Here is a 57,671-nt window from a genome sequence, read left to right as displayed (position 1 = left end):
CTGATGTAACCTATCTGCGTGTGTATGTCGCGCCAGATCCAAACAAGGGAAGTACGCCAGACTATCAAGGTTGGTTCGATGCTTACGCTCTTTTCTTTAATACAAAAGAAAATCCAGTGAAAACAGCTCGTTCAACAGTAGGCGTTGAAAGTTTGGTTTCGCCGGATTTCCTAATTGAGATTGAAGCAGAAGTAGCCTATAAAAATAACAGCAAGTCAAATAAATAGAAGATAGATGTGTATGGTCATGAATCAACATATTGGTGTTCCAGCCACTCCGGAAAACCTTTGAATACCCAAAGAGACAGGAAATTATTCCTGTCTCTCATTTGTTTTAATCAATCATGAAAATTCGTTCCATCCGTCACTTCTTTGACAATGCCTGCATTGATGACGAAGTCGCCGAAATGCTCTCCTTGCTGACGGTCTTTTGCATAACGGGAAAGAAGTACACGCAACTCTTTTAATATCTCTTCTTCACCGATGTTTTCACGGTACATTTTACTTAATCGGCTTCCGTCGAATGCCGCACCGAGATACATATTATATTTACCAGGTGCCTTACCGATAAAACCAATTTCACCGAGTGCATGCCGGGCACAGCCATTCGGGCAACCAGTCATACGTATCGTGATTTCTTCATTCCTCAGGCCGTTTTCATCAACGATGGCCTCGATTTTATCAATCAGAACCGGCAAATAACGCTCTGCTTCGGCCATTGCCAACCCGCATGTCGGAAGCGCCACGCATGCAATCGAGCTGCGTCTGAGCGCCGAATGATGTGCACCATCCGTCAAACCGTATGTTTCAAGCAATTCTATGATTTTTTTCTTTTTCTGGCTTGACACATCTGCAATGATCAGGTTTTGATTGGCAGTCAATCGGAAATCACCCGTATGGATCTTTGCGATTTCGCGCAAACCGGTCATCAGCTTGTAATCATTGATATCGGCAATTCGGCCACCCTCGACAAATAGTGTAAAATGCCATTTACCCTGCATGCCTTTTACCCATCCATAGCGGTCGCCATTATTATCAAAATGGTAAGTTCTTGCTTCCCCTAGCTTCCATCCTAGACGATTTTCCAGTTCAGCTTTTACCGGTTCGAGCCCAAGCCTGTCAACCGTATACTTGAACCGGGCATTTTTCCGTACGGATCGGTTTCCGTAATCACGCTGAATCGTAATGATTTTTTCAGCCACATCCAGTATTTTGTCTGGCTGGCAAAAGCCGATTACCTTGGCTAGTTGAGGATATGTCGCCTTGTCACCGTGGGTCATTCCCATACCGCCGCCGATCGCCACATTAAAACCAACAAGTTTTCCATTTTCAACAATTGCTATGAAGCCAAGATCTTGGGAGTAGACATCAATGTCATTGGATGGCGGGACCGCAATGCCTATTTTAAACTTCCTTGGCAAATAAAGCTTTCCGTACATTGGTTCGACTTCCTCCAATTCCGGAGTAGCGACAACTTTTTCTTCATCCAGCCAGATTTCATGGTACGCCCTTGTACGCGGCAATAGATAATCACTCAATTTTTTCGACCATTCATATACTTCGGAATGGATTTCGGATTGAAATGGAATCGAATTGCACATTACGTTTCGGTTTACATCCCCGCATGCAGCGATTGTATCCAACATGGAAGCATGGATTTCCTGAATGGTTTTTTTCATATTCCATTTTAAAATACCATGCATTTGAAACGTCTGCCTTGTTGTCAATTTCAAGGTTCCGTTACCGTATTTCTGGGCAAGGTCATCCATAACAAGCCATTGAGAAGGCTGTGCAACCCCGCCGGCCATGCGGACACGCAACATAAATTGATAGGCAGGCTCCAGTTTTTGTTTTTGACGCTCATTACGTAGATCCCGATCATCCTGCAAATAGCTGCCGTGGTGTTTCATCAGTCGATTGTCATCATCCGGAATACCGGCGCTAATCCGATCCTGCATCACTTCTCCAAGTGTACCTCGCAAATAATCGCTTCTTTCTTTAATTTGCTCAACATCACTTGGCGGGCCTGCTGGTGCTTTCAATAGTGGGTTCACCATGTTGTTATCTCCTTTTCTTCCAAATTTCAATACACATCACGTTGATAGCGTTTATTCTGTTGCATATCTTCAAGATAAGCTTGCGCATCAGCATGGCTCATATTGCCTTCTTTTTCAATGATCTCAATAAGCGTATTATGGACATCATGTGCCATGTTTTTCTCGTCACCGCAAATGTATACAGCTGCCCCTTTTTGAAGCCATTCGTATAATTCCGCGCTTTGCTCGCGCATCCGGTCTTGAACATACACTTTTTCATCCGTATCGCGGGAAAAGGCCACATCCATTTTCGTAAGTACACCTGTTTTCAACCACTTTTGCCATTCAGTTTGATATAGGAAATCCGTCACGAAATGCTGATCGCCGAAAAAGAGCCACGTTTTCCCTTTCGCTTCCGATTCTTCGCGATCCTGGATAAAGGATCTAAACGGGGCAATGCCCGTTCCCGGTCCAACCATGATAATTGGCGTGTCTGGGTTCTTTGGCTGCTTAAAGTTCTGGTTATGCTGAATGTAAATGGGCAGCAAGTCCCCTGGCTGTAATCTGTCCGCACATAAAATCGAGCAGACCCCTTTTCTTTCCCGACCATGACTTTCATACCGGACAGCTCCGATTGTCAAATGCACTTCGTCCGGATAGGCGGATAAGCTACTCGCAATCGAATACAGACGGGCTGGCATTTTCCGAAGGATCGATACAAACTCTTGCGCCGATTCACCCCATGAACCAAAATCACGGACAAAATCAAGCAAATCACGGCCTTCTCGATATTCTTTCAACCCTTCTTCATTACCAGGCTTTAAAAGCTCCTTTAAATCCTCGTTACCAGAAAGCTGTGCCGCTTGTTCAATGAGCGATTTGGTCAATACCGTTATTTCAAAGTCGGAGATGAGCGATTCCCTAAGCTGACGAAGTTCCCCCTGCTTATTGACCTTCACGGTTTCTTCAGGATCCCAATCCAGTTCCATAAGAAGCATATCCACTAAATCCGAATCGTTTTTCGGATAAATGCCAAGGCTGTCACCAGGTTCGAATGTAAGGCCTGAGCCCTCAAGAGATAACTCAAGATGATGAGTTTCTTTATTGGAGCCACGGCCGTTCAAATTTATATTTTCCAACACTTCCGCTTTAATCGGATTTGTTCTCGAATAAGAAGTTTGTTCACCTACAGAAGCTTTTGCTGCGGGAACTGCAGCAGCAGAACCGACTTGCCCTTCACTTAAACTGGAAATGACTCCTTCCAGCCATTCGGAAGCAGGCTCATCATAATCAAGGTCACAGTCCATTCGCGGAAATAACCGTGTCCCCCCAAGTTCCTCCAAGCGTTTATCGAATTGTTTTCCCGTTTCACAGAAAAACTCATATGAGCTGTCCCCAAGCGCCAATACCGAATAGCGGAGACCCTCAAGGCTTGGTGCCCTCCTGCCATGAAGGTACTCATGGAAAGACAATGTATTATCCGGCGGATCACCTTCTCCATGCGTGCTAACGGCAATCAGAAGATTTTCGATTTTTTTCAAATTGTTGACTTTAAAGTCACTCATGGAAGAAATGGTAACCTGAAAGCCATTACCCTCAAGCTTACTCGCCGCATTTTCTGCCAGCCCTTGAGCATTGCCCGTCTGTGAACCATACAGGATGGTCACTTCTTTTGATATTGTCTTCCCGCCGCCTTGAGCTTCCAATACCGGGGCGTCGGCTGAACTTGAGTTCGAAACTGACAAAGATGCAGTCAGATAACCGCTCAACCAAATTTTTTGTGTTTCGGTCAAGCTTGGCAGCAGGCTGTTAAGGAGTTCTGCTTGCTCTTGATTAAAGGGACTGTTACTTACCTGAAGTTGCACGATTTCCACCTCACAAAGGAATATTAACTTATCTTAGTTGATTATTATGTATAACGAGTGGGTTTAAAAATTTTATTTCGATCCATAAATTAATTAACTCGTTTACTCCTATAGACCAAGTCGGTTTTAACTGCAAAAAAAATGAAAAATACAGTTATATAGGTTCATAGCACGCAACAAAGGACAATAGCTTTCCCAGCCTATACTCTTCCTAAAATAAGTTTCTCATTAAAACTTTACTGGAAGGTACATCATTAGTAAAATATATATAATTTATTATAACTATTAAGAATATTAATAATAAGGAGAAATTTCTATGTACTATGATGCTTTAAAAACATTTGTGACCCTTGTGGAAGTCAAGAATTTTACAAAAACAGCAGAAATTCTTCTTATGTCGCAACCAAGTGTTAGTTTACATATTAAAAAATTAGAAGAAGAGTTCCAAACCAAATTATTCCTCCGTTCTCCTAAATTTTTGAAAGTCACCTTAACGGGAGAAATTCTTTACGACCGGGCGAAGCAAATGATTACAATCTATGAACAGACCAGACAAGACATACAGGAACACGATAGGTCCATCAAGGGCGAATTAAAGATAGGTGCAAGTTTTACAATAGGAGAGTATATCCTTCCTTCTTTACTCATCGACCTTCAAGAGGAATATCCTGAACTTGAACTTCAAGTGGTAATTGGGAACACGGAAGAAATCGTTCAAGCCGTTCGGCTATACAAAGTGGATATTGGTTTAATCGAAGGTCAAACGAACGAAAAAGAGCTTTCTGTTCACCCATTCATGCAAGATGAGCTATTCATTGTGTCTTCTAACAATCATGGACTTGCTAATAAAGACGATGTGGAGATTACTGATTTACATGACCAAGCATGGGTAACGAGGGAAGTTGGATCTGGTACAAGAGAATACCTTAATCATGTCATACGTTCAAATGGTTTGAAAATTAAATCGATACTCACGATAAGCAGCAATCAAGGAATTAAAGAAACACTTATAAAAAACGGATCAGGGCTGGCCCTGCTTTCCCGAAGTGTCATTGAAAGGGATGTACAAAATAAAATCCTTTCTATCATTCAGGTAAAAGATGAATCCTTTAACAGGACACTTTCTTACGTCTATTCCCCCATTATGAAAGATAAAAAAAATGTAAAGACTTTTATAACTGAATTAAACAAAAAGTGGCCCATGAAAGCAAAGCCGATAGGATGATCATTGCAAAGAAAGCTATTCCAAAGATGGAGTTACTAACACATGTTTTTTGATCTAATTTGTGATTTTATTAAACAATCATAAGCCTGATGACCGGGAACATCGGCTTTATTATACTTAATAAGAAGTCTCAGTAAATCCAAACTTGTCATTCTCATGTACATTAACTTATAAACAATTGGGTATACGAATAAATAGAAGATTGTATAGATAAAAAATAATATGGGAGCGGGTTTTATGAATATTGAGATTAAAGAAGCAGCGATTGAACAACTATTAAAAGTGAATTATAAGGAGAATGAAGGTATTCGTATCGAAGCCATTTATGTTGGGAGCTGTTCAATTTATGTGGAACATGAATTGAAAATTGATAATAAGAACGAAGATGATGAGAGATTTATAATTGCTGGAGTCCCCATATTAATTTCAAGTGAGTCTAAAAAGCATCTTCCGGATAAAGTCTTCCTCAATTACAGTGACGGACTTGGATATAAATTATATTCAGACGATGAAACATTGAGGTATAATCTCCAATTGAAGAGAGTGAATTAAAAAAATGAATATAGTAAAAAGCCCTTCTGTTTCAGTAGGGCTTTTTTTGGTCATACTTAGAGAATTTTTTATCGGCATTTACCTAGAGGGATTTTATTTCCCATAGGATAGCACTGCACTAACTGCTCCATTACCAGGAAAATGCTTTAACAAGTACTTTTATCTATTCTATTAATTGTTTCACTGTTATTTTACAAATTAATACTGACCGAAAGTTTAAAGAATGATTGTTATTATTCTTCCACTCTTCTGGACTCGAGGTGCCGCTCCAGCTTCCTTTTTACCCGCTGAAGTGCATTATCGATCGTCTTTTTTTGAACATTCAGTTCCTTTGATATTTCTAAATAAGTTTTTCCTTCCAGGTACAAGTCCACAACACTGCTTTCCAACTCACTAAGGACTTCGGTTAAAATTAGCTCAATATCACAAATTTCTTCTGATTTTATTAAGATCGTGACTGGGTCATTTTGTCTCTGTTCAGGGATTAGATCAATTAGACCCTGTTCCGACTCCCCTTGATGGATAGGCATATACAATGAAACATAATTATTTAAGGGAGAATGCTTTTGGCGAATAGCCGCTTTAACGGCCGTTATGATTTGTCTTGTAATGCACAGTTCCGCAAATGATCTGAAAGACGCCTTTTTGCAATTTTTGTAGTCTCGAATGGCCTTATATAGCCCAATCATCCCTTCCTGAAAGACGTCTTCCTTATCTCCACCCGTTAAAAAATACTTCAATGCATTTGATTGAACGACACATCTGTATTTATTGATTAAAAAGTCCAGTGCATCCTCATCACCATTATGGATTTTCCCTACCAACATTGCATCTTCCATATGAGTATAGTTTTCCATACGTTTCTTCTCGATGATTACACTCATTTATTTTCCTCCACTCACTTAATTGAGCCCCGATATAAAGAACGCATTATTACTTCAATGTATTAAAGTGCATTCAATATTATAATATCTCAGAAATGACGATAATGATATTCGCAAATAACGACATTTTTCAACAAAATCCAGATATTTATAACTAGAAACTTTCAGTCAGCTTTAATTGATTGGGTAAAGATTTCGTCATTATAGTCGTTTTGTTTAACTCCTTTATCATTGACGGATATAGTTGTACCGGTGGTTGTGGTAATTATGGTGGGGGTTCAGCATATGGCGGCTTACAAATAGCATGATTATAATAATAATCTTAAAGTACTATTCTGCACTAATGATTTAATAGAGCCTAATCAAAAGGAGATGAAAGAATCTATCCTACCTTCATTAGCTTTAGATGGAAAAATAAGGGTTTCATTTAAAACATCGTCTCTAAATTAGCTGATTTCATTTAAACCCTTCTTTCGCAAAATAAAAAAGCACCCTTCAAAGGATGCTAAAACATATTATTAACTCAGTCATAAAATGGAGTACTGGATTTAATTATTCGCCAATGTCCCGGTATGTAGAAGATCCTAACTTAAGCATTCATAAGTCCTTAAAGCGGTGGATTTTCCACTCCTAAATGAATCCAATCTTCTTTTGGCGGTCCATAAACCCCAGAAGGTTTAATTCCTGCTTGACGCATCAGAACCGTAACTTGTCCGCGATGATGAACAATATGCTTGATTAGCCCCATAAGGATGGAAGCATTTGTTTCCTGTCTTCCGAACGCTTCTTGTATTTGTCCCAGGGATTCGTCTGTCCATTGTTGTTCAATAATTTTGGCTGCATGAGAACTTACATTTTTAAAAGTGATGGCAATTTCGCGGGCTGAAGATGGAACATTTTCCGAACTTTCTATCCGGTCTATCTTTAACCCGAAATGAGCTAGATAATCTGGAATGTTCGTCGTGAAATGCCACACAATCCTTCCTAAAGTGCGACCTTCAGGATAAACTTGTTGTTCTAAGGATTTATCAGTCAAACTATCCAAGACATTTTGAGTGAGTATGGCTTCTTTATTCCATTCTTTAATAAAATCTGAAATTGAAATATACATATAATACCTCCCCTATTTCGATTGATAATTACTTAAAGTACATTATAAAACATATGTTCCCTCATTACAAATTCCTCATTAAACATGCAATAAATAATATCCATTCTAATTGGAAAACCATTGCTTTTGCTTTGTACTGGCCGCCTGGAAGTTTCGGTTACAAGTTTCCAAGAAAAACTGTTGAACTGTACTACCTCTTCTGCATTTTAATCCTTTAAGTCCAAAAAAGTATACTCATTTCAAGAGCTGAAATGGTTAACCCTGTTTAAATCGAATACTTGACGTCTAAGTTTGTGACTGCAATTTTATGAATGCGGTACTCTACAAATATTCCTGCCACTAGCTATACACAACAGGAATCGCTACTTTATAATAGGGGGAAATCATGTTATTAATATATATAAATTAATATATATAAATTCAGTATTGGTTAGGAGAAAAGCCATGCAAAATAAGCTTAGTATAGGAGAAATGGCGAAGTTGCGAGGTGTAACCGTAGATACGTTGCGCCATTACGATAAAATTGGATTGCTAAAGCCTTTTCATATTGACCCCGAAACTGGCTATCGTTATTACTCCATTTCCCAGTATGAGGTTCTCGGAACGATCAAAGAGTTAAGGAGCATCGGGTTTTCCTTAGAAGAAATCAAGCAGTTTCTTACGGATCGCAATGTCAAAAAGTCGGTTCAATCACTTCAAAAATCAATGGCTAATATACAGGAAGAAATTAAGAAATTGCAAGGTATCCATAATATTTTGATGACACGATTATACAATATTGAACATTTCACAAACAGTTACAGCAATTCGGATATCGTGATAAAACAATTTGAAGAACGGGAATACATCCAGCTAGACAGATCGGTAAGTTGGGCGGATACAGAAAATCTTTATTTTGGATATTTGGAGCTCGAAAACAAGATTGGTGGAATCATCCCTGCTTTGGCCAGCAATAAATTTGGAGATTTCATCAAGAAAGAGTATTTTGATGAAATTCGTCAATCATCTGACTTTTCCGCTAACCTAAGTGACTATCAATCTCAATCATTCATTCTTGTTCAGGGTGAGGAGTCAGAGCAACCAACCCAAAAAATTGAAAATGGGCTATTTTTATGTTCCTATTATGGAGGACTCACAAGGGAGAAAATGCTAACCCAGCTAAAAAAGCAACTCCATTATTGCGATACTCATGACTATATTATTACCGGTGACGCCTTTCGAATTATGCAGGTTGACGTTTCTCTGACCGATCAATATGATGAAGCTTATTATGAAATACAAATTCCGATTCAAGAAAAAGTAACAAGTGAACAGCCTTCGAAATGAAAGTATTATCATTTCGAAGGCTGTTTTTTTGTATCGAAGCTATTTACTCTCGTGTTAGACGAGACTTTATAATGGATTTATACATATTGAATGGAGTGATGCATTCCTAAATGAAAACAGCAAACTTTTATTTTGAAAAATCATTTTGTTCTAAGGAGTGATACCTTTTATTAAAAAGTGTGAAATCAAAAAGACAAGGCCATGTTGTTCCTTGCATTATGCTACTCTTCTTTACCAACTCCTCTGTGCGGCCGATTGGAGGACAGGCAATTATGAAAAAATGGTTAAAAGCATTCAGTCAGAGCTCAAGTTGTATCCGTTCACAAGTAGTTACTATTTATATTGGTTATCCTTAAATGAATCCAGACAAATAACCTTTCCATTGACTGAATTTACGGAATTTTAAATTAAATAATCCGAATAATCCGCTTATTCACTAAGTGCACATTAATGAATGTGTACGATCGTTAGTAAAAAATTCACAAGGAGGATTGATTAATGGAAAATACGAATTCACCAACTCTTAAACGTACTCTTACTTTGAAGTATGTCGTCTTTTTCGGATTGGCATTCATGGCTCCAAAAACGTTTTTCTCAACATATGGGGTTGCTGTAGACAGCACCAGCGGGATGATGCCAACGGCTTATGCCATTGCTTTAGTTGTCATGTTATTTACAGCTTATAGCTATGCCCAATTAGTGAAAGCGTTCCCAAAAGCAGGAGCAGCATATACGTTTACGCAAAAATCTATAAGTCCACATATAGGGTTTATCGTTGGTTGGACAATCATCATTGATTATATATTTAGCCCGATGATCAGCGCCCTAATCGTCGGAATTTCATTGAAAGCTTATTTTCCATCCATTCCGATGTTTGTTTGGATTATTTTATTTATTGTGATTATTACTGCTGTCAACATCCTTGGCATTAAATTAGCAGCGAAACTTAATACGTATATGCTTTTCTTACAATTTTTATTGTTTGCACTATTTTTTATTTTGTCCATTAAAGGTCTTCTTGAAGGAAAAGGAACAGGGACATTATTTTCCACCGTTCCCTTTTATGATCCTGAAATTAGTGCACCGGCTCTCCTATCTGTTATCCCAATTCTATGTTTTAGCTTTTTAGGCTTTGATGCAGTAACTACTCTGTCAGAGGAGACGAAGGATCCTACGAGAACTTTGCCAAAAGCGATCTATTTCATAACGATGATTGGCGGATTTTTATTTATCACAAGTTCTTATTTTGCACAACTAATTTTTCCAGAGTTCCATTCTTTCACTAACCCTGAATCCGCCTATTTAGAGATCGCGATGTATATAGGCGGAAACATTTTTGTGAGCTTCTTTGTAGCTGTGGGGCTAACTTCCACCACTGCTTCAGCCGTTGCATCGGGAACGAGCGCCTCTCGTATTTTGTATGCGATGGGAAGGGAAAATGTATTGCCGAAAAAAATCTTTGGCTATCTATCACCGAAATACCGGACACCTGTGTTCAATATTTTACTCATTGGCGGGATTGCATTAAGCGCTCTTTTCTTAAATCTAACGACAGCTGTATCACTTATTAGTTTTGGTGCGTTATTCGCCTTTTTCTTTGTGAATCTTTCAGTTGTTTCTTACTATTTTTTTCAAAAGAAACAGAGATCTTTTAAAGGAACGATTCAATATTTGATTATCCCGCTTATTGGAGCAGCACTAATTGGATTGTTTTTCATAAATCTAGATAAACATTCACTAATACTAGGTGGAACTTGGCTTCTTATCGGATTTATTTATCTATTAAACTTAACGAAAATGTTTAGGCAGCCGCCTCCTGAGCTTGCCTTTGAGGAAGCTTAATAATAGAGCTATAAAAGAAGGGAATGATTGATGATGAGTCAACAAGTAGCTGACGTAATTATATCAAGTAATACTGTATTTACTGGTCTTTCCGACCAACCTGAACCCGCCTCCATTGCAATTAAGGACAACAAAATTGTTGCGATTGGTACTGAGGAAGAAATTAAACACTGCGCAGGTGAGCACACGAAAATCTATCAGTTTAAAGACCAATTAATTATGCCGGGATTCCATGATTTCCACCTTCATATCATGCAAGGTGCCGTTGCCCTCAATAGTGTCAATCTGTTCGCCGCTCGCTCAGAAGATGAAGCGCTGGAAATGATTGGCGAATTCGCCGAATCAAAACCGGAAAATCAATGGGTAATCGGATTTACTTGGGATGCAGGTTATTGGGATACACAACAATTACCGACTCGCCATTCATTGGATCATATTCTTCCAGACCGTCCGGCACTCATGTTTCACGCTGAAGGCCATTATGCATGGGTGAATACGAAAGCTTTGGAGATTGCTAATATTACTCGTCATTCGGAAAATCCTTTCTATGGCATTATAGGAAAAGATGAAAATGGCGAACCCAATGGTATTTTATATGAAAAAGCAATGGATGCGGTTATCCGCCATGCCTTTAATTTTTCAAATTCACAAAAAAATGAAATCTTCTCTAATTTCTTGGCACACGCAGCAAGCTTAGGGGTGACTTCTGTCAATGACTTACATGGTTTAAAAACAATAGAATCACTAGATGTTTTCAAAGAATTCGAAGACAACGGTAAATTAACAACGCGTATTCATTTATGGCCTGCATTAAATGGCGATCTTGGGCACTCCAAACAATTGCGAGAGACATATCTATCGGATAAGCTCCGTGTGTCGGGACTTAAACAATTTATCGATGGTGTCATTACCGCCCGTACAGCTTATCTACTCGAGCCTTATGCGGATCAACCAGAAACACGCGGTGAGACGTCTTTCCCTCCTGAAACGATCAAAAAATGGGTCGTTGATGCAGATAAAGAGGGCTTCAGCATTCGTTTTCATGCGATTGGAGATGGAGCAATCCGTCTTGCCTTAGATGCCTATGAGGAAGCGCAAAAGACAAATGGTAAACGAGATTCACGACATTCCGTCGAACACATTGAAGTTATTCATCCAGATGATATTCATCGTTTTAGTGAGCTGGGTGTTACGGTCTCAATGCAGCCAGATCACTTAGCGATGTCTGAAAGAGGTGTTTACACCGAACAAGTTGGTGCTGAACGAGAAAAGTATGTCTTCTCGATTAATACTTTACAAAAAAACGGTGCGAAACTGGCTTTTGGAACGGACTTCCCAATTGATATTTTGAATCCGCTCCTCCAAATTTATCGTGCAGTAACGAGAATCGACAGCAGCGGAAAAACGGTATGGCATCCACATGAGTGCATCACACTTGCCGAAGCATTGAAAGCTTATACCAGTGGCCCAGCCTACGGTACATTTAGAGAGCAGGAATTAGGGACATTGGAAGCAGGTAAACTTGCTGATATTATCGTCTTGGAACGAAATCTCTTTGAAGTGCTTGTGGAAGAAATACCAGATATAAAGGTACTGTTAACAATGGTTGACGGTCAAGTAGTTTATGATTATGCCGGGTCTTTAGTAAGATAAGTAAACGATTCGGAATAAGAGGATCAACTAGCGGATGTACATCTTTGTCATCAAACGTTTACTTAATATGCAACTTATTATTTTTAGAAATTCAATACGAAAATAGACCATTCTATGGAAAATAAAAACTATAGAAAAGTTGGGCATGGAGATCGGTCTGCTTTGCAGAATCAGTATGGCATTGGAATAAAGAATGACTATGATGGCCATTTAAATAGGGGGACTGATATATGAATAATTCAAACTCACCAACTCTTAAACGCTCACTTCCATTAAAATATGTTGTGTTTTTTGGTTTGGCCTTTATGGCCCCAACTACTTTGTTTTCAACATACGGAGTTGCTGTTCATAGCACGAACGGGATGATCACTACTGCTTATATCGTTGCCTTTATCGTTATGCTATTTACAGCCTACAGCTATGCGCAAATGGTCAAAGCCTTTCCAAATGCGGGTGCAGCCTATACGTTTACGCAAAAATCCCTAAGTCCTCACATTGGTTTTCTCGTAGGTTGGACCATTATACTGGATTATATGTTCAGTCCAATGATCAGTGCTCTATTGTTAGGAATTGCAATGAAAGCCTATTTCCCTTTAATTCCTATGTACGTCTGGATTATTCTCTTTATCGTCACGGTTACGATTATAAATATTCTCGGTATTAAGGTAGCGGCTAAGCTTAATATGGGGCTTCTATTCTTGCAATTCGGAACACTTGCGTTGTTCATCATTTTTTCAATAAAGGGGCTTTTAAATGGTCAAGGTGCAGGAACGCTTTTTTCGACCCTCCCGTTTATTGATTCAAATATAAATATGCCGGGCTTCCTATCCATCATCCCTATTTTATGCTTTTCCTTTTTAGGATTTGATGCAGTAACAACTCTTTCTGAAGAAACGAAAAACCCGCGAAAATCCATACCTAGGGCCATTTATCTTGTAACAATCATTGGTGGATTATATTATTTTATCGGTTCGTACTTTTTACAGCTTGTCTGGCCTGACTACCAATCATTTAAAGCCCCGGAAGCTGCCTATATGGAAATTGCAATGTATATCGGGGGTAACTTTTTGATAAGTTATATGCTCGCTGAAGGAATCATGTCAAGTTTTTCATCAGCTATTGCGTCAGGAACAAGTGCTTCACGTATTTTATTTGCAATGGGACGTGAACGTGTACTTCCTGCCAAAATATTTGGATATCTTTCTCCTAAATATCGTACACCTGTCTTCAACATATTAATTATAGGAGGCGTTGCTCTAAGCGCACTTTTCTTAAGCCTTACAACTGCCGTATCTCTTATAAATTTTGGTGCATTATTCGCTTTTACTTTCGTTAATATTTCGGTTATCGCTCACTATTATTTCCGAAAAAAGCAGCGTTCCTTAATGGGGACCATTCGGTACCTTATCATTCCGTTAATTGGTGCTTCTCTTACAGGTTTCTTTTGGATAAAGTTAGACATCTATTCGTTAATACTGGGAGGAACTTGGTTTGCGATCGGATTTGTGTACCTTCTTAACCTTACAAAAATGTTTAGACAGCCGCCTCCTGAGCTTGCCATTGAACAAGCTTAATAATAGAAGCCATTCTATAGAATTGAAAGGAATGATAGATAATGAATCAACAACTAGCTGATGTAATTATTTCAAGTAATGCTGTATTTACAGGACTTTCTGATCAACCGGAGCCCGCCTCGATTGCGATTAAGGACAATAAAATTATTGCGGTTGGTTCTGAAGAGGAGGTTAAACCTTATTCAGGCGAGAATACCAAAATCCATCAATTTAATGACCAATTAATTCTACCGGGTTTTCATGATTTCCATCTTCACATGATGGATGGGGCTGTTTCGATGAATAGTGCCAATTTATTCCCAGCCCGTTCAGAAGAAGAAGCGTTGGAAATGATTCGTGAATTTGCCGAATCGCGCCCGCAAGATCCTTGGTTAATCGGCGCTTCATGGGATGCAGGATATTGGGATACGCAGCAATTACCGAATCGGTCTTCATTGGACCGCATTCTCCCCGACCGTCCGGTGCTTATGTTTCACGCCGAAGGTCATTACGCATGGGTAAATTCAAAGGCACTTGAAATCGCTAATATTACCCGTCATACGGAAAACCCTTCGTATGGAATGATTGGAAAAGACGAAAATGGGGAACCTAATGGTCTTTTATACGAAAAAGCAATGGAAGCGGTTATCCTCCATGCCTATGATTTTACAAAAGAACAAAAGAGAGAACTTTTCACGAATTTCCTCACTCATGCGGCTGGTTTAGGAGTAACATCCGTCCACGACTTATTCGCAATAGAAGCATTGGAAATGCTTAATGATTATGATGTTTTCAAAGAATTTGAAGACAATGGAGATTTAACTGCCCGTATTCATTTATGGCCAGCTTTAAATGGCAATCTTGAACGTGTCAAAAAATTACGAGATACGTATCAATCGGACAAACTTCGTGTGTCAGGACTTAAACAATTTATCGATGGCGTCATTACAGCCCGTACCGCTTATTTACTTGAACCTTATGCTGATCAACCGAATACACGAGGTGAATCATCGTTCCCTCCTGAAACAATCAAAAAATGGGTCGTTGATGCTGATAAAGAAGGCTTCAGCATTCGTTTTCATGCAATTGGCGACGGAGCGATTCGCCTTGCTTTAGATGCCTATGAGGAAGCGCAAAAGACAAACGGTAAACGAGATTCGCGTCATTCTGTTGAACACATTGAAGTGATCCACCCTGATGATATTCATCGTTTCAAAGAGCTAGGCGTGACCGCTTCAATGCAGCCGGATCACTTTGCGATGTCTGAAAGAGGTGTTTATACCGAGCGGATTGGTACAGAACGAGAAAAGTATGTTTTCTCGATTAATACACTGCAAGAAGCCGGAGCGAAATTGGCATTCGGAACGGACTTCCCAATCGATACCCTTGATCCGCTTCTGCAAATCTATCGGGCAGTAACGAGAATCGACAGCAGCGGAAAAACGGTATGGCATCCACATGAGCGCATCACACTTGCCGAAGCATTGAAAGCTTATACAGCCGGATCAGCTTATGGTTCCTTTAGGGAGAAGGAATTGGGAACATTAGAAGTAGGAAAACTTGCTGATATCGTAGTATTAGAACGAAATCTCTTTGAAATACCAGTAGAAGAAATTCCCAATACAAAGGTACAGCTAACGATCGTTGATGGAAAAGTTGTTTTTGATCATACGACATCTTTAATCGAAAAGTACCATTAAAGGAGGATTCTACAACTGTAGAATCCTCTCAGACTGTAGACAAACTCCAAATCGAGTTTGTCCTTTTTTATGACTAGTACAATTTGGACGTTGATTGGAACGTAGGGCACTCGCTTTCCGCGGGCGGTCGGGGAGCCTCCTCGGCTTTCGCCTGTGGGGTCTTCCCCTAGACACGCTTTTCCCGCAGGAGTCTCGTACACCCGCTCCAATCAACTTTGACTTACCTTTTAGATAGAACACTTTTCCCTACAGTCTTTTTTGTTTTAGGCTATTTTCACATACTTTGTTGCTATTTACCAGGTAGTGAGTTGTGGTTGATTTCCCCTCCAAATGCTCGCTTTCCGCGGGGCGGGCGGTGAGCCTCCTCGGCGTAAACGCCTGTGGGGTCTCACCTGTCCCGCTGCTCCCGCAGGAGTCTCGCACTTCCGCTCCAATCAACCTTTAATAGTTTCGTTTTAAAAACATCAATCTTTACGAAAAGAGCCTTGTTTTAAAATAGATCTATTAAAAAATTTGAGGGGATGAGGATGCTTTCGGAACATCATTCTATTCAACGAGATCAACTTGAAATGATTACTTTAGACCAGCTGGTGCCGGCGAACCAGTTGGTTCGTAAAATCTCAATTAAAGAGAGACGTATTGGCGTATAGCGATGAAGCACCGCCAGAGTGAACAAATAGAATGTTATCCTCCGGCTTAAAGGTGCCTTTTTGTATTAAATCGATGAGTCCCGCTGCCGCTTTCCCCGTATATACCGGATCCAGCAATATCCCTTCCGTTCTTGCCATTAGCTTGACTGCTTCCACCATTTCAGGTGTAGGCAAAGCATAACCCGGGCCGACATACTCATCAAAACACGTAACAGCCTCACGAGGAATTGAATTCGGAATGCCGATATGTGTTAAAGTTTCCTTAACAAGCTGAAAAACTTTCTCTTCTTGTTCAGCTTTCCCTCTGCTTACGTTTATTCCAATTACCGATACTCCACTGTGATTTCCATGAAATCCTGCCACCAAACCAGCATGCATTCCTCCACTGCCGCTTACACAAATAACTGCTTTCAAATCAATTCCTTGCTCAAAGGACTGGGCCAAGATCTCCTGAGCACATGCAACGTATCCCGTCGCACCAATGACATTGGATCCCCCAACAGGGATGATGTAAGGTTGATTTCCTTTCTCTGTCACCTCTTTAGCCACTTTTTGCATTTCTTGCATTAAGTCAGCTCCATTAGGCACTACTTTGATTTGTTCAGCGCCTAATAAATGGTAGAGAAAATAGTTACCGTTAAAATCCGGTTCAGAATTTGAAAGGCCCTCTTCCAACACAAGGATGCATTTCATTTTCTCTTTAACCGCAGCAGCTAGTGTCAAGCGGCAATGATTGGATTGAATGCCTCCACATGTAATCAATGTATCCGCGCCTTTGTCCAAAGCATCGGCAACAAGGAATTCCAGTTTCCTTGTTTTATTTCCGCCTGCCGTCAGACCAAGCATATCGTCTCGTTTAACGTAAATGGATGGGCCCCCGAGAACTTCAGAAAAATGATCTAGTCTCTCAACTGGTGTATATGTCGGTGTATATCGCTTCCTGGGGAATTGTGCTAAGTTCATTAATAACTCCTCCTGCTTCCTCTATGTATATTAATGAAAGAAAATATCAATCTGATATTCTCTTTCATTTAAAATAAGCTTCGATTTCAATCATAGCATCTTTATGTAATCGAGCAACATGAATCTCCCTTCTAGCATGGTTATCTGTAAAAAAGAATTTTCATATCCATCATTCGTCAGGGCAAAATGATATCAAAACCTACTATTAGTGCTTCCGCTTATTCTATGACCACCTTTTTTCCGCAAAAGTATCAGGCAGTTTCCCTACAGCATGGGTGGGGGCTTCCCTGATTTATCCCCTGCCAATATGGACAGATAGCCTTTTGAGCGTCTTTAGTAATAGTAGTTTCATCCATCCCATTGAATTTTATAAATAATAAAAAGTATGAAGCGTTGAAATGACTTCACTCGTTTTTTAAGATAAATAAATATACTTTTATATTTTTCAAGAAACACCATGGAAACCAGTCACTATCAATATAGTACAGAACAAATAGAACATTATTATTCTAAGCCCTTAAGGGAAGCTATATTTTTTGTTATTATAAATGCGATCATTGAAGGGATATTTTTACCCGGAGTCCGTTTAACGGAAGATGATATCGCCCAGCAATTCAATTGTAGCCGTACACCGGTTTGTGAAGCTTTGGGGAAATTGGAACAGGAAAATTTGCTTCAGGTGAAAACTGTGCATAGGGATGGTCATATCCAATGTGGATATTGAACTTTTGCAGGAGGAATTGGAAATCAGTAAAATGCTCGAAAACCATTCTATACAAAAAGACTGTGAAGGAATTACGGAAGAGGAGAAAAAGACTGGAATGGGCAACGGGTAAACTGCAACAAGCAATAAATAAAAATGACCGAATAGCGGAAATTCGTGCAAACATTGAATTTCACCGCTTATTTTATTCCTACTCGAGAAATACCTTTCTCCAAACGACTACAGATTCATCATGGCTTTCTTTTCAATTTCCTTTTTATCGGCCCGTAACGAGGATGTTACATTGGTTGATAATTCTTGATATGAGAAACGAAACAACGAGCACTTACAGTTAATCCAGGCAATTCGTGACAAAGATGTAGAAAAATCAATAAAGGTCAATACGATCCATATTGATGTTAAATTTTTCACTTTTATTCGAACCGTACAAGGCCATGGTTGAAGTCCCCTTCCCGACCATTGCCTTGTATGCTTTTTACGGTTGCGCTTCTAGGTAGTTAATCAGCTGATTAGGTGGGAAAACGGTTAGGTTTTTCGATTGAATGACCCTTGGGGTTCTTATTTCTAATTATGTAAGTTCCAATTGCCCAGACAATTCATCCAAACACCTTTTGATGATCATTGTTACTTGTTTACTCATCAAAACGTTCCAGCAATTCAATAATCACTTTAAAGGTCGCTTTTGTATCCATATAGGCATACCGGCCTTTTCCGTTAAAAAAGTTTCCAGACTGTATGACCGGATAGCCCATTTCTTCCAGCATCTTCATTTTAGCCTCCATGTCTTTAACGACAAAAGAGATGTGGTGAACACCCTCACCATATGTTTCAAGATGATCTTTCCACGTACTGGGTGATTCGCCAGGCTCGATCAATTCAATTTGAATGAACGGAGTATTGATGAACATATATTTTGATTTGCCTTCAGTGGGCTTCCCTTTGTAAATCACGTTTGTAATATCGGATGAACTAGAATGGATGATGGGAGGTTTTTCAACACCCAACAACTTACAATATGCATCTGAAGCCGCATCAAGGTCTTTGACAACAAACGCAAGCTGTTCCACTTTGTTAGTCCCTAGTAGCGGCTGAATGCTGTCATCTTCCGGTCTTTCCCATGCCGTTTCTCTTGGCTCCGCACTTTCAAGCAATTCAACTAACGTTTTGTGATCATCTAGTGTATCCACATATACATATCGGCCGTCACTTGAAGTGAATTCACCCGTTTGCAAAGCTGGGTAACCATTTTTCTCCATGATTGGCAGCCTCTTATGGATAGAGTCTACATCAAAAGCTATATGGTGGATCCCTTCACCTACTTCATCCAGGAACTCACGCATCGTTCCTGGATTTTTATCGGGTTCTATGAGTTCAAATTGGACGGTCGGCGTATTCAGGAAAGCCAGTTTGGATTGCGATTCCGTTGGTACACCTCTAAAAGTGACTTTCGAAACAGAACTGTCACCAGTTAGAAATGGTTCTGCCTTCTTAATGCCCAGCAGTCTTGTGAAAGCTAGATTAGCAGCTTCAATATCTTTTACAACAAATGCGAGTTGATTAATATTCCTATTGCCCAATAGTGATTCAGCCATACTAATAAACCTACTTCCCATAGTTTATTTTATTATGAACTCAACCCAGTCCGCGAACGGACAATCCTCCATCACTGGAGATGACTTCACCGGTAATTGCACGCGCTGCGTCTGATGCCAATAGGACATATGCAGCTACATGATCTTCGGGCAGCTGTGCAAGCTGAAGAGGGTTTCTTTTTTTTATGCTATTTGCCTTCGTTTCATTATCCACGATTTTAACGAATGGACGAAGGGGAGGAATGACCGATAATGCGGTCAGAGTGCCACCAGGCGCTACAGCATTCACCCTGATGTTAGGAGCGAGTTCAAAGGCAAGTTGGCGCATCAGCCCTATTTGGGCATGCTTGCTTGCTGTGTACCACACCCCGCCGCCATCCGGATAAAAACTGGCACCGGACACGGTGAAAATAATATTGCCATTCGATTTTTGCAGTTCTTCAAGAGCGGCTTTAGCACCGAAGAAGGATCCTTTAACGTTAATATCGATCAGAAAATCATATGCATCGGAAAGTGCATCGGGAGTTACGTCGGCAAATTTAGCAAATCCATCAAAGACTCCTGCATTGGCAACGAAAACATCCAGCTTTCCAAATTGCTCGACAGTGGCCTGGACAGCCCTCTCATTGTCTTCATATTTGCTTACATCGCCTTGGTTAATGAGAATCTCTTCACCAAATTCCGCTTTCATTTTCTTTAGCGTTTCTATCGAGCGGCCGATGATGCTGACTTTTGCCCCTTCTTGTATGAAACGTCTAGTGACAGCCTCCCCGATACCTGAATTGCCACCGGTAATCAACACTACTTTATCCTTTAACGCCATTGCCATTGTAACCAGCCTCCTCTTTTTAACCAAGTCAACATTATACGAAGATAGCAAGATTTCTGGTATTTATCGTTGATTGATCAACAATGAATATTCGTTTGGAAAGTTTCCATTTACCTTCTTCGAAAATAAATTCATCATTTCGTTCCCCCGAAATCAGATCATGTTGAATATCCGTGCTGCGGCTACGATAGATGAGCAGGTAGCTCTTGACGACTGCCTTTTCACCTTCAACATAGTCTTTAACGCGTACATTTGAGACAAAACGCCGTGTTCTTGATGGCGGTATTTCCGCCCATGCATAATCCGTTTTCAAACGATCCACTCGCAGTTTCAGCAGCTCAATATCATCATTAAATGTAAACATTTCCGTTGAATAATCCGGGCGTTCCACCCCTTCTTTATTAACACGTACAGGCATTTGATAGCGTAAGCTCGAGTGCATTAAATCGAACCAATCATCAAATTCAATATCATCCAGTAATTGAGCTTCATCATACAGCCATTGTTCAAATTGACATTTGAGCAACATTTTCTCCACATTCATTTCCGTTCCCCCTCCCGTTTATCATTTCGTCATCAATTCAAGCCAGTACTTGTAAAAATTCCTTTGGCTCGCTTCAGTGAATTTATCATCGTAAGCAACACCAGGACCTATAAAATCAACTGGTTCACGATGAAGACCCATTGTATAATTGTAGGTTAGATTCTTTAGGAAAGGCATTGGTCCTTGGGCTGCTTCAGTGATATCAGTAAAAACTTCCGTATCATCCTGTTCGAAAATACCGGATGGGCTAAAGGTCAAGATAAATGAATCTCTTGATCTATCTTTCCAATCTTGGGAGGCGTTCTTTTCCACGAGCATCCAAGCAATCACTTCCATTTTATTGTGACCGATTGGCCGCCACATCCTTATGGAAGTGTTGGAGATGAATTGGTCTTTGATTTTTGTATGGGATATTAAAAATGATAAGTTAGGGAAGACATTCCCAATCATATTCTTTAAGTTTGATAACACTCCATATTGTTCTTCAGACAAATTAGTTTTAAATTCATCTTTCAATTCTTCCGGGAAAGCGAAGTCAGGATTAGGAGTCCCTAAGTTTAGTCCATGCCCGTTATCCGTATGGATTTGAAAACCGCGCTTTGAATAGGTAGCATTGGGCACCATGCCCAGTTTGGCAATGGATCCGTGTGTGACCATCGTGTGATAGGAATCACCAACAAAGTTATCGGAACCAACTTTCCAGTTTGAATTAACAACGAATCTTTGCGGAACTCCGATTACTTCCATTTCTGCACGTCCTACAAGGATATCCAAATACCATTTAATGTCTCCAAGAAACTCTTCAAGCGGCTCTGCATCTTCATTCCAAGTTCCAAATAAAAGACCTTTATAGGATTCAAGCTTTACTTTGTGAAGGCCCATTTCCGAGCGGTCAAGGTTCCCCCCATATATATCCTTTTGTAATGGCACTCCTACGAGTTCACCAGTGTTTTTAAAATTAAAACCATGGTAGGGGCAAGTAAATAATGACTTGTTCCCTTTATCTGCACGGCATAGTTTCATTCCGCGATGGGTGCACATATTATAAAACGCCCTGATTTCCCCTTCAGCATCACGAGTAATGATGAGCGAGTAGCCAGCAAGTTCACGGGTCATGAAGTCTCCTTTGTTCGGTACTTCAGAATCATGGCCGATAAAAACCCATGTTTTCAAAAACACTTTTTCATGTTCTATATCATAAACCTTTGGGTCTCCAAGGAGGTATGCAGGTATAACGCCTTCCTCTGGTTTAACCGTTTCGTTCAAATAGTCAACAACTTGCTGTTTCGACATTTCTTCTAAGGATTTTTCAGTTTTAAGCATACTTTTTCTCTCCCTTCCAAGCTTTACATCATTATGCATTACCCGATCTGAACGCTTTTTTCCTTGTTTTGCAGAGTCGCCAAAACGCTTAATGCCGCTAGATAACTCGTTTTCGGGTTATTTGGCATCGGATCATTTTCCACTTCCAGTTTCAGTTTCCCGAACGAACCTGACGCTTCTATCAGGTGATTGTTTTTTAACACATTTGGATCGGCAATGATTTTCACTTTCGTCTTTTCTGATCCAAGACCAGCCATAGACAGCACAATCGCAACATTAATGTTTCTCGGAAACTGCTTGATCGCTTCTGCAGCAGTTCCTTCAAATAATACCGTTTCTTCTGTCACTGAAGACCCTGCCGGCAATGCGTTTGGCGGTTTTCTTGTGGTGATGCAAACAGATTCAAGGCCATTCACCGCTTTTGCCGATTTAAGTACATCTAGACCTCCAATCGCACCAGACGGAAGGAGAATATTCACGTTATTCAATTTACAAATCTGGTTTGATTGTTCTTCAAAGGCGGAATTCGCCATCACGCCAATGCTGCTTAGCAAGAGATCCTTCCCGCTTTTAAGCACTTTCAATGCATACTCTTCAGCTGCTTCTATCGTTGCAGCCTCTATGACTAAATCAACATCGGATTTAAGAAGTTCGTCGACATCACGATATGGCTGTGTCCTGAATTCTTCAGCTAATTGTGCCGCAACTTCTTCACGGCGGGCATAAATCGCAACGATTCTTCCACCTGGAAGAAGTCCGTCGTTATTAATGGCCTGAAGCAAAAATTTTCCGATATTACCGCACCCGATTAAACCTAACTTCATGTAGTTTCATCCTTCCTCAATCAGCAAACCCGTATGAGTCCGCAAAGAATTCCAACCCGCAATGTCTTGTTTCCCGCGAAACACCGCTTTCTTTTAAGCCAGGGAAGTCCAGGGCCAAGTCGCTGAAAACGGTATGATTATTATGGAATACCGCACCAGCTTGAAGGCGATCTGCCATTTCGACAGCGATATCTTCATTCTCGGTCCAAACAGATGCACGCAGCGCAAACTCACTATCATTCGCTAATTTTACAGCTTCATCGATATCATTGAAAGGTAAAATTGGAATGATCGGTCCGAATTGTTCCACTCGAACCAATTCGCTCTGCTGATCGACGCCAGTAATAATGGAAGGAAGCATATAATAACCTTTATCCCAAGTTTCCGGATTCAGCTGGATGCCGGTTGTGATTATATTTCCTCCTGACTTAGCGGTACGTTCGATCAAGCCATTCACAAAGTCATATTGTGTTTTATTATTCAATGGACCCATGGTTACATCAGGCTGAATTCCATCACCGATCACCATCCGGCTGAACTCTTTGGTCAGCTTCTCCACAACTTCATCATATCGTGATTCTTGGACGTACACTCTTTTTACAGCAGAACAAACCTGACCCGCTGCTCGTAAAATCCCCATCCTCAAACGTTTGATAGCCGCTTCATCCATATTGGCATCTTCCAAAATGATGGCAGGATCATTGCCGCCAAGTTCCATATATACTTTTTGCAGATTTCCAGCTGATTTCTGCATGATATCTTTCCCGGTTTCCGTACTTCCGACAAACGCCAATGTCCGTACGCGTGAATCGGAACATAGTGTGTCACCGATTGCTTTTCCTGATCCTGAGACTATATTGATGACTCCTGGAGGAAAATGTTCAGCAACTACTTTTAAACAGGTCATGATCGTTAAAGGACAATTCGTTGCAGGTTTTACGACAACGGCATTGCCTGCCAAAACAGCAGGTATGACCCTTTTAAATGTTAATATCATCGGAGAATTCCACGGTGTGATTATTGCCGTGACACCTCTTGCCCTTCTTCGGATTTGGACTTTTTGTTTTCCTGGAAGCACTTCAGGCTTCCACCAATCAAGTAACTCTGCTGCACAGCCCTTCATTACTTCAACACAGCGCAGTAAATCCTTTTTAGCTTCAACAAGTGTTTTGCCATTCTCACGTACAAACACGGTAACATTTTCCTCGATAACTTTTGATAGTTCTTCTGCCGCAGTGTTCATCCTGTTTGCCCGTTCCCCGATATCAGAGCGAGACCACGTTTGAAAAGCATTTTCTGCCGCTTCAATAGCGCCATTCACGATTTCTTCAGAGCATTTTGCCACCTGGCCAACTACTTCCGATGTATTTGCCGGATTTACAACATCGACTTTTTCCGGTAATTCTATCCATTCTCCATTAACTAGATATTTTCCTGAAACAAATGGGTATGTCGAAATCATTCTCAATCCTCCTTATAGTTTTTTGGGCTTGAATGCTTCCGCAGCTCCCGGTGGTCCGCCAAATGGTTTGGCCATTGGCCCCACAGCTTCCATATCAACGACGATCATTGAAGGTTTACGTCTTTCCTTAGCCTTTTTCAGTTCGGATATGAACTCATCTCCAGAACCAATACGCACTGCATCAAAATGCATGGACTCAGCCAGTTTCACAAAATCAGGGCTCAATAAGTCCACAGCTACCTGCCGACCATATGCGGCTGTTTGAATATTGCGAAGAACTCCATAGCCTGAGTCATCAAACAATACGATGATAACTGGTAAGTTTTCTTCGGCTGCCGTAACCATTTCCCCGACGTTCACCATAAACCCACCATCTCCAGCCATAAGAACGACGGTTTTATCTTGACATCCCATTTGGGCACCGATTGCTGTTGGAAGACCTTGACCAATTCCGCCGCCTGATGCATGAATCGATGTTCTCGGTTCATAGATTTCAAATAAACGGCTGCCCCAAACATTTGCCTGTACGGTCACATCACGAACTAGAATGGTATCCTCTGGTAATATCTCCCTCATGCCATCTACAAATTGCTCATACGGTCCAAGCGTTTCCCTGAGTTGAGCGCGCACTTCATTTCTAAGTGAAAGAACTTCTTGTAAATAAGATGGCTCTGCATGAACTGAATGTTCTTCAAGCTTTTGAATGATGGCAGCAAGCATATCTTTTGCATCGCCAACCAAACCTAACGTGGCTTTATAGTTCCGGTTAATGGCCTGCCAATCCGCATCGATCGCTATATGTTCTTGTGGCACCGGCACTTTCCAGTTGGATGTTTCATTCCCCCTAAACCTTACACCTACGCTAATCAATAAATCTGCATTTCTTAAAAACTCTTTTGTAGTTTCATATGCCGCAAAATGTCCGATGCATTGTTCATGGTTTTCTGGAATCGAACCTTTTCCTGACTGACTGGTTATTACCGCTGCACCAAGGATTTCCGCCAATTTTTGCAGCTCTTGCGAAGCATTGGCACTGATGACTCCACCACCGGCCCATATGACAGGACGGCTTGCGCTTACCATTTTTTGAACGGCTAGTTCAGGAATAATTTGCATTGAATTTGTTTCAGTGGGTGAAGTTCGCAGCCCTTCGAGTGAAAGATCCTCTATGATCACCGATTGATAGTCAATTGGAATTTCCAATGTAACCGGACCCGTTGGTGCAGTTAAAGCTTCCTGGATTGCCTTCCTTACTACTGCTGCGGTTTGGTCAGGGTTTCTAAGCCTCACTGCATTTTTACAAGCTCCGCTCATCATTGAAAGCTGGTCTTTACACTCATGTATGTATCCTTTGCCTGTGCCAAGATAAGAAGAAGCCACCTCACCTGTTAGATGAAGAAGGGGGACACCAGCTGCCCAAGCTTCCACTAGTGAACCAGCTGCATTTCCTGCCCCTGTTCCAGTACTGGTAATCACTACACCCAATTTCCCGGTGGCGCGTGCATATCCATCAGCCATATTTACGGCACCGCTCTCACCGCGTGAACAAATGAGTTTGATGCTCCCTTCCCTAAGAATTGCATCATAGATGGGCATATTGTGAATGCTGACAATCCCGAAAGCAGCTTCCACACCTGCTTGAACAAGCTCCTTTACGATGGAATCGGCGGTCGTAAACTCTATTTCTTCTTGTATTTTCATCGCGTTATCCTACCTTTTTCAGTAATATATTTATATTGCCTTTCCGATCGCTCCTGCCGTCTCAATCGTCGAACCCGCTACATAACTTGCTTTGTCTGAAGCAAGGAAAACAATGACACTGGCCACTTCTTCCGCTTCCCCTACGCGGCCGAGAGGGATATTCCGTTTTTTCGCTAGGTCCCCGTAATACTCTTCAGGGTCCATATCAGGCGCATTTTTCAACCTTCTTCGCTCCCATTGATCGGTCCGGATCAATCCAAGACTCACTGAATTCACCAATATATTGTCAAAGGCCAATTCCTGGGACAAGGTTTTGCTTAAATTAAGGAGGCCAGCCCTTGCTGCTGCAGTCGCTACCATATGACGTTCAGGTTCTTTGGCAAGCGTTGCATTAATATTAATGATGCGCCCTCCCCCCCTTTTCACTAAATGAGGATGCGAAGCACGAACGGCATATATGATGGCAAAGAACTTTAACTGAATCTGTTCTTCCCACTGCTCATCCGTTATGTCAAAAAAGTGACCCATCACGCTTTGACCGGCTGCATTCACCAAAATATCGATTCCGCCAAACCTCTCAGCGGTACCATTAATGAAAGAATCCACATCCGATTTTGAGGTGACATCACATGTTGATGCAAAAATATCTTCCTCTTCACCAAATGAGAGCAATTGACTTTGTGCACTTTCCATACGCTCAGCACTTCTGCCGCAAATAGCCACTTTCGCTCCTTCAGCTAAAAACATTTCTGCTGTTTTTAATCCCACGCCCGACGTGCCGCCCATAATGACAGCCACTTTTCCTTGCAATCCTAAATCCACTCTCTTCACTCCTTTTCAAAGCCATTTTCCTCAAATGCTGTCCTTTAATCAACAAGAAGCTAACTAGCGCAAGAATCATGGGAGGAAATCAAACTCCTCCTCATTTTTTCGCCATGACAGAACCACCTATATGAGAATCAACCCAGCCTGGATCGGGATCTCCTCCCATTGCTTTGCGCGCTTCAGGTTTCGGCGGCCCTGCAATCCCCCACTGATCCATTAAATGCGGAACCCGTTTCCATACACGTGCTCTCCACTCAGATTCATCTTCGATCGTTTCCAGATAACATGTATACTCCATTACAAAACCGCCTGGGTCTTGAAAATAACAGAAAATATTGTCTCCCGGCCCATGACGTCCAGGTCCCCAAAGTTCAGACAAGCCCGCTTTTCGGACATTGCTTATTCCTCGCATCAATTCATCCACGGAATCGACTTCGTATGCGATATGATTGACTGACGCATGTTCATCTTGATTGAAGGCGATGGAGTGATGCTTTCTGTTGCACCGTAGGAATGACATTTGATGCTCACTCCAATCAGTGACTTTAAAACCAAGTACATCCGTATAAAACTCAACGATCATATCTAAGTTCTTCGTGTTCATTACAACATGATTCAATTTCACTGGATCAACATTTTTCTTGCTCCAAATGGACGTTTGCACTTCCACCCAAGCCGAAAGCTCGATTACGCGGTTTTCCGGATCAATAAACCGCAGGCCATAACCGGCACCTGCTTCATCCAAATATCCTGGCGGTTCAATGATTCGAACGCCCTTCGATTGTAATATCCCTGCTGCACGGTCCACCGCATTTTTATCGACCATGCCAAAAGCTATATGGTGCAATCCTCGTTTTTCTCCCCTGTGAAGACTAAGAATATGATGTTCCGGTCCAGCCCCCCGGAAATAAACCGTATTCTCCTCTTCCGGAACATCCACTCTATCCAGACCCCAAACCTTTTCATAAAACGCTGCTTGATCGTCGAAATTCGGAGTTATCATGCTTATATGCCGTAAATGAGTAATCCCAAGCATTTTTTATACCTCCCATAATTTAGATTGCCCTTTTGATCATTCGCATTGGCCATATTTAACAATCTAATCGAAAAGGGCGCCTCATTAATTTTCATAATGCAGGTGCCCTTTCGGCTAAATGATCAATCTTTAATGATGGCTTCTCTTTCTTTAGAGCGTTGTTTACGCAGTTCTTCCAGTTCACTGCCTTCAGGATATGTCGGTAAGTTAGGCTTCACTGCCCCAAGCATCACTAGCATGCGCGCCTCTACATCCCCGTCATTCCTAATTCCCCGATAAACCCCCGGCGGGCTGCTTATGCAGTCTCTCGCACTTAATTTGATTTCATGCACTTCACTGTAGCTGTCCTCTTGAATTAATGCCGTGACTTCACCCTCAAGAATGAAAAACACTTCTTCAACATCGTCATGAAGGTGCAAAGGACCGATACATCCCGGAGGAAGCACCATCGTACTTAAAGTGAAATGTTCACCTGCAATTACATTCGTATCGTTATTGGCAGTGGCACCACGTCCGATATATCTCATCTGTGCGCGTCTATAAGCGGGATCAATTTCTTCTTGGAACTTCAAGACATTCCAATCAAGAGTACGGTCTTTCAATCGGGCAACATATTTTTTTTCAAAATCCTTCACTGAAAAAGTTTCTTTTGTCATTTTAAAATTCCTCCCTTATTTGTTGTTTCTAAACCGAATTATGTTTCATAAGCAAAACATTGTTTTGTCTATGAATTAAGTCTAAAATGAAACCGCTTCATTGTCAATTAGTTTTTAGAATATTTAAAACTATTTCTATAATCCGAACGTTCACCACTATGAGATAAACTTGTAACGATTTGCTTTTCTTAACACAAAAAAGTGTGGATTTCCCTAATGGGAGATCCACACTTTCGAAAGAGGTTATTCACTTATTAATCGATTTTAAATCGTTCAGACATCTTCGTGTTGATAAGGCTTAACCCCGCTGTATCCCATATAAACGGATAACTGACGAGAAACTTCCAACAGTTTCGGCAAGGCAATTTTATCGATGAAATCCTCTTGATAAGCAGACTCTGTTGCTACGACATTCAAGGCAGCCAATACTTTCCCAGTCCTATCAAAGATCGGGGCGGCAACCGAACGGATGCCAGGGTGGAATTCCCCGCTTGTCATCGAATAACCATTTTGCCGAATCGAATCCAGCTGTTTTTGAAATTCACCAGGCGCGGTGAGTGTTTTGTCTGTATAAGGAGTAAGGTTCGATATTTTGAACATTTGCATGAGCAATTCTTTCGGTTGATATGCCAAAAGTAATTTTCCATTGGCCAAAGCATGCGCCGGCAGCCGCAAGCCTATGTTCACATTGACAGCGGATACACCTCTGATCGGGGCACTTCCAACATAAACAACTTCCTGTCCATCCAAAATGGAAAGATGGCAGGAGGCTCCGATTTCATCACGCAAGGTCTCCATATAAGGTTGGACAATTTCTTGGAATTTCAAGCTATTCAAATAGCTGAACCCCAATTCAAGAACTTTAGGAGTTAAACTATAACGTTTGGTATGTTCATCCTGAGACAAGTAACCAATATTTTGTAATGTGAATAATAAACGATATGGTACGGTTCTGCTTACTCCCAGTTGTTTTGCTATTTCTGAAAGAGACAAGCTCGGCTGTACTTCATTAAAGAGCTTAATGATTTCCAAGCCCCTAACCAATGAATTAGCACTATATTTCTCTTTCTCTTTTTCTTCGCTTGCCATTCAAGTATTCCCCCCGTTGTGAATAAATCTCATTTTCCCTGACTATAACCCGTTCAGTAAAGCTTTCTTCATACCTAGAAAGAAGAAAATGCAACATATATATACATTTTTTTATGATCGTTCTTTTGGTGAATGTTTATGATGCATACTTCAATGGTTGCCTATTTTCTTTTGCTTCCTTAACTAGACAGGTACTTTGGCGCCAGTAGCGCGCACCGGCCTTTACTTTGCAAGTTCTTCCAATCATATTTCGATGGATTGTAATCAATTCAGAAGTTTCCGTTTACTTTCTTTCATGCTAACAACAGCTGGTGTCTATGAGTCATATCAGATATACTCAACGCTTTCACCGCTTCCGGAAAACGGCTAGTAAAAGCCAGGAACCTTTAACCGAGCTGGTGTCTTCGAGCGCTATTCATTATCCCTATTCCTGTTAAAGAATCAGTACCGCAAAATGGCAACCATTACTACCTCACAACCCTTTACTCTTCATGTATAAATAGAATAGTGTTTAGTGTCAATTAAAGCATATTTACATATATAAAACTATTTGGAAGGCCTAGCATAATTGACGTTTCAATAGAAAAGCTCGTTGTTATATGACCAAATATAACCAATTATAGCAGTAAAAACAAATAAAGAATTTTCATACATTGATATTCTCTGTCAAATCGCGAAATTTTCCATATTAAGCATTTCATATACAAAACAATATAAATGAATTATAGATTTTCCTGATTTTAAATTCAATATCAACGAGTCAGAATTTTTAATAATTTGTAAATAATTTGTTTTTTGGACACAAAGAATCAGTATTACTTCCATTTTAAGTCCTGGTTGATAGAGCTCCATCTACCCAATAGGATGAAACAAAGTTCGTTTTATAACCGAAAGTACTTATATTCTAAAAATAGAAAATTGTCAAAATATTAAATTGACAATCAAATTATTTTAATTTATCGTTAAGAAAGTAAAACTTTGTTTTCCTTACAAAACACTTCTGTTTCTTTTTTTCTATCAAAATTTTAAAGAAAGGCGGGAAAAATCAAAACAAACTAGTACCTTTCTAAAGGGATAACCGAAAAAACACTTATTCTCAAATGTAAGCGTTTTAAGGAATGTTAAAAAGCAATAGGGAGATGGTATTATGTTAAATGGGCAAAAAAGATGGTTGTATATTGCCGTACCAATTTTTTTCTTTTGGTTTTTTGGACAAATTGATAAGGTTGGCATTTCCATCATTCAAACAGATCCAGAATTCTTGCATGCACTCGGTATGACAGGTGCTGACAAAAATGCAAAGATCGGTCTTCTATCTTTTGTATTCACCATTGCTTATGGAGTTTCAAATCTTTTTTGGGGCTTCATCATTGATAAATTAGGTGCCCGAAAAACAGCCATCGCCGGTTTATTCGTTTGGACAATCACGATGATTATGTCAGGACTGGCAAATTCATATGAAATATTTTTAATTAGCAGGATCATTCTTGGTTTTGGTGAAGGGATGATGATTCCGGTTTCCGGAAAGCTCATTTCTAACTGGTTTAATAAACGCGAACTGGGGAGGGCCCAGGCATCTTGGCTTACCGGAAACTATTTAGGACCGGCAATGGGAGCCGTTGTTTTGGTGCTTGTGATATCTTTACTTCACTGGCAAGCAGCTTTCTTTATGCTTGCAGCTTTCAACTTATTTATAAATATCCCGATGTTCATCTTAATGACGAGGAATACACCAGAAGAGCACCCCCGTATAAGTAAGGAGGAATTGGCATTCATTCGCCAAACGGATGATGAAATAAAAGAAACCGCCCATTCCGAGAATAAGAAAAGTTTCGCCCAAGATTATCGTTTCTGGATCGTTTGGTTCGGCATGCTCGTATGCTCCTTCTTATTTTTCGGAATCAGCATTTGGCTTCCTACATATCTCATTGAAGCAAAAGGATTCGAAAAGGAAGGAATGTCAAGCATTACTTCACTTTCCTGGCTATTCGCTTTAGGATTTGTCTTGGCATGCGGTTTTCTGGCTGACAAAACCAGACGTCCAAGTTTGATGGCCACGATTCTATTTTCATTGACGGCTGTCTTTTTGACTGTAGCTGTCTTCATCCCCAATCCTATTTTGGCCGGACTATGTATGGGACTGGCAATGGGATGTCAAGGCGGTGTGTTCCACCTAAGCAATATGCTCATGGTAAAATATTCAACACCTGAAACGGCAGGACGAGCCGCAGGTCTAATTGGATTCACGAATATCATGGGCGGCTTTTCGAGCTATATCATGGGATGGCTTCGTGACTTGTCTGGCGGGGACTTCAGTTCATCGATCGCCATGCTGATTTTTACAGCCCTCTTAGGTTTGGCAGCTTATTTATTCTCCATTAAGAGAGAATCCGCAGAACTGCGCTTATCACCTATACATGTACAAAAGATACAAGCATGAAGTCCTTTTAAAATCAGTTTTATACCTCCAACCCTTGATTTATCAGGGGTTTTTCTTGTGCCGACTTAAAAGTGAGTCGAAATAATATCGCTCATTTTTTGCATTACCCGATAAAATTTCCCACCGGTTACTCCGAATCACTCCTTTATTTGTATAAATATGTCGATAGTTAAAATATTCAAAAAATGATATTTTTTTGAATGCCTATGTTATATTATTTATGGAAAAAAATACTTGTCAAGTAAGGTGAGTGTGTGAATATAGAAGTTTTAATTCTCCATTATATTCAGGAAAAACGTCAAAAGCCTAACCATGCCAATGATTTATTGGATTATATTCAGAATGAATATGTAAACGGGAAGCTGTCAATCTTGCAATATAGAAGTCTCTGTCAGGACTTATATCTTCGAGGAGCCAAACAAACATCTCCTGGATGAAGCTACACCCTTGTCACTAGACTAACTACTCCCCATTGTGGATGACTTTTGTTTCTGTTTTTCCGCAACGACCTACTTTAAAAATACAGCCGGTCATTTTCTCATCCCCAGTATGTTCATAAATATATAAAAGCCTCCGTGATCTGTCACCCCAAGACAGTTCACGGAGGTAAATGTTACTTAATCAGACATTGCAGAAATTCATTTTAATTAAATGAATATATCGAAAATTAAAACCAAACCGAATGCAACGAAGGAAAGTAATGTTTCCATCACTGTCCAAGTTTTGAAAGTTTCTTTAACGGTTAGTCCCATGTATTCTTTTACTAACCAGAAACCGGCGTCATTAACATGGGAGAACATGAGTGAGCCTGCTCCCGTGGCAATTACGAGCAATTCTAGATTAACACCCGTCATATTGGCAACGACCGGTGAAACGATCCCTGCTGCCGTGGTCAAAGCGACGGTTGCAGAACCTGTGGCAATCCGAATCAATCCGGCCACAAGGAATGCAAGAACGATCGGTGATAAAGAAATTTCTTCAGACATGGAAGCGATTGCAGTCCCTACGCCACTATCAATTAAAATTTGCTTGAACCCTCCCCCAGCACCGATAATTAGAATTATGGATGCTAATGGCAATAAGCATTCTTCCGTCAACTTTTTAATTAGTGATTTGTCCATTCCCTGTCTGTAGCCCAAGAAATAGTAAGCTGCAAAACAGGAGATTAATAGGGCGATCACTGGACTTCCGATAAACAATAAGAATTTTTCAATCGAACCCGGTAGCGGCAGATAAGGCGCCACTACAGTTAAAACCATCAACAATACTGGCAAAAGGATGATGAAGAACGATACTCCAGTGCCGGGTAATCCACTTGACTTTGTTTCGACACGGATCAATTCCGGTTCTCCAACAGGAATAACCCGTTTATGAATCCATTTTGCGAATAGCGGTCCCGCAATTACAGCCGTCGGGAATGCGATGATCAATGAGTACAGAAGTACCTGCCCCATGTTAGCATTATAAATTCCAATAGCTGTCATGGCTCCAGGATGCGGAGGCACCAGCCCATGTACGATCGATAAACCAGCAAGTACTGGAATGCCAATTAACAAGATGTTCACTTTGGTTGATTTCCGAATGGAAATGACCAAAGGAAGCAATATTACTAAACCAACCTCGAAAAATACCGGAATGCCGATGATGAAACCAGATAAAAGCATGGCCCATGGCAGGTTTTTCACACCGAATTTATTAATGAAAAAGTCAGCAACCTGCATTCCAGCTCCAGAGTCGGACATCATCTTTCCTAGGATGGTCCCTAAGGCCAATATTCCAATAAGGTGCCCAAGGACCGCTCCGACACCCGTTTCATAAGCACCAACGATCTTGTCCATTGGCAGTCCGGAAAAAATCGCTAAAAATAAACTGGCAACAGTCAGGCTGATGAACGCATGCCATTTCCACAATGATACCCCCAAAATGACGATTACGATTGCTATCAGCGTGATTCCTAATAAATATAGATCCATATATTCTCCCCATTCCCAAGAAATCGCTTACATTCAAACCAATACAATAAATGGGATTATTGTACCGGCTCGTTATATGTCACAATGTAGTTCTGTTTAGCCGTGTTGTAATAACCTTCACTGTATTCCGTAACATTTCCGTCCCCATCACTGGAAATCCTAATCCTCTTTAGTACTGGACTATTGTTTTCGATTTTCAGTGTTTCGCAAATGTGATCCGGAGCGATAGCAACGGCAAACTCATCTCTGAATGTTTCAAGTTTGACGTTTTGCTCTTCCAAAAAGCGGTACAAAGAATTGATTTGGACCTCTTTAATCTCTTCTTGGTTTAAATCAAGTGAAATATAATGTGTAAAGTAAATATAAGGTTCATTGTCCAATAAATATATCCGTTCGATACTTATGCAACGGGCACCAAATAAAGAATGCAGCTTAGAGTCTGAAGAAAGGTCAATCTGACTTATGTTTAACACCTTTTTTAAAATGGAGTGCCCTTCCTCCACCAACAGCTCTGTGAAACGCTTCCCTTTGGAAAGTTTGACAATCGAACCATTAGCTATGACTCTAGTGCCTTTGCCGCTTTTCTTTTCAACATACCCCTCTTGCACGAGTTCTTTGATTGCATTACGGACAGTAACCTTACTTACGTTAAATTCTTCTTCTAAAAGAGGCTCGGAGGGAATGTTTGTGTCAATGGCATAAACCCCATGTAAAATACGATCCTTTAATATTTCTTTTATCTGTAAATACATCGGTCCATTTTTTCTGTTCACATTCATTCCTAATCTCCTGCCTTATCTTTTAATATCTTCCATTTTACCTTCCATTGCCGAGAGTATCTCCTTTTCGGTTGCCAAAGGAGTATCTCCAACGACAGTACATGCCAGCATTCCTGATACAGCAGCAAATCGTACTGTCTTTTCAGGGGAATATCCTAGCAATTCGCCATGTAAGATTCCGCTGGTGTAAGCATCGCCTGAACCTATTCTATCATATACGGAAAATGATAGGATATCGGAAAAGTAAAATGTTTCTTCTTTGTATATATACCCCCTCAAGGTATGGCTATTATTACTGTTGATCGAACGATGTGTCCCCGCTATCGATTGAATTTTGAATCGCTTGGCCACTTCAGGGATCAACTCAACAAGCTGTTCTTCCCTTGTGGAGCCTTCTGACTTCATTCCTAAAATATAAAGCGCGTCTTTTTCATTCATCATGACGATATCAGCCAAAGAAAGCATTTCTTCATAATGAGGCTTTGCGTCAGCGTAACCTCCCTCCCATAAGGAAGGTCGGTAATTGCAGTCGAAACAGACTGTACCGCCCTTTTCTTTGACTTTTCTAGCCAGCACCTTCATGCTTTCCCGTACATTTTCCGCCATTGCAAGCGTGATTCCGCAAAAATGGATGATATCCGTCTTTTCCGAAATCATATCCATATCATAATCGGATAAGGTTGCAGTATTAAAACTGCTTTCCAGTCGATTGGAATATGTGACACGGCTCGCCCGCTGTCCAAATCCATTTTCCAAAAAGTACATCCCCATGTATTTGCCGCCTCTAGAGATGTAGTTCCTGCCGATTCCTAAGCCCTGCAATGCTGAAATTGCTGAATCACCAAGGGGGTTATCCGGTAACATTGTCACAAGATACCCATCATGTCCAAGTTTTGTCATCGCAGAAGCCACATTTACTCCCGTGCCTGAAAAGGAGTATTGCAGCGTGTTAGCCTGTGATAGCAATTCATGCCCTGGTACCTGCAAACGCATCATTACTTCCCCGAATGCCACAATTCTTTTAGGCATATTTTTCAACCAATTTTTTCGTCATGGCCAATAATTTCCGTACATCCTCCCCATTCGTTTTACCAGTCGCTTCATCAATGATGGAAGAATATACGTGGGGAATGACTTTAGGCACTTTTGCTTCTAATGCAATTTCTAATATCGTCTCGAAATTATTTAAGTCGATTCCACCTGTTGGTTCCAAAGCAAATCCCTCTTCACCACAAGCTTTTGCTACAGCACGATATTCATCTTCATGCTTCAGTCCTTTCATAGGGAAATATTTCAAAGCATTTCCTCCCATATCGCGAACGAGCGCAATGGCAGCTTTGATTGGCACAATGGCAGTTTCACTTGCGCCTGCACTTACTGGACCAGTGGAGATATTCACATAACCGACTTTCCCAGTTGGAGAAACAAGTGAATTTATCCAGCTATCCTTCTCGCCTAAATTGGCCCTCGTAGCACCAACAGCCGGAAAAACCTGGTTAATATGACTGCCTGGATAGTATTTTGCTATTTCTGCGACAACTGCAGCCTGTCTATTATCGCCTGCGCCCAATCCAATTGAAACGGCCTCATCAATGGCTTCCCCGTATTCTTTCATTGCTGTAACACCTGCTTCGACAGTTGGATAATCCTTTGAGAGTACACCAACCAATACATGTCCTTCAGCTGCTTCAAAGACTTCCACTGCATTTTCCACACTATTTGCAAGTACATTTAAGGCTACGCGATCATTCAATAACCGTTTGTTTATGTTTGTCATCCTTGTTTTCCTCCTAATATGGTTCTTAATCGTGATTCAATAACATTTATATCATCACCTTGCAATGGACGCGGATCTATATCGAAAAAGCCTTGCCGTATCCCATAATCCCGTGTATAAATGGCGATATCCCCATTTTTGAGCTGCTCGTTCACTTCTTTCGCCGTCGTTTCCGTCAAAGGATCTATGGAAATACGTGCTCTATATATGGCACGTCCGGCTTCATCCTGAACTATCGTTACTTTTACGCCATCAATCGAGTCAAGTGATGTGAGAACTTGTAAACTAGCTTTTTCTTTTTCGCTATTATCCGTCTTGACAAAATACTCATCCAATGCCTGAAGCAGCCCAAAGGTCGTTTCCTTTCCAACCTTCATGCTCCTTCCTATACAGTGCAATTGAACCTTTACCCATTCGATATATTTTTTTCTGCCAGCAACGATACCGGATGTGGGTCCTTCAATGGCTTTTGAACCACTATAAATCGCCAGGTCGGAGAATTGTACATATTTTTCCAAATCTTCTTCCGCTGCTGCATCGACAATCAGAGGGATATTATTCGTTTTGGCCACTTCCCATGCTTCTTCGACCGATATCATATTTTTCTGGACAGCATGATGCGATTTCACATATAAAATAGCGGAAGTATTTTCATTTATGGCCTCCGCAATATGTTCTGCTTTCCCTTCATTTGCATATCCAACTTCAACCAATTTTCCGCCGCCAAGATAAATCATGGTTTCAACCGGTGCACCATACTGAACGTTATGGCCTTTCAGCATGATGATTTCATTCTTTTGAATACGATCTTGATGAAGCCTTTCGCTTTTCCTTCTGTTTCCTTCAGTAACGATTGCCGCTACTGAAAGCGCAATTCCGCTTGATGCTGAGTTTACGACCACCGCTGCTTCAGAATGAAGCAAATTCGCTATATGCTGGCCTGACTTATCGACTAAATCAGAAATTTCAACATAATTTTGCCCACCTTTTTTCATCGCGTCCATCACTGTGTCAGTTGGGGCAGAGACTCCCAATATGCTCATTCTTCCGCTTGCATTGATGACTCTTTTCAAACCGTATTTAGCATTCAATGAATTCTCCATTTATAACCACTCCTTTTACAACAACTCTTTTTTCTGCCATCCTTTTTTCGCCTTCGGAATCCAATAAAAGGGTCGGCTCATTCTCGATCGAGAATAAAGTTAGGTTCGCAATATCCCCAGCTGAAATCCTTCCAAGCTCTGGTTTATTCAACCAAGCTGCTGCATTGACCGTAACCGCATCTATTACTTCTTTTAATGGATAACCGAGGTACAAAAATTTTGTAAGCACATTTGCCATATTAAAAACTGGCCCATTCTCTCTGTTTTTCCGATATATATCCGTACTGATCGTATTGAAGCCGATTCCCCGCTTTTTAGCCATTTCTGCAGTTTTAAAAGAAAAGCTTGCCGTTCCATGACCTACATCCAAATGTACACCACGTTCAATCGCCTTAATCAACTCAGGCAGCGGCACTTCTCTTTCATCAAATAAATTATTCGCTTTACCATTTAGAAAATGAGTAATAATGTCCTTTTCCTCAAGTAATTGAAGGACTTCCTTAATATCAGGCGGCCCTGAACCGATATGAACCATTAATGGTAAACCCGTTTCAGCCGAGAAATTCCTAGCGATTTTTAATGGCTTGACACCATTTGGACCAACTACACTTTTACTTATTCTCGCTTTAAGTCCAACGACAAAATCCCCGTACTTGGAAATTGCCTTCATTATTTCCCTTTCGTCCAGCCATGAAATATCCGATAACTCATCAACCCTTTTCAATCCAATCCGCGAAATATTCAGAAAGGCGAAAACATTCGTTTTGGAATTTTCACAACTTCTAACCAGATCGGTTATCCTATCTGCCCCCGTGCTTCCTGCATCTATGACCGTTGTTACACCAGTTTTATATCCAATCTCATCAACCTCATCACCATAAGGATCGAATTCCGGGAAAGCATGTACATGCATATCAATCCAACCGCTCGAAACAAAAACTTTTTGATCATAATCTATTATCTTATCTCCTGTTGCAGTTCCGGGTCGTGCAATTTCCTTAATCATCCCATTTTCCAGGATGATATCCGCTGCTTTTCCCTCTACCATTTTTACATTCTTCAGAACTAACGTATCTGTCATTTCCCTCATCCTTTTCGGTACATCCTATCGATTGAAAGTACTTTGTATACGGTTACACTGAATTGTATAAGAATTCATTAATTTCTCTTTACAAAAGTAGATTATCATATTTTGTCGAACTAATCAATATAACGTTATAATGTTTGATTTAAATTTACAGAATTTTTATAAGATCAAGGCTATTTTTTCTTTGTGCTTCTTAGTTTCTTCATATAATATAATCTCATTAGGTTTTTTTAAATTTTTCATACTACCCATGAAAAAAAAGGCGGGAAGAAAAACAATCTGTTTTTCTTCCCGCCTTTTTTTTACGAATTCACAAAATCCATTGATGAAAGTTTCTACTCTAATTATCCGGAAATAATGCTTTTTTTTAAAAAACTAACTCTAAGTCAGAATAAAGACTAATGGGTTTAGAGGGTTTGAACGGTTCCTCCAATACACTCGCTATAGAACCCCTTTTGTCTCCAAACTGAAGAATTAGATCCTTTTTTTCTTTTTATTCAACCATATAATTAATCCAATTATCGCTATAAACAAAATTAATAGGTCTATGTTGTACATAGAAAATAAATTTCGATCAGATATTATTACTGAGGACATCCTGATTATAAAACCTAGACATATAGAAATAAGTACAATTATTACTGTTTTAAGTCTTTTTTCCTTAGTTTCCATATTTATCTCGACCTCCTGCATATAGTTATATAGTATGATATTAAACCAAATTTTCAAAAAAATATAAGGGAGTGTTATGAAAATGAAGAAAAAGTCCTTATTTTCAATACTAATAATCAGTTTATTAGTATTATCACATGTCCCCAATACATTGGCCGAAGAGAAAAATGAAACAATACCTTCATCAACTGTCAACCCCATTGTGGAAGTCAAATTAATTAGTGATGATGTTATACAAATACAACCAACAGCAAGCATCATTGAAATGAGCAAACCTATTGCTCATCAAGCTAAACTAACAAATACCCAATTAGGAAAGATGGTAAAGGCTCATCAAAAGGGAACAACATGGTTAAGCATCGTAAGTACTCTTGTGTTTGCAGGTGGCCCAACCGCACCAGCAGGAGTAGCTACTGCACTGGCATCAGCACTTGCTGGCAGTCCTAATAGTTTAATAGCAGCATATTATTCCGGAAAACACGCTTATCATGTATCTGTCTATGCTAGTGGTAAAAAACCAAGTTTATCTAAAATAACGTATATATATTACACTAAGTCAAATCTTTCATTTAGAAGCCCTCGTTAATTAATCCTTCCTGCTCCTAATATTACAGAGGAAATGTTGCTTTCCATAATATAAAAACCAAGAATGCTTATTTAAAAGCATTCTTGGTCTTATTAATTTCCGTACTTCATTCGTTTTTCCTTTTCATGACATTCACTTAATATATATATCCCGTTCCAATGAAAGCCGTTAATTTACCTTTTTCGATCCTTTCCAATGGATTTCCCTCAATCGGTATTTTTGTAGCTTACCTGTTGCCGTTTTCGGTAAAGACTCTACGAATTCAACTTTTGTCGGTGCTTTAAAGTGAGCCATTTTTGAGCGGCAAAAGGTGATGATCTCATTTTCTGTCACTTTTGCATTTGGCTGCAGCACAATGATTGCCTTAGGCGTTTCTCCCCATTTATCGTCTGGAATGGCAATGATCGCAGCCTCCAAAACATCTGGATGTTTATACAATACCCCTTCTACCTCTGTTGAAGAAATATTTTCCCCGCCGGAAATGATTAAATCCTTAGCCCTGTCCTGTATCTCAATATATCCATCAGGATAGGTAACTGCCAGATCCCCGGTATGAAACCAGCCATCCCTAATGGCTTCAGCCGTCTTTTCCGGATCCTTATAATATCCTTCCATTACAACATTGCCGCGAGTAATGATTTCCCCCAGTTCCTTTCCATCCCAAGCGACTTCTTTCCCTTCTTTATTGACTACCATCGTTTCCCCATTGAAAACCAATTCAATCCCTTGTCTTGCCTTTATTATTGCTTGTTCGTCCGCCGATTTAGCTTCAAACTCATCCTTCCACTCGTTATATAGGATGAATGGGGAAGTTTCTGTTAATCCATATACGTGGATCATATTCAAACCAAGGATTTCTTGTGCCTTTTGTATAAGCGCTGCTGCTGGAGGAGCCCCTGCTGTTGCCATTCTTGGACGCACTTTGATATTTGTTCCTTTTGCTTTAGGATCATTTACCAGCATATTGACGACAGTAGGCGCTCCACATAATAATGTAATATTATGAAGGGCGAATAATTTGAGGATAAGAGGGGGATCGACTTTCCTTAAACATACATGAGTCCCGCCAGTAGCCGTTACCGACCATACCCCTCCCCAGCCATTAGCGTGAAACATTGGCAAGGTATGTAAGTATACATCGTCATGCTTCACTCCTAGGTGATAAATGAAATTAGCGGCGTTCATGTAATTCCCGCGATGAGTTAACATGACCCCTTTGGGTTTTGAAGTCGTTCCACTCGTGTAATTTATAGTCAAAAGTTGATTTTCATCGATTTTAACATCTGGCAGTCCATAATCATTTGCATGCAAAATGAAATTCTCATAATCTATTCCAGGTAAAGTGGTTTCATATCCTTCAACAGGCACGATGATGATCTTTTCCAAGGAAAGTTTAGTAATGATCTTTTCGATCGGAGCGGTGAATTCTTCATCGACTATCAACATTTTTGAATCGCTATGCTTGATGATAAATTCCAAATCCTCTGCAGCAAGCCTATAATTCAAAGGAACCATTACCGCTCCCATTTGACAAATGCCATAAAAACATTCCAACATATAATGCGTATTTGGCAACATAACTGCAATATGGTCACCTTTTTCAATTCCCGAAGAATACAAAGCTTTGGAAAGTTGATCTGTTCGCTGCCCGAATTCCTTATATGTAAACTTTTTCTCTTCATCGATGACTGCCACTTTATGAGGATAATATTTTACGGCCCTGCGCTTCCAATCAATTGGAGTTAATGGGGAAAACATTTTTACCATCTCCTTCTTTACAGATTCACTGTATACAGCACCCTGCTGGGTTCGTCATGATGGATCCTGAGAAAAAAACTTCGTATCCTTTTAATACATATTCATTTTCCAGCCGTCATATCTTCTTTAATGGATTTGCATATAAAGATTTTTGAATGACCTATCCGCTTTACTCAAGGGGATTAATAATCCGAACGTTTTTTAATTATTCTGATAATTTAACCTCCTAAAAAACAGTGAAATTCACTGTTTTAATGTTATATAGTGCTTCTTCTTTCTATTATAATGGAAACTGTACACGTCAGGAAGATTATATTTTATTATCTATGCATGCCGACAGATGTTCGGTAAGTTTCCCAACGATTTGTTTGAGTCGTTCCGTTTCCTCTTCATTCAGGACGCTATAAAAGTCACGAAAGGTTTTGGTAAAACACTTATTGATGGAATGATAGGTATTCCTTCCACTTTCGGTGGATTGGATAAAAACGACCCGCCGATCATCCTCACTGTGTACCCTCTCAATCAACTTCTTCCGTTCAAGCCGATCAATTAGTGCAGTCCCTGCTGCAGGTTTAATTTTCAAATGATTCGAAACATCTTTAACAGCTATGGATTCATTCAAGACTATTAAATGCAATGCGCGATACTGCACAGTAGTTAAATCATATTTAACCAATAACGGTTCCACCAATTCCTGTGATAGGCTGCTTAATTCCCTAATCTCTAGATGTAAATTATACAATTCACTTGAATGCATGTTTGACAATCCTTTCTTATTGACACTATCTATCTAAAACTATAACATAATTAACGTATCAAAAAATTAACCATGCGAATTAAATTGGTTATTGATTTTTAAAGAGAGAGAGAGGCTGTACATGTCAGCAGAACAACGCAAAAAGATCATTATCCTCATGATCAATATGTTTATCGCAATAGGGAGTTTCGGCATCATCATTCCCATTTTACCAGCATACCTGGCCTCCATTAATCAAGGTGGAACCGCCGCTGGCCTAATGATTGCCATTTTCGCAGGTGCACAACTTATCTTTTCGCCAATTGCCGGAAAATGGACTGACCAATTCGGGCGCAGAAAAATGATTATTTATGGATTGGTCGGTTTGACATTATCCATGTTCATTTTTTATGCAGTCAATTCCATTTGGTTATTATATGCTTCACGTATCATTGGCGGAATCGGGGCAGCTTTGCTTATACCCGCAATTTTTGCTTATGTTGCTGATATCACCACATTTGATCAACGCGCTAAAGGCAATAGTTTAGTATCTGCCGCCATGTCCCTGGGAATTGTAGTCGGTCCAGGAATTGGAGGTTTTTTAGCTGACTTTGGCTTGAAGTTTCCTTTTTTGATTTCTGCGCTGGTATCCCTATCAGCAGTCGTATTTTCGATTTTTGTTTTAAAAGAAAGCGAAACGGCACAGGTTACTCAATCCATGGATGCAAAAACTGAAACGATGCTTCGGAAGATTGCTTTATCCGTGAAAAAGCCCTATTTCATCCCACTCATCATTACTCTTGTAATGAGCTTTGGCTTAATGGCGTATGAATCTGTAATTGGTCTTTATCTTGATAATCAATTCAATTCAACTCCAAAGGACATCGCCGTAATGGTTACAGCCACCGGTATCGTCAGTGTAATAGTTCAATTGTTTGTCGTCGACCGGATCGTACAGCGTTTCGGGGAAGTGAATGTGCTGAATATCTTTATCAGTGTTGCAGCCATCGGTTTCCTTCTATCACTTTTTGCATCGAATTACCTGATTTTCTTTTTAATTTCACTTATCATCTTCCTTTCCACTTCCATCTTACGTCCAGTTCTTAACACACTGATTTCCAAGATGGCAGGGAATGAGCAAGGCTTTGCAATGGGTATGAATAATGCGTATATGAGCATCGGAAATGTGCTCGGACCAACACTTGCGGGAATGATGTATGATGTCCACATTACCTATCCGTTCATGTTGGGCCTTATCCTCTTATTCATTACTTTAATGATTACTATGGCTTGGCAAAAGCGATCTCTTCATGCAAAGGCCTTATCTTAGAGCTTAAATGGCATTTCAAAATTTATTCCTTAACGAAACCCCCGAGTAGCATCCGCTATCCGGGGGTTTTCATTAGGATTTTTTTATCCATTCTTCTTTTAATTGAAATCCTCCAAAACAGTTTAATAACGAGTAACATTTCGATCTCTTGAGAACTAGCTCCAGTTTCTTGCGGAAACTGCTCATATTTTTGTGTAACACTCAAATTCACGAGTAATTGCTTCAAACTCACGAGTAAATGCGTCAATTTCACGAGTAACGTCCCCAACTCTCGGATTTCTGCTCCAGTTTCATGCGGAAACTGCTCAAAGTCATGCGTAATATTTGTATTCACGAGTATTTGCTCCATTCTTTACTAAAGTTGAAGCTTTTATTTCACCAAAATAAAAAGCGACCTTATTTTTAGAATAAGGCCGCTTATCATTCAGTTTTCTCATTTCATATTGTTATAAAGGGAAATTAATTTCATTTAATATAAATGGCTTTCTTTCCTTTACTGCTTTCAAAAGCCGCATCAATGATTTTAATGACCGCTAACCCCTCTTGGGCAGTGACTGGAGCTTTCTTCCCGCTCAATATACTATCGGCAACTGCCTGGTAATACGTTAAATAAGAACCATGCAGTGTTTCAATGGTTTCATGTATCTCATTTTCTCCTTCAACCGTAACCAGCTTACCATAAAATTCGGGATCATCGGCACCCCAAGAGTCATCGACTGGTTTTTTCCCCTCACTTAAGTCTGCCTCTTGGCAATCAAGACCATATTTGATAAATGATCCTTTACTTCCATGCACCTGATACCGCGGTCCATTATACGGAACGATTGAGCCTGAATGCAAGATAACCCTCAGCTTTTCATATCCTAATATCACATGGAAGTAATCATCCGTTTCTGCATTTTCTTTTTGGGAAAATACATCTGCCCAAACGAATTGCGGCAATCCAAACAAATGAAGTGCTTGATCGATGAGATGTGATCCTAGATCATAAAGCATGCCTGATCCCGGGCCCGGTTTTTCCCTCCATCTATCCCTGACCACAGGCCGGTATCGATCATAATGGACTTGGTATGTATTGATTTCCCCAAGCACTCCATCATCCATAAGTTTTTTCACGGTCAAAAAGTCATTATCCCATCTCCGGTTATGATAGACACTTAATAGCAGATTCTTTTCCTCGGCAATCTTGATGAGCTCCTCCGCCTCCCAAGCTTCCACAACCATCGGCTTTTCGAGGATGACATGCTTCCCGGCTAACAAGCTTTGCTTGGCCATTTCATAATGCAAACCACTCGGTGTCGTAATAACAGCCAAATCAATGGATGGGTCTTCAAGAATTTCCTCTAAGCTGCCTACCACTTCCACATCTTTCAAATCTTTTTGGACTTTTTCCTTATTGGAGCTCACAACTTTCGCTATTTGAAACTGCTCTAAAACACTTAGTAATGGCGCGTGGAAAGTAGCTCCTGACAATCCGTACCCAACTATGCCAACTTTAATTTTTCTCATTTTCAATCCCACTCGCTTTCTTGTTCCTCTTAAACAAACATTTTATTATATTTCATTGTCCGGGTATGTATCTCTCAAAAACTTGACAGATTGATTAATCAATTCTTTCAATACATTAATATTGATATCTGCCACTTTATTGATGTACACACACGCTTTTCCGGAAGTGTGTTTTCCAAATGCCTGTAATAATTCTTCTCTTTTTTTATCCCCTGGAGCAAAGTATAAACTGATTTTTGCTTTTCGAGGTGAAAAGCCTACCAGGGGGGCATCGCCTTCGTGACCTGATTCATATTTATAATGATAGGTTCCGAACCCAATTATGCTCGGTCCCCACATCTTTGCCTCATAACCTGTCGTTTCGGTAAAAACATTCAACAATTCATAGGCATCTTCACGTTTTTTCGGATTATCGACGTTTTCGATGAACTCAATGACACTACTGTCCGTCTCTTTGGTTTTTTGTTTATACATGACCGGAACCTCCCTTATATTAAAAGGCAGAAAAAATTCATAAGATATCGCTTGCTCAGCATCTTAGTACCCTGTTCAATCGTGTTTTAAAGGTTGTTATGTATGTAGGCAGCCTTCATCAGCGATGTATCAATGATTGACGAACGAGCTCCTTTACTATTTCTCTAAGCTTCATGGCAAATCCTTCATTATACCCTTATATATTATAGAACATTGATTCGTTTTATTCTATTTTAAGAGCAGAGTTTATTAAGTAAATCTTTCACGCTTTAAAAATCATTACTTTACCATAATAATCTCTACGATCAGAAATTATTATTCTGATCGTAGATTTTTTCATTAAAAGGCAAAATGCAGTTTTACTAGATCTATTGCCGCCTGATCTTTTCTATTTCATCAGCTATGAATTGTACCTGTGTCCCTACGATGACTTGAATGCTTTGGGGACCCACAATATTGATTCCGGCAACCCCTGCTGATTTGATTTTATTCTGATCGACAGCTCCCATATTTTCCACTTCCACCCTTAAACGGGTAACACAGTTATCTACAGATGTTACGTTAGCGTCTCCGCCTAATCCCTCATAAATAGCGGAAGCCATTCCAAAGAATTTGCTCTCATTATTCCCGCCTTGACCGCTGTCTGCTCCCGCAATCGCTCCTCCGCCATCAAGCTCATCTTCTGTATTATCTTCTCTGCCGGGAGTCATTAAATTGAACCTAGTTATCAAGAATCGGAATAAGAAATAGTAGATGACTGCAAAAGCCAGTCCTTGAAGAAGCAGCATATAAGGTTCATTTGCCATTGGCAATCTTGAGCTTAAAACAAAGTCAATGAATCCTGCACTAAAACCGAACCCTGCTGTCCATTGGAAAGTCGCAGCAATAGCCAACGATATTCCTGTTAATAAGGCATGCACAACGAATAGGGCTGGTGCAACAAACATGAAAGCAAATTCCAAAGGTTCAGTAACGCCTGTGAAAAATGAAGCGAAGCCGGCTGCGAGCATTAATGAGGCCACTTGTTTTTTCTTCCGTGATTTTGCCGTATGGTACATGGCAAGAGCTGCTGCCGGCAAACCGAACATCATCACGGGAAAGAATCCGGCTTGATACATGCCTGTGGTTCCTTTTATTCCTGTTCCAGCCCAGAATTTACCGATATCGTTAAGTCCTATTACATCGAACCAGAATACGGAGTTTAACGCATGATGTAAACCTGTTGGTATCAAAAGCCGATTAAAGAATCCATAGAGTCCTGCTCCAGCAGCACCTAATTCACTTATTCCTTCCCCGAATATAACTAACCAGGAGTAGATGAGTGGCCATACGAAGAATAATATAAGGGAAACCAGTAACATGATAACCGCAGTAAGGATCGGGACTAGGCGTTTACCGCTAAAGAAGGCGAGTGCATCAGGCAGCTCGACCTTACTGAACCGATTATACATAGCTGCCGCTATAAGGCCCGAAAGGATTCCGACAAATGCATTCTCTATTTTCACAAATGCTGGATTTACATCTTTTGCCTCAATTCCTTGCAGCATCGCCACCGAGTCCGTGGAAAGCAATGTCGTTACGACTAGATAGGCTACGAGCCCGCTCAAAGCGGCAGCTCCATCTTTTCCTTTCGACATCCCCAACGCCACTCCAACGGCAAACAAGATAGCCATATTGTCAATGATCGAAGAACCTGCTTTGATTAAGAAAGCTGCTAACGGACTTCCCGCTCCCCATCCTGCTGGATCTATCCAGTAACCGATCCCCATTAAAATGGCGGCTGCCGGCAATACGGCTACTGGCAGCATCAAGGAACGCCCAATTTTTTGAAGATATTTTTTCATTCCGCTTTCCTCCTGACAATTACTGATTTAGGGCAAACCCCATATTCTATTAGACAACGGTTCCTTCCATTTTAGAACTTCATTTCATTTATTAATTTGACTATATTCAGGAATAAAGTCTTAGCGATTTACTCCTCCTTCGAAAGCCCATAAAAAAAGAAAAGTCCAACCCGGACTTTTCTTTTTTCAGTTATTTATAGAGCAAGTAATTTTTGCGAACCTTTTTAAAGGCATCCTGCTTTACTTGATATTCTTTCAAGATTTCATTTACTGTTGAACCTTCTTTAATTCTAGACATTATCCAGCCATTTCCAATCAATAAATTGAAATTGTTGGCTGCAAGGAATTTGAAATCACCGGGATATAGATCCTGAATGGTCTTGATGATGTGAAGTCCAGTTGGGACAGCCTTGAACGCTTCTCTATCCGTTATATAAATTTCCACTCCGTGGCTAAGTTTACCTGCATGTTTTGAAAATGTAGGTGTAAAGGACGCTGCCCTGAATTTCACACCGGGTAACCTTAATGCATTTAATTTCCCGGCAAGCTCATCACTGTTTATATAAGGAGCACCTATCAACTCGAATGGTTTGGTCGTCCCTCTGCCTTCCGAGACATTCGTTCCCTCGATCAAGCCTGTAGCCGGATATACGAAAGTAGTGGAAACTGTCGGCATATTCGGTGACGGCAAGACAAAAGGGAGACCAGTATCGTCATAATCCATATCTCGCTTCCAGCCTTTCATCTTGATGACCTTGAGATCTGCTCCAATTTTAAATTCCTTATTGAACAAAGTCGCGAGTTCCCCAACCGTCATCCCATGCTTAAGCGAGATTGGATACAACCCAACAAACGATGAGAATTCAGGTTCAAGGACCGGCCCATCTACCGACTCCCCGCCTTGTGGGTTCGGCCGGTCCAGCACGATAAAGGGGATATCATTTTCTCTGGCTGCTTCCATTGCATAAGCCATCGTGTAGATATAAGTGTAATAGCGTGTTCCGACATCCTGGATATCAAAAACAAGGACCTCAACATCCTTTAACATTTCAGGCGTCGGTTTTTTCGTTTTGCCATATAAACTATAAACGGGCAATCCTGTTTTTTCATCAATATAATATTCAACGCTTGCACCAGCTTGCGCATCTCCACGCACTCCATGTTCAGGACCAAATAAAGCCGTTAAATTAATATCCGGATCATCATGAAGGAGATCGACGATGCTGGTTAATTTAGAGTCGATGCCAGTTGGATTCGTAATCAAGCCGACTTTCTTTCCGCTTAAAACGTTCTTTTCTTCTTTTAAAAGAACTTCAATACCAGGACTGACCTTTTGTTTTTTCTTCTCTTTAACAGCTGTTACACTTTTTGAGGAAACGATGCCGAAAGAAAGCATGCAAATGGCAAATAGGATTATCATTCTTTTCAAATTGCTTCTCTCCTTATTTTTTAATGGGTCTTCCAGATTTAATATCTAATCCATATCCATATTTATAAAGGCTTTCAGAGGGGTTAGTTACTGAAGGTATAGCGACCGGCAACGTGCCTTTAGGTCTTGATTCTCCAAAAATGGTCGAGATGCCTGCCGGGATATTTGGCTGTCTATAACGCCCATTCGAATACCCTTTAAACCCGTAAACAGCTAGAACCGCTTTCGCTTCTTCAAAGTTTGCAACATCATAAGGGTTTCTTAAGCTCATTAAAACAAATTCTTTATCTTTTTTCTTTGCATGATTCATGACCGCTCTAGGGAAGGCTGTTGCCCACTTCGACGAATCTTGAATGCTATCATCTATCACTCCATCATTGACAGCCGGATCGTTTTTGACAATATAGGAACCAGTTATGACAAAGTCCGATTCATCAATGAGTCTGGCCACTTGATCTGTAAATGACTTTCCTGAAAAACTCATACCCGTTATTTGGACTTTCTTTATTTTCTTTTTATCAGCTAATTCGCTGATGCTCCTAGACATGGATTCGACTTGGTCATCAAAAGGAGCAAGAATTAAAACTTTATCATTTTTCTTAGGTTTGAAAGGCAATGTTTTGTGTTCATTTTTCAAAAGAGTGATGGCATCTTCCGCCATTTTCCTTTCTTTTTTCAAATGATCTTCGTTACCGACCACTTGAAGCGCGGTTTCGATTTTTTTATCTATCGGTGTATCATCCGGGTTTAATATCCCTCTTTTCACTTTTAGTTCAAGTATCCTTGTTACAGATTGATTGACTTGATTTAGAGGAATTTCCCCTCTTGCCACTGCCGCCTTCACTGCATTGAATACAGAGGTTATATTCTTTTCCATTTGAAGCGAATTAACCTGTGCCGGCATCAAAGCAATATCAACACCAGATTTCAGGGCAAGGACCACAGCTTCTTCCTGTCCGAAGTTGTCCGCGATGGCTTTCATATTCAAAGCATCTGTAACCACAACACCGTCAAATCCCATTTCTTCACGTAATAGACCCGTGATGACCTTTTGTGACAGCGTTGCAGGAACCATAATTTCTTGACCGTCTTTTTTACTGATATAGGTAGTGTCATCGAATGCAGGAAATTGAACATGTGCAGTCATCATCATATCAACTCCAGCATCGATGGCTCTTTGGAAAGGAAGCAGCTCGATGGAGCGCAAACGCTCTTTATCATGAGAAACAAGGGGAAGACCATAATGACTGTCGACTGCTGTATCTCCATGGCCAGGGAAATGCTTGGTCGTCGCTATCATGTTCTGATTTTGCAATCCTTTTATCATCTGAATGCCCAGCTTTGATACAAGTTCCGGATCGGAACTGAAGGAACGAACGCCAATAACAGGATTTCCGGGATTATTATTGACATCGACAGACGGTCCGAAATTGACATTTATGCCAAGTGACGACAGTTCCTTGCCAATAATTTCTCCAGTTTGATAAGCGTAACTCTCTTTTCTGGCTGCACCAAGTGCCATATTACCAGGAAGGTTCGTTCCAGTTTGAAGGCGAGTTACGATTCCTCCTTCCTGATCAATCGTTATGAACAGCGGAAGGTCCGGGCTTGCCATCTGCAAACCATCAGTGAGCCGCACCGTTTGTTCGGTATCGACTACATTCTCAGCAAACAGAATCACACCGCCCAGATGATATTTTTTGATGATGCTTGCAACTTCCGAGTTCATTTCAATAAACCCGGTTGCCTTTGTTTCTCCTTGTTTTTGCCAATTGCGAAAATCCGGCATGAGCATTTGACCGACTTTTTCATCGATTGTCATGTTTTCTACGATTTCCTGAATATCAGATACCGTTTTTTCATTTTCGTATCCCTTTGCTGCCGCATTCCCTCCCATAATGGATAAAACCAAACATAATGCGATTCCAGCTGGGGCACATATCCTTTTTATCATTCAGGCTTCCTCCCTTGTATTCTTTTTAGTTCTGTTAGCAACAATTCCAAACCACTGCCGTGAAGGGATAAAAAATGAATGGAAATGAACTATATAGATCCTATAAAGAAATCAAGGCAGCATCGGGAATCCCAGCAGCCGCCTCTTTAAAAAGCCTTCATGAAATGTATCCAATTATCCCTGGATTCTTTGAGTCCAATTGTTTACTCAATTATAAGTTTTATTGTTTGACCAGGCTTTAGAAGGGACAGCAAGGGAATATCTTCTTCTATAACTCTTCCTATAACGTTGACTCGGTGGTCTGCCCCTAGGTCTCTTTTGCAAATTTGAACCTCTCCCCGATACCTTCCATAAGCATCATTGTCCATCGTTATGGATCCAAGGCTTCGTGCAGCTGTATTACTCGGCTCAACATTTGCGGTGACCCGGGTATTCTGAAGCCGGAAAACATCTTGAGATACATCTGGCCTCAATTTATACTGACCGCTTTGCAAAAGTCGGGATTCCACTCTAACAGTTAGAATGTTCAGATTTTTATATGCGGTTAGATTCTCAAGCAAATTACCCTCCGTTCCTTGATCTCCTAGGTAAACTCCTTCCACATGCTGGATCAGCTCAATTCCGGCGGCGTAAGGATTCATCAACCTGTGTTTTTCAAGCGTTGGAAGACCCTCATGAAGAGGACCGCGTTTACTTCCTGCACCCGGGATGAAAGCAAAGATCGGTATGCCGTATTTCTTGAACATTCCATTTTGTTCATGAAAGAACTCTTCTTCAAGGCCAGTTTCAGGCCTTGGATAAAAGTTGTGCCAAGCTATCAGACTTTCCGGTTCCACTCCGCCCCCAAGCACGGCTAAAAGTTCCTCTTCATTCAACGTACTTGCATTTAGTGAGAGTGAAAACACCTTAGATAAAGATATGACCGTTTCTTTATCGAACCCATCATCAAGGCGAATCCCTTTAATACCTAATGGACATAAATCCGTAAATTTGTTAATCCCCAAATGAATAAGCGTATTTAATGAGACATCTGCATGGATTTCCATTCCATAGTCCTCTGCAAGCTTTAAAAGCCTGATCATCCTCTTCACGAGGTCTCCCTTTTCTTCAGGAATATGGAGCGAGGTAAATGCTCTCTTCACTCCTAGGTTAGCAGCATGTATAATTTGTGTTTCTGCATGCGGGTCCTGTAGATAAAAAGAAATTCCGATCACTTAAATTCAACCGCCATTTCATCTTTAAATCCGAACAGATACGTAAAAATAAACCCTGCTATATAGGAAATGAACAACCCAGCAAGGAACAGGGCGATTTGGTTTGGATGAACTAGAAAGGTAAGCGGCAGTCCGGACACACCGATGGAAGACGTGGCGATCCCGAATTGAGCTTGGAATGCTCCGCCTACTCCTGCACCTAAACATGCAGTTAAGAAGGGCCGGCCCAATGGCAGGGTCACTCCAAATATAAGGGGTTCACCAATACCTAGCATTCCTGAAGGAAGGCCTCCTCCGATAGCTCTCTTCAAACTTGCTTTCTTCGTTTTCATATAGATGGCAAATGCCGCTCCCACTTGGCCCGCGCCACCCATCGCCAAAATGGGAAGCAGTGGATCATCACCAATCGAATTTATCAATTCTAGATGGACAGGCGTTAAACCTTGATGTAAACCAGTAATGACGAGTGGGAGGAAGGCCGCCCCAAGCACGAATCCAGCTACAACACCACCGAAATCCAATACATTCAATAACCCATTCGTAATGGCATCCGATAAAAACCCTCCTACCGGCATAAATACAATGTAAGTGACAATCCCGGTAATGAGTAAAGCGATGGTTGGCGTCAAAATGATATCCAGTGATTGAGGAATGAATTTCCTGACCTGTTTTTCCACCAAGGCTATGAAAATAGCTGCAAAGAGTACTCCTATCAATCCACCGCGGCCAGGGAGCAAATTTTCACCGAACAATGAAATGTCGCCGACGGCCGGGTTTATGACCAAGATACCAGCAAGGGCACCAAGTGCAGGTGATCCGCCGTATTCTTTTGCAGCATTGGTCCCAACCAAAATCCCCAAGTAGGCAAACAGACCGGATCCGATAACGGTTAAAATGATGGCTAATTGTGATTCTGCTGCAAGCCAGCCCGCTTGAACGATTGCCTTTGTAATACCGGTAATCAAACCAGATGCCACTAAGGCGGGAATTAAAGGGATGAAAATACTTGCAATCCTGCGTAAAAAAAGTTTAAACGGTTTTGCGTTTTTCCTATCAATCTCTGATTTATTCTTCGAGGCTACTTCTTTTAAGTTCAAATTTCCCGAAGCTTCCTCCAGAAGCTTTTCAAATTCTGTATGAACCTTGTTCACCACGCCTGGCCCGAGGACGATTTGTATCGTTTCCTCTTCAATGACGCCAAAAACGCCTTCCGTATTTTTTATATCTTCCATTTTTACTTTCGATCGATCGATTGGCAATACCCTCAGTCTGGTCATACAATGTGCAGCATCGGCAACATTAGATGCCCCACCTAATTTCCCCAATAACTCTTCTGCTAAACTGGCGTACTTATCCCCCTTACCCATTCATAATCCCCCTTTGTCAAATCTCGCATTAATCATTTATATCGATCTGTCATCGATTTAATGGCAGTCCTGGTATTATCAATATATTGGACAGTTTCTTCATATTGCTCTGAGGCCATCCCCAAAAACAAAATGTCAATCATATATAATTGCGCCAATCGTGAGGATGTTGCTGCACTTCGAAATGGTGCTTCATTCGAATAGGATGTAAACAAAGTGGCATCACACAAAGAGGATACCGTTGTTTGGCCATAATGAGTCAGCCCGATTGTCTTGACCCCACGTTCCTTTGCCAGCTTCAATATATTGACAACTTCAGGTGTTTCCCCAGAGAATGAAATGGCAAAAACGATGTCATTCTCATCAGCATTTGCAATCAGGGTTGCAACTAAATGCATATCTGTAAAAGCCGTTGCTCCTTTATTGATGCGAAGTAATTTTTGCTGAGCATCCGCAGCAACTATATTCGAAGCACCCACACCGCAAAAGTGGACGGTTTTTGCATTCAGCATCAGCGTTATGGCATGTTTGAGATTATCATGATCGATTATTTCAGATGTGTCCCGGATGGTCTGAATCGAATTACTCGTTGTTTTTTCCACAATCCGGTACAGTGATTCGGAAGGCTCGATATCCCGGTAGCCCTGTTCAACCGTCTTCATCAAATCTCCAGCAATCCTTATTTTCAGATCTTGAAATCCTTTTATTCCAAGCGATTTACACAACCTAATAACAGCAGCCCCGCTTGTTTGGGCAGACGTACTTAATTCCTGTACAGTGCTGTTCACAACTTCATGAGGATTCTGTAGAATATATTCCGCTAGTTTTTGTTCTGATTGCGGCAGCTTGCTCAACATCGTCTGTATGATGGATAATCCTCCTGTAGCCATTGCTTCCCTCCTAATCTTCATAAATCGAGATGGCTTTTCTGACATCTCCATCCGCTTTTTCCAGTAACTCCATTACTTTTTCATAATCTGTTGCCGTTTTTATCATGACAATCGCTGGCTTAACTTGATTATTTGCCTTTTCAAGCGTATTCAAAGCTTGATCATAGTCAGCATTCGTTACTGTTTCTATGATGTTTACTGCACGGTCCTTCAGTTTTTGATTACTGACATTTACATCGACCATCAGATTTTCATAGACTTTGCCCAATCGGATCATGGTTGCCGTTGAAATCATATTGAGTACCATTTTATGTGCGGTTGCCGCTTTCATTCTCGTGGATCCTGTTAACACTTCCGGCCCGACCACCACTTCAATCCCTATATCAGCTTCTTTCGTGATGCTCGCGTTATTATTGCATGATAAAGCGACCGCTTTAGCCCCGACCTTTCTTGCATAACGTAAAGCGCCCTTCACATAAGGAGTGCGCCCGCTTGCCGCAATGCCAATAACCGTATCATTTGCTGTAAGCGCCACGTCAATCAGGTCATTTTCCCCAAACTCTTCTTTATCCTCTGCACCTTCAACAGCCCGAACGAATGCCTTTTCCCCTCCTGCGATTATTCCCAGCACCCTATCAGGCGGAGTGCTGAAAGTAGGGGGACATTCCACGGCATCCAGCACTCCGAGCCTTCCGCTCGTTCCTGCTCCGATGTATATGAGTCTCCCTCCTTTTTTTAACGATTCGCAAGCCCATTCAACTGCCGTTTCTATCTCTGGCAATACCGCCTGAACTGCTGCTGCCACTTTAAAATCTTCTTTATTGATTGCAGAAATGATGTCCATTGTATTGACACTGTCGATATTCATCGTCTTTTCGTTCCGTAATTCAGTCGTTAATGAACGCAAATGTTCTTCCATAGACAATTAAATCCTCCTATAAACAATCACTTAAATATAATTTCATTTTTTAATAAAAAATAATGAAATTATATTTCATATTATATTCAATGATAGCGTTTTCATTACTCGGAGACAAGATATTTTTGTAAAATTTGTTAACCGGCAATCTCCGTTCTTCAAAACCCCGATGCTGGCGGACTTGCATCTATCCCTTTCAGAGTGGCTTAATTTACCCATAGGAGCCTACTATTTTTAGTGTGGATTTTTTCAACAAAAAAACGTGTACCGTCACCTTATTAGGAACGATACACGCAATTTTGCAAAATGCTAAACTAGTATACTACGCCAGACCCGGTACACCTGCACTCCTTTACCCAGTTAACGGATAGGGACCACTTTCCCGTTTTCTACTGCACCGACGACAATAGTTGATGCAAATCCTCCATTTTCATCAATCGAGGGAATATCGTATATTTTTTGATCTGGCCCTATATTTGAAAGTCCGTCTTGCATATGTTTACGGATGGCCTTGGCATCATCAACGCTGCCTGCAGATTTCATGGCTTCCACAAACGCATACATGGCAATATAATTCAATCCTACTTCGGAGCTTGGATCTTCCTTATAATTCTTTTGATATTTCTCGACGAATGCAGGCACTGCTTCTTCATCTGAGTCCATCAATGGCAGAACGCCAATCGAGCCTTCCAATGTTTCATATGAACCTGCAATCGGCTTCATTTGATCCAGCTTTGCTTGATCCATGATGATGAAACCGCCTTTAAATCCCAGCTCCCGAGCTTGCTTCGCCACTTTTGCCGTAGGTTCCGAAGCTCCACCGATGAATAGCACATCAGGATCTTTTTTTAAGGCATTTGTGACAATCGTAAAGAAATCGGTTTCTTTGGCGAAATCAATCGAAGAATTATAAACGACTTTTCCGCCTTGCTTTTCCCAATGTGGGAGCACGGCTTCCGTCCAGTCTTTACCGTATTGCGAAGATGTTGGCAAAGCGGCAATTTTCTTGCCGAAATTTTCCATCGCATATGTTGTAAAAGGCTCGATATACCCCTCGTAATTCGGTGGAATTCGAACAGTTAATGAATTTCCGCTCTCGGTCACTGCCGGTTCACTCGTATATGCACTAATGATGAATTCCTCTTGTTCATTAAAAACCTGAAGTGCCAGCACGCCTCCGCTGTGAGGCGTGAAAATGATCGGCGTATCATATTCCTGAATTAAACGTTTAGCATTCGACCCGGTTTCATTAGGTAAGTATTTATCGTCCAACGATACTAAGTTCAACGTGTATTTCTTACCATCTACTTCAAAACCACCAGCATCATTAATTTCATTGACGGCCATTTCGACACCATTCAATGTCCGTTTCCCATATAACGCTGCTGCCCCGCTTAAAGGACCGCTAAAACCGATGTTTACGACATTGTCATTTTTTCCTTTACTGCCACTGCTAGACACAGGGCTATCCCCTTTATTGCACCCGGTCAAAACAGTGATGGTAAGCAGGAGAAAGACAAATAATACTTTCAGTTTTTTCATAAAAATCCCCCATTCAATTTATTCAGGCCCCAATATACGCTTTCCTTACTTCATCATTGGCTAATAACTCACTTGCTGTCCCTTGAACGACAATTTCCCCATTTTCAAAAACATATCCTTTATCTGCAATGCTTAGGGCAGCATTCGCGTTTTGTTCAGCAAGCAGGATTGTGATTCCTTCGCGGTTTATTTCTTCAATGACTTGAAACATTTGTTCGACAATGAGTGGAGCGAGTCCCACCGAAGGCTCATCAAGCATCAACAATTTCGGTTTTGACATCAAAGCCCTTCCAATTGCGAGCATTTGCTGTTGGCCGCCGCTCA

The 57,671-nt window shown here is 40.7% G+C and carries 51 protein-coding genes (2 of these 51 cut by a window edge); 15 read left to right on the top strand and 36 right to left on the bottom strand.

Annotated features, from left to right (window positions below; all coding sequences use genetic code 11):
• Window positions 1-227 carry the final stretch of a RidA family protein gene (locus MKX49_RS09975; RefSeq protein ID WP_340876292.1) on the top strand. It extends 325 nt beyond the left edge of the window, so 227 of the gene's 552 nt are visible here — the last part of the coding sequence; its start codon lies off the left edge, out of view; it ends in the stop codon at window positions 225-227.
• A gap of 110 nt (window positions 228-337) precedes the next feature.
• On the opposite strand, the gene cysI is transcribed toward MKX49_RS09975, so the two are convergent.
• Together cysI and MKX49_RS09965 are read right to left on the bottom strand one after the other, a co-directional pair.
• The gene (gene cysI / locus MKX49_RS09970) at window positions 338-2,056 is read right to left on the bottom strand and encodes an assimilatory sulfite reductase (NADPH) hemoprotein subunit (protein ID WP_340876291.1); all 1,719 of its coding nucleotides are present in this window, start codon (window positions 2,054-2,056) and stop codon (window positions 338-340) included.
• 26 nt (window positions 2,057-2,082) lie between these two features.
• Window positions 2,083-3,900 carry an assimilatory sulfite reductase (NADPH) flavoprotein subunit gene (locus MKX49_RS09965; protein WP_340876289.1) on the bottom strand — a complete coding sequence of 606 codons (1,818 nt, stop codon included), beginning with the start codon at window positions 3,898-3,900 and terminating at the stop codon, window positions 2,083-2,085.
• A 316-nt stretch (window positions 3,901-4,216) separates the two neighbouring features.
• Between MKX49_RS09965 and MKX49_RS09960 the strand changes: the two genes are divergently transcribed.
• Both MKX49_RS09960 and MKX49_RS09955 read left to right on the top strand, forming a co-directional pair.
• Window positions 4,217-5,125: a LysR family transcriptional regulator gene (locus MKX49_RS09960; protein ID WP_048681546.1), complete on the top strand. Its 909-nt coding sequence runs from the start codon at window positions 4,217-4,219 to the stop codon at window positions 5,123-5,125.
• Window positions 5,126-5,362: 237 nt separating this feature from the next.
• Complete coding sequence (locus MKX49_RS09955; protein ID WP_048681548.1) at window positions 5,363-5,677, top strand: iron-sulfur cluster biosynthesis family protein; 315 nt, start codon at window positions 5,363-5,365, stop codon at window positions 5,675-5,677.
• A 233-nt stretch (window positions 5,678-5,910) separates the two neighbouring features.
• Here the strand turns inward: MKX49_RS09955 and sigH are convergent, their stop codons facing one another.
• A complete protein-coding gene (gene sigH / locus MKX49_RS09950) occupies window positions 5,911-6,561 on the bottom strand; it encodes an RNA polymerase sporulation sigma factor SigH (RefSeq protein ID WP_063591239.1) in 651 nt (216 codons plus the stop codon).
• A gap of 607 nt (window positions 6,562-7,168) precedes the next feature.
• A complete protein-coding gene (locus MKX49_RS09945) occupies window positions 7,169-7,672 on the bottom strand; it encodes a DinB family protein (protein WP_340876286.1) in 504 nt (167 codons plus the stop codon).
• A 444-nt stretch (window positions 7,673-8,116) separates the two neighbouring features.
• Between MKX49_RS09945 and MKX49_RS09940 the strand changes: the two genes are divergently transcribed.
• The 5 genes from MKX49_RS09940 to MKX49_RS09920 all read left to right on the top strand — a co-directional run bounded on the left by MKX49_RS09940 (window position 8,117) and on the right by MKX49_RS09920 (window position 15,746).
• Complete coding sequence (locus MKX49_RS09940) at window positions 8,117-8,998, top strand: MerR family transcriptional regulator (protein ID WP_323599527.1); 882 nt, start codon at window positions 8,117-8,119, stop codon at window positions 8,996-8,998.
• Between the two features lie 498 nt (window positions 8,999-9,496).
• A complete protein-coding gene (locus tag MKX49_RS09935) occupies window positions 9,497-10,840 on the top strand; it encodes an APC family permease (protein WP_340876283.1) in 1,344 nt (447 codons plus the stop codon).
• Between the two features lie 33 nt (window positions 10,841-10,873).
• On the top strand, window positions 10,874-12,493 hold the full coding sequence (locus MKX49_RS09930; RefSeq protein ID WP_340878514.1) for an amidohydrolase: 1,620 nt from the start codon (window positions 10,874-10,876) through the stop codon (window positions 12,491-12,493).
• 230 nt (window positions 12,494-12,723) lie between these two features.
• On the top strand, window positions 12,724-14,067 hold the full coding sequence (locus MKX49_RS09925; RefSeq protein WP_340876280.1) for an APC family permease: 1,344 nt from the start codon (window positions 12,724-12,726) through the stop codon (window positions 14,065-14,067).
• Between the two features lie 41 nt (window positions 14,068-14,108).
• Complete coding sequence (locus MKX49_RS09920; RefSeq protein WP_340876279.1) at window positions 14,109-15,746, top strand: amidohydrolase; 1,638 nt, start codon at window positions 14,109-14,111, stop codon at window positions 15,744-15,746.
• 620 nt (window positions 15,747-16,366) lie between these two features.
• Here the strand turns inward: MKX49_RS09920 and MKX49_RS09915 are convergent.
• A complete protein-coding gene (locus MKX49_RS09915) occupies window positions 16,367-17,359 on the bottom strand; it encodes a D-cysteine desulfhydrase (protein WP_262868819.1) in 993 nt (330 codons plus the stop codon).
• A gap of 457 nt (window positions 17,360-17,816) precedes the next feature.
• On the opposite strand from MKX49_RS09915, the gene MKX49_RS09910 reads away from it, so the two are divergent.
• From MKX49_RS09910 to MKX49_RS28405, 3 genes are read left to right on the top strand one after another with little or no spacing between them, the layout of a single operon-like run.
• Window positions 17,817-18,083, top strand: a complete 267-nt coding sequence (locus tag MKX49_RS09910; protein ID WP_262868818.1) for a GntR family transcriptional regulator — start codon at window positions 17,817-17,819, stop codon at window positions 18,081-18,083.
• On the top strand, window positions 18,073-18,195 hold the full coding sequence (locus tag MKX49_RS09905; protein ID WP_262868817.1) for a hypothetical protein: 123 nt from the start codon (window positions 18,073-18,075) through the stop codon (window positions 18,193-18,195). The genes MKX49_RS09910 and MKX49_RS09905 overlap by 11 nt, the downstream gene beginning before the upstream one ends.
• Entirely contained in the window at window positions 18,146-18,418 is a 273-nt protein-coding gene (locus tag MKX49_RS28405) for an FCD domain-containing protein (protein WP_445670160.1), read from the top strand. The genes MKX49_RS09905 and MKX49_RS28405 overlap by 50 nt, the downstream gene beginning before the upstream one ends.
• A 297-nt stretch (window positions 18,419-18,715) precedes the next feature.
• Here MKX49_RS28405 and MKX49_RS09900 read toward each other — a convergent pair whose 3' ends face one another.
• The 11 genes from MKX49_RS09900 to MKX49_RS09850 form a co-directional block, all read right to left on the bottom strand.
• Entirely contained in the window at window positions 18,716-19,675 is a 960-nt protein-coding gene (locus MKX49_RS09900) for a VOC family protein (RefSeq protein ID WP_340876277.1), read from the bottom strand.
• A gap of 40 nt (window positions 19,676-19,715) precedes the next feature.
• Window positions 19,716-20,504: an SDR family NAD(P)-dependent oxidoreductase gene (locus MKX49_RS09895; RefSeq protein ID WP_222619771.1), complete on the bottom strand. Its 789-nt coding sequence runs from the start codon at window positions 20,502-20,504 to the stop codon at window positions 19,716-19,718.
• A 34-nt stretch (window positions 20,505-20,538) separates the two neighbouring features.
• Window positions 20,539-21,048 carry an aromatic-ring-hydroxylating dioxygenase subunit beta gene (locus MKX49_RS09890; protein WP_048678819.1) on the bottom strand — a complete coding sequence of 170 codons (510 nt, stop codon included), beginning with the start codon at window positions 21,046-21,048 and terminating at the stop codon, window positions 20,539-20,541.
• Between the two features lie 21 nt (window positions 21,049-21,069).
• Window positions 21,070-22,371 carry an aromatic ring-hydroxylating oxygenase subunit alpha gene (locus tag MKX49_RS09885; RefSeq protein WP_034312297.1) on the bottom strand — a complete coding sequence of 434 codons (1,302 nt, stop codon included), beginning with the start codon at window positions 22,369-22,371 and terminating at the stop codon, window positions 21,070-21,072.
• Between the two features lie 38 nt (window positions 22,372-22,409).
• Window positions 22,410-23,195: an aspartate dehydrogenase gene (nadX, locus tag MKX49_RS09880; RefSeq protein ID WP_034312299.1), complete on the bottom strand. Its 786-nt coding sequence runs from the start codon at window positions 23,193-23,195 to the stop codon at window positions 22,410-22,412.
• Between the two features lie 16 nt (window positions 23,196-23,211).
• Window positions 23,212-24,657, bottom strand: a complete 1,446-nt coding sequence (locus tag MKX49_RS09875; RefSeq protein ID WP_340876275.1) for an aldehyde dehydrogenase family protein — start codon at window positions 24,655-24,657, stop codon at window positions 23,212-23,214.
• 12 nt (window positions 24,658-24,669) lie between these two features.
• A complete protein-coding gene (locus tag MKX49_RS09870) occupies window positions 24,670-26,358 on the bottom strand; it encodes a thiamine pyrophosphate-binding protein (RefSeq protein ID WP_340876274.1) in 1,689 nt (562 codons plus the stop codon).
• 30 nt (window positions 26,359-26,388) lie between these two features.
• Window positions 26,389-27,180, bottom strand: a complete 792-nt coding sequence (locus MKX49_RS09865) for an SDR family oxidoreductase (protein WP_323597984.1) — start codon at window positions 27,178-27,180, stop codon at window positions 26,389-26,391.
• Between the two features lie 100 nt (window positions 27,181-27,280).
• A complete protein-coding gene (locus MKX49_RS09860) occupies window positions 27,281-28,219 on the bottom strand; it encodes a VOC family protein (RefSeq protein ID WP_323597985.1) in 939 nt (312 codons plus the stop codon).
• 122 nt (window positions 28,220-28,341) lie between these two features.
• On the bottom strand, window positions 28,342-28,875 hold the full coding sequence (locus MKX49_RS09855) for a cupin domain-containing protein (protein WP_034312308.1): 534 nt from the start codon (window positions 28,873-28,875) through the stop codon (window positions 28,342-28,344).
• A gap of 273 nt (window positions 28,876-29,148) precedes the next feature.
• Window positions 29,149-29,964, bottom strand: a complete 816-nt coding sequence (locus MKX49_RS09850) for an IclR family transcriptional regulator (protein WP_048678846.1) — start codon at window positions 29,962-29,964, stop codon at window positions 29,149-29,151.
• A 1,147-nt stretch (window positions 29,965-31,111) separates the two neighbouring features.
• Between MKX49_RS09850 and MKX49_RS09845 the strand changes: the two genes are divergently transcribed.
• Window positions 31,112-32,404 carry an MFS transporter gene (locus MKX49_RS09845; protein ID WP_048678849.1) on the top strand — a complete coding sequence of 431 codons (1,293 nt, stop codon included), beginning with the start codon at window positions 31,112-31,114 and terminating at the stop codon, window positions 32,402-32,404.
• A gap of 254 nt (window positions 32,405-32,658) precedes the next feature.
• The gene (gene yppF / locus MKX49_RS09840; RefSeq protein ID WP_055348417.1) at window positions 32,659-32,841 is read left to right on the top strand and encodes a YppF family protein; all 183 of its coding nucleotides are present in this window, start codon (window positions 32,659-32,661) and stop codon (window positions 32,839-32,841) included.
• Between the two features lie 210 nt (window positions 32,842-33,051).
• Here the strand turns inward: yppF and MKX49_RS09835 are convergent, their stop codons facing one another.
• From MKX49_RS09835 to MKX49_RS09810, 6 genes are read right to left on the bottom strand one after another with little or no spacing between them, the layout of a single operon-like run.
• Window positions 33,052-34,377 carry a GntT/GntP/DsdX family permease gene (locus tag MKX49_RS09835; protein ID WP_054396071.1) on the bottom strand — a complete coding sequence of 442 codons (1,326 nt, stop codon included), beginning with the start codon at window positions 34,375-34,377 and terminating at the stop codon, window positions 33,052-33,054.
• Between the two features lie 56 nt (window positions 34,378-34,433).
• On the bottom strand, window positions 34,434-35,156 hold the full coding sequence (locus MKX49_RS09830) for a GntR family transcriptional regulator (RefSeq protein WP_048678855.1): 723 nt from the start codon (window positions 35,154-35,156) through the stop codon (window positions 34,434-34,436).
• Between the two features lie 15 nt (window positions 35,157-35,171).
• The gene (locus MKX49_RS09825; RefSeq protein ID WP_340876270.1) at window positions 35,172-36,185 is read right to left on the bottom strand and encodes a sugar kinase; all 1,014 of its coding nucleotides are present in this window, start codon (window positions 36,183-36,185) and stop codon (window positions 35,172-35,174) included.
• The gene (dagF, locus tag MKX49_RS09820; protein WP_034312316.1) at window positions 36,178-36,933 is read right to left on the bottom strand and encodes a 2-dehydro-3-deoxy-phosphogluconate aldolase; all 756 of its coding nucleotides are present in this window, start codon (window positions 36,931-36,933) and stop codon (window positions 36,178-36,180) included. The genes MKX49_RS09825 and dagF overlap by 8 nt, the downstream gene beginning before the upstream one ends.
• Entirely contained in the window at window positions 36,930-38,036 is a 1,107-nt protein-coding gene (locus tag MKX49_RS09815; RefSeq protein WP_048678861.1) for a DgaE family pyridoxal phosphate-dependent ammonia lyase, read from the bottom strand. Before MKX49_RS09815 ends, dagF begins: the two co-directional genes overlap by 4 nt.
• Window positions 38,014-39,117, bottom strand: coding sequence for an amidohydrolase/deacetylase family metallohydrolase (locus MKX49_RS09810; protein ID WP_340876267.1), 1,104 nt, complete (start codon window positions 39,115-39,117; stop codon window positions 38,014-38,016). The genes MKX49_RS09815 and MKX49_RS09810 overlap by 23 nt, the downstream gene beginning before the upstream one ends.
• Before the next feature lie 760 nt (window positions 39,118-39,877).
• Between MKX49_RS09810 and MKX49_RS09805 the strand changes: the two genes are divergently transcribed.
• Window positions 39,878-40,381, top strand: coding sequence for a hypothetical protein (locus tag MKX49_RS09805; protein ID WP_340876265.1), 504 nt, complete (start codon window positions 39,878-39,880; stop codon window positions 40,379-40,381).
• Between the two features lie 168 nt (window positions 40,382-40,549).
• On the opposite strand, the gene MKX49_RS09800 is transcribed toward MKX49_RS09805, so the two are convergent.
• Both MKX49_RS09800 and MKX49_RS09795 read right to left on the bottom strand, forming a co-directional pair.
• Entirely contained in the window at window positions 40,550-42,139 is a 1,590-nt protein-coding gene (locus MKX49_RS09800) for a long-chain-fatty-acid--CoA ligase (protein WP_340876262.1), read from the bottom strand.
• A gap of 310 nt (window positions 42,140-42,449) precedes the next feature.
• The gene (locus MKX49_RS09795) at window positions 42,450-42,896 is read right to left on the bottom strand and encodes a MarR family winged helix-turn-helix transcriptional regulator (protein ID WP_340876260.1); all 447 of its coding nucleotides are present in this window, start codon (window positions 42,894-42,896) and stop codon (window positions 42,450-42,452) included.
• Between the two features lie 121 nt (window positions 42,897-43,017).
• Here MKX49_RS09795 and MKX49_RS09790 point away from each other — a divergent pair, with 121 nt between their 5' ends.
• A complete protein-coding gene (locus MKX49_RS09790) occupies window positions 43,018-44,205 on the top strand; it encodes an MFS transporter (protein WP_034312334.1) in 1,188 nt (395 codons plus the stop codon).
• Between the two features lie 55 nt (window positions 44,206-44,260).
• Here MKX49_RS09790 and MKX49_RS09785 read toward each other — a convergent pair whose 3' ends face one another.
• The 12 genes from MKX49_RS09785 to MKX49_RS09730 form a co-directional block, all read right to left on the bottom strand.
• Window positions 44,261-44,539 (bottom strand): hypothetical protein, encoded by a 279-nt coding sequence (locus MKX49_RS09785; RefSeq protein ID WP_340876258.1) that lies wholly within the window; start codon window positions 44,537-44,539, stop codon window positions 44,261-44,263.
• Window positions 44,540-44,670: 131 nt separating this feature from the next.
• The gene (locus MKX49_RS09780) at window positions 44,671-45,714 is read right to left on the bottom strand and encodes an oxidoreductase (protein WP_340876256.1); all 1,044 of its coding nucleotides are present in this window, start codon (window positions 45,712-45,714) and stop codon (window positions 44,671-44,673) included.
• Window positions 45,715-45,759: 45 nt separating this feature from the next.
• Window positions 45,760-46,188 (bottom strand): DUF1801 domain-containing protein, encoded by a 429-nt coding sequence (locus MKX49_RS09775; RefSeq protein WP_063593369.1) that lies wholly within the window; start codon window positions 46,186-46,188, stop codon window positions 45,760-45,762.
• 368 nt (window positions 46,189-46,556) lie between these two features.
• A complete protein-coding gene (gene nagE, locus MKX49_RS09770; RefSeq protein WP_340876255.1) occupies window positions 46,557-48,032 on the bottom strand; it encodes an N-acetylglucosamine-specific PTS transporter subunit IIBC in 1,476 nt (491 codons plus the stop codon).
• A 190-nt stretch (window positions 48,033-48,222) separates the two neighbouring features.
• Window positions 48,223-49,428 carry an exo-beta-N-acetylmuramidase NamZ family protein gene (locus MKX49_RS09765; RefSeq protein ID WP_340878512.1) on the bottom strand — a complete coding sequence of 402 codons (1,206 nt, stop codon included), beginning with the start codon at window positions 49,426-49,428 and terminating at the stop codon, window positions 48,223-48,225.
• A gap of 46 nt (window positions 49,429-49,474) precedes the next feature.
• On the bottom strand, window positions 49,475-51,358 hold the full coding sequence (locus MKX49_RS09760) for a glycoside hydrolase family 3 protein (protein WP_340878511.1): 1,884 nt from the start codon (window positions 51,356-51,358) through the stop codon (window positions 49,475-49,477).
• Window positions 51,359-51,618: 260 nt separating this feature from the next.
• On the bottom strand, window positions 51,619-52,629 hold the full coding sequence (locus tag MKX49_RS09755) for a MupG family TIM beta-alpha barrel fold protein (RefSeq protein ID WP_340876254.1): 1,011 nt from the start codon (window positions 52,627-52,629) through the stop codon (window positions 51,619-51,621).
• Complete coding sequence (locus MKX49_RS09750) at window positions 52,626-53,996, bottom strand: PTS transporter subunit EIIC (protein ID WP_340876253.1); 1,371 nt, start codon at window positions 53,994-53,996, stop codon at window positions 52,626-52,628. Before MKX49_RS09750 ends, MKX49_RS09755 begins: the two co-directional genes overlap by 4 nt.
• 32 nt (window positions 53,997-54,028) lie before the next feature.
• Window positions 54,029-54,886: a MurR/RpiR family transcriptional regulator gene (locus MKX49_RS09745; protein WP_063593364.1), complete on the bottom strand. Its 858-nt coding sequence runs from the start codon at window positions 54,884-54,886 to the stop codon at window positions 54,029-54,031.
• Between the two features lie 10 nt (window positions 54,887-54,896).
• Window positions 54,897-55,805: an N-acetylmuramic acid 6-phosphate etherase gene (murQ, locus tag MKX49_RS09740; RefSeq protein WP_340878510.1), complete on the bottom strand. Its 909-nt coding sequence runs from the start codon at window positions 55,803-55,805 to the stop codon at window positions 54,897-54,899.
• A gap of 360 nt (window positions 55,806-56,165) precedes the next feature.
• Window positions 56,166-57,347 (bottom strand): ABC transporter substrate-binding protein, encoded by a 1,182-nt coding sequence (locus tag MKX49_RS09735; RefSeq protein WP_340876252.1) that lies wholly within the window; start codon window positions 57,345-57,347, stop codon window positions 56,166-56,168.
• A gap of 22 nt (window positions 57,348-57,369) precedes the next feature.
• Window positions 57,370-57,671, bottom strand: the final stretch of a protein-coding gene (locus MKX49_RS09730; RefSeq protein ID WP_340876251.1) for an ABC transporter ATP-binding protein. The gene runs 406 nt beyond the window's last position; 302 of the gene's 708 nt are visible here — the last part of the coding sequence; its start codon lies beyond the right edge, outside the window; the stop codon is at window positions 57,370-57,372.

This window comes from Peribacillus sp. FSL M8-0224 (assembly GCF_038003055.1).
GTDB classification, from domain to species: Bacteria; Bacillota; Bacilli; order Bacillales; family DSM-1321; genus Peribacillus; species Peribacillus frigoritolerans.
Note: the sequence above shows the minus strand (reverse complement) of the source record. Positions and strands in the feature narration are given on the sequence as shown.

What these genes read in the sequence shown, in the direction of transcription:
- MKX49_RS09935 (WP_340876283.1), top strand. Translation starts at nt 9,497, where the DNA reads ATGGAAAATACGAATTCACCAACTCTTAAACGTACTCTTACTTTGAAG.
- MKX49_RS09940 (WP_323599527.1), top strand. Translation starts at nt 8,117, where the DNA reads ATGCAAAATAAGCTTAGTATAGGAGAAATGGCGAAGTTGCGAGGTGTA.
- MKX49_RS09910 (WP_262868818.1), top strand. Translation starts at nt 17,817, where the DNA reads ATGGAAACCAGTCACTATCAATATAGTACAGAACAAATAGAACATTAT.
- MKX49_RS09830 (WP_048678855.1), bottom strand. Translation starts at nt 35,156, where the DNA reads ATGAATGTGAACAGAAAAAATGGACCGATGTATTTACAGATAAAAGAA.
- MKX49_RS09825 (WP_340876270.1), bottom strand. Translation starts at nt 36,185, where the DNA reads ATGCCTAAAAGAATTGTGGCATTCGGGGAAGTAATGATGCGTTTGCAG.
- MKX49_RS09760 (WP_340878511.1), bottom strand. Translation starts at nt 51,358, where the DNA reads ATGGGAGGGAATGCGGCAGCAAAGGGATACGAAAATGAAAAAACGGTA.
- MKX49_RS09875 (WP_340876275.1), bottom strand. Translation starts at nt 24,657, where the DNA reads ATGATTTCGACATACCCATTTGTTTCAGGAAAATATCTAGTTAATGGA.
- MKX49_RS09780 (WP_340876256.1), bottom strand. Translation starts at nt 45,714, where the DNA reads ATGAGAAAAATTAAAGTTGGCATAGTTGGGTACGGATTGTCAGGAGCT.
- nagE (WP_340876255.1), bottom strand. Translation starts at nt 48,032, where the DNA reads ATGAAAAAATATCTTCAAAAAATTGGGCGTTCCTTGATGCTGCCAGTA.
- MKX49_RS09900 (WP_340876277.1), bottom strand. Translation starts at nt 19,675, where the DNA reads ATGGCTGAATCACTATTGGGCAATAGGAATATTAATCAACTCGCATTT.
- MKX49_RS09890 (WP_048678819.1), bottom strand. Translation starts at nt 21,048, where the DNA reads ATGAATGTGGAGAAAATGTTGCTCAAATGTCAATTTGAACAATGGCTG.
- murQ (WP_340878510.1), bottom strand. Translation starts at nt 55,805, where the DNA reads ATGGAAGAACATTTGCGTTCATTAACGACTGAATTACGGAACGAAAAG.
- MKX49_RS09920 (WP_340876279.1), top strand. Translation starts at nt 14,109, where the DNA reads ATGAATCAACAACTAGCTGATGTAATTATTTCAAGTAATGCTGTATTT.
- MKX49_RS09930 (WP_340878514.1), top strand. Translation starts at nt 10,874, where the DNA reads ATGAGTCAACAAGTAGCTGACGTAATTATATCAAGTAATACTGTATTT.
- MKX49_RS09795 (WP_340876260.1), bottom strand. Translation starts at nt 42,896, where the DNA reads ATGCATTCAAGTGAATTGTATAATTTACATCTAGAGATTAGGGAATTA.
- MKX49_RS09805 (WP_340876265.1), top strand. Translation starts at nt 39,878, where the DNA reads ATGAAGAAAAAGTCCTTATTTTCAATACTAATAATCAGTTTATTAGTA.
- MKX49_RS09775 (WP_063593369.1), bottom strand. Translation starts at nt 46,188, where the DNA reads ATGTATAAACAAAAAACCAAAGAGACGGACAGTAGTGTCATTGAGTTC.
- MKX49_RS09810 (WP_340876267.1), bottom strand. Translation starts at nt 39,117, where the DNA reads ATGACAGATACGTTAGTTCTGAAGAATGTAAAAATGGTAGAGGGAAAA.
- nadX (WP_034312299.1), bottom strand. Translation starts at nt 23,195, where the DNA reads ATGAAGTTAGGTTTAATCGGGTGCGGTAATATCGGAAAATTTTTGCTT.
- MKX49_RS09860 (WP_323597985.1), bottom strand. Translation starts at nt 28,219, where the DNA reads ATGCTTGGGATTACTCATTTACGGCATATAAGCATGATAACTCCGAAT.
- MKX49_RS09955 (WP_048681548.1), top strand. Translation starts at nt 5,363, where the DNA reads ATGAATATTGAGATTAAAGAAGCAGCGATTGAACAACTATTAAAAGTG.
- MKX49_RS09790 (WP_034312334.1), top strand. Translation starts at nt 43,018, where the DNA reads ATGTCAGCAGAACAACGCAAAAAGATCATTATCCTCATGATCAATATG.
- MKX49_RS09885 (WP_034312297.1), bottom strand. Translation starts at nt 22,371, where the DNA reads ATGCTTAAAACTGAAAAATCCTTAGAAGAAATGTCGAAACAGCAAGTT.
- MKX49_RS09735 (WP_340876252.1), bottom strand. Translation starts at nt 57,347, where the DNA reads ATGAAAAAACTGAAAGTATTATTTGTCTTTCTCCTGCTTACCATCACT.
- dagF (WP_034312316.1), bottom strand. Translation starts at nt 36,933, where the DNA reads ATGACAAACATAAACAAACGGTTATTGAATGATCGCGTAGCCTTAAAT.
- MKX49_RS09765 (WP_340878512.1), bottom strand. Translation starts at nt 49,428, where the DNA reads ATGCTTTCTTTCGGCATCGTTTCCTCAAAAAGTGTAACAGCTGTTAAA.
- cysI (WP_340876291.1), bottom strand. Translation starts at nt 2,056, where the DNA reads ATGGTGAACCCACTATTGAAAGCACCAGCAGGCCCGCCAAGTGATGTT.
- MKX49_RS09800 (WP_340876262.1), bottom strand. Translation starts at nt 42,139, where the DNA reads ATGTTTTCCCCATTAACTCCAATTGATTGGAAGCGCAGGGCCGTAAAA.
- MKX49_RS09945 (WP_340876286.1), bottom strand. Translation starts at nt 7,672, where the DNA reads ATGTATATTTCAATTTCAGATTTTATTAAAGAATGGAATAAAGAAGCC.
- MKX49_RS09870 (WP_340876274.1), bottom strand. Translation starts at nt 26,358, where the DNA reads ATGAAAATACAAGAAGAAATAGAGTTTACGACCGCCGATTCCATCGTA.
- MKX49_RS09745 (WP_063593364.1), bottom strand. Translation starts at nt 54,886, where the DNA reads ATGGCTACAGGAGGATTATCCATCATACAGACGATGTTGAGCAAGCTG.
- MKX49_RS09895 (WP_222619771.1), bottom strand. Translation starts at nt 20,504, where the DNA reads ATGGCAATGGCGTTAAAGGATAAAGTAGTGTTGATTACCGGTGGCAAT.
- MKX49_RS09835 (WP_054396071.1), bottom strand. Translation starts at nt 34,377, where the DNA reads ATGGATCTATATTTATTAGGAATCACGCTGATAGCAATCGTAATCGTC.
- MKX49_RS09915 (WP_262868819.1), bottom strand. Translation starts at nt 17,359, where the DNA reads ATGAACTTAGCACAATTCCCCAGGAAGCGATATACACCGACATATACA.
- sigH (WP_063591239.1), bottom strand. Translation starts at nt 6,561, where the DNA reads ATGAGTGTAATCATCGAGAAGAAACGTATGGAAAACTATACTCATATG.
- MKX49_RS09815 (WP_048678861.1), bottom strand. Translation starts at nt 38,036, where the DNA reads ATGGAGAATTCATTGAATGCTAAATACGGTTTGAAAAGAGTCATCAAT.
- MKX49_RS09855 (WP_034312308.1), bottom strand. Translation starts at nt 28,875, where the DNA reads ATGACAAAAGAAACTTTTTCAGTGAAGGATTTTGAAAAAAAATATGTT.
- MKX49_RS09845 (WP_048678849.1), top strand. Translation starts at nt 31,112, where the DNA reads ATGTTAAATGGGCAAAAAAGATGGTTGTATATTGCCGTACCAATTTTT.
- MKX49_RS09750 (WP_340876253.1), bottom strand. Translation starts at nt 53,996, where the DNA reads ATGGGTAAGGGGGATAAGTACGCCAGTTTAGCAGAAGAGTTATTGGGG.
- MKX49_RS09850 (WP_048678846.1), bottom strand. Translation starts at nt 29,964, where the DNA reads ATGGCAAGCGAAGAAAAAGAGAAAGAGAAATATAGTGCTAATTCATTG.
- MKX49_RS09925 (WP_340876280.1), top strand. Translation starts at nt 12,724, where the DNA reads ATGAATAATTCAAACTCACCAACTCTTAAACGCTCACTTCCATTAAAA.
- MKX49_RS09960 (WP_048681546.1), top strand. Translation starts at nt 4,217, where the DNA reads ATGTACTATGATGCTTTAAAAACATTTGTGACCCTTGTGGAAGTCAAG.